Raw genomic sequence first — 55,615 nt, 5'->3', positions numbered from 1 at the left:
TTCGACAGGCCGTCGAAGGAGACCGAGGACAGGGCGAGCAACAGGAAGGCGATGCCGCTGGCCGGCAGAGGCTCGGCCGCCAGCAGCTTGGCGCCCGGCCAGCATAGCCTGATCCGTCCTGCGTCACTGCGCTCGACCGGCGCGAAGCGGGCGACCATGGAAAAGAAGATGCCGAGAAACTCGCCGCTCCGGCCCCATTGCCGATAGCCGAACACCAACATGGCAACGAAGGTGACAAGCCAGTAGAGGCCGGCGGCGAAAGCAAGCCGCGCCGGATCGTCAGGCGCTGGGTCGATGAGTTCGAACCAGGCGAAGGCGAAGAACAGGATGACGGCCGGCCAGCAGCCGAGCGATTGGGGCAGTGGCCTGGCCACCCCGTCGCTCCTGCCGGTCAGGCGGGACAGCAGGCGCCATGGGCCGTACCACGGGTTGAGCCACGACCAGAGATCGCCGAACCCGCCCTGCAGCAGCGTCAGGCCGGCCCATAGCAGCGTCCATATCACAAGCGGCAGCGGGTTGGAGAGCGGGTCGCGGCTGCCTATGAAGCCGGCAACGAGCAGAATTGCAAAGCCGGCAAACGATATCAGGCTGACGGCGGTCCCCGCGTTGTCGCCGACCGTGAAAAGCGGCAGGCGCCGGCGCCAGAAGCGCTCGAGGGCATCGGGCGGCAGCAAAGCCAGGACAAGGAAGCTGACGGCGACGGCGAAGGCGCCGCCGATAAGGTAGTAGCCGGTTGGGAGCAGCAGGACATGGCCACGGTCCGAGGCGTGGGCGAAGGCCGAGGTCGGGAGGAGGGTCAAGGCAAAGGAGATAGGAACGAGGCTGCAAAGGTAGCGCTCGATGGCTTGGCACCCTTCCTCTCCCCCGTCGATCGAAGGAGAAGTGTCGAGCGAAGCTCGACGGAGTGCGGGTCGACCCTGGCGCAGATCAAGACGACGCTTGCACGCGACCCTTTTTCCTATGTCAGTTGCGGCGCCTTCCAGATGGTTCCCCCACTCCGTCGCCGCTTTGCGGCGCCACCTCTCCCCCCTCCGGAGGGAGAGGAAGGGAGCCTCTGCGGGGGAGATGTCCGGCAAGACAGAGGCAGGCGCGAGGGAACTCACTCTATCCAAGATTGCCATCTTGGCCGGCGTTGCCATGCCTCACACCTTGACCAGCTGCTCCACGCGGTCCTTCTGCCCGAAGATCCTCAAATACCGCTCTATTTCCTTATGGTCACCTGTCGCCTTGGCCGGGTTGTCGGAGAGCTTGACCGCCGGGCGGCCATTGGCTTCGGTGACCTTGCAGACCAGCGATATGGCGTCGAGACTGTTGGTTTCCGTCGGCGCGCAGCCTTCGAAGTCGTTGGTCAGATTGGTGCCCCAGCCGAAGGACATGCGCACCTTGCCCTTGAAGTGGCGGTAGGTCTCCTCGATGGTCTCGACTTCGAGACCGTCGGAGAAGATCAGCAGCTTCTGCCTGGGGTCCTTGCCCTTCTCGCGCCACCAGTCGATGATCTTTTCGCCGCCCTCGATCGGCGGCGCACTATCGGGGCGAAAACCCGTCCAGTCGGCCACCCAGTCAGGCGCGTCGCGCAGGAAAGAGGCGGTGCCGAAAGCGTCGGGCAGCACGATCAAAAGATTGCCGCCATAGTAGCGCTGCCAGTCCTGCAGCACCTTGTAGGGCGCCTGCTTCAGTTCCTTCTCCGATTTGGCGAGTGCGGCAAACACCATCGGCAGTTCATGCGCGTTGGTGCCGAGCGCTTCGAGATCGTTGTCCATGGCCAGAAGCACGTTGGACGTGCCGGTAAAGGCCTCGCCGATGCCTTCCTTCAGCGCCTCGACGCACCAGCGCTGCCACAGGAAGGAATGGCGCCGGCGCGTTCCAAAGTCCGAGATGCGAATGCCGGGCAGTGCCTTCAGCCGCTCGGTCTTGGCCCACATCTTGGCCTTGGCACGGGCATAGAGCACGTCGAGCGCGAACGGCCCGTAGGCACGCATAGCCGCGCGGGAGCGCAGTTCGTTGATGATGGCGAGTGCTGGAATCTCCCACAGCGTGGTGTACATCCACGGGCCGGAGAAGGAGAGTTCGTACTGGCCGTCATGCCTGGAGAGTTCGTAGTCGGGCAGCCGGAAGCCTTCCAGCCATGCCAGGAATTCCGGCTCGAAAATCTGCTTGCGGCCGTAGAAATTGTTACCGCCGAGCCAAATCATCTCCTTCTTGGAGAAGCGCAGCGTGCGGGCATGGTCGAGCTGTTCGCGCAGCTCGCCCTCGTCGATCTCGTCGGCGAGCCGCACCGAGGTGGTGCGGTTGATCAGGGAGAAAGTGGTATCGACCTTGGGATACATGCCCCAGATCATCTGCAGCATCAAAAGCTTGTAGAAATCGGTGTCGAGCAGGCTGCGCACGATCGGGTCGAGCTTCCAGGTGTGGTTGTAGACGCGCCGCGCAATATCGGTCCTGGCCATGTCTGTTACCGCCTTCGCTGCCCTGCCACCACAATAGCGACAGGCCTCATAGCATCGAATTGACCAAAACGCTGCCTGCTTTCAGGCTGGCCCGACAAAAAGAAAGCCCTGTGCGCCTATGAGGCTTTGCCGCCCATCACCTTGAGCGCCGGACGCTTGCGGCGGGTGACGAGGCGGCCCGCCACCGGGGCATCGGCGCGGCTGTCATCCCCGGCCTTCTCGGCGAACAGCCAGTCGATGAACACCTGTACGATCGGCGTCGCCCGCATCTCGTTGCGGCAGACGACGTAGAAATCGTCGACCGCCGGCACCGACAGGCTGAACGGGGCCACAAGCATGCCCCTGGCCAGCAGCGCGCTTGCGGTCACCGAATCCCCCAGCGCCACGCCATGGCCATGCACCGCCGCCTCCGTCGCCATGCGGGCATCGCCCAGACGATGGCGGCGGCCGCTGTCGAGGTCGAGCGCATCGGCGGCGGCCAGCCATGTGTGCCATTCGCGGCCGTCGTCACCATGCAGGAAGACATGGTCGGCGAGATCCCGGACGCTGCGGATCGGGCGGTTGTTGATCAAGGTCGGGCTGACCACTGGAAACAGTTCGAGGCCCGACCATTTGCGCATCCAGCAATCGGTCCAGCGGCCGTCGCCATAATGCACACAGACATCGATATGTGACGCCCTGATATCCTTGGCATCGTTGGAGGCGATCAGCGTCAGCTGGATGTCGGGATATTGCGCGGTGAAGGAGCCTAGGCGCGGCGTCATCCACAAAAGCAGCAGCGCCGGCACGCAGGAGACCGACAGCGCGCCGCTGCTCGCGGGCCGCGTCAGCCGCTGCGTGGCGGCGGCGATGCCGTCGAAGGCCGTCGATACGGCCGGCAGGAGTTCGGCGCCATGCGGGGTCAGCTTGACCCGCTGGCCGACGCGTTCGAACAGCTTGACGCCGAGCGACTGCTCCAGCGCCTTGATCTGGTGGCTGATTGCGCCATGCGTGACATTCAGTTCACTCGCCGCCTTGGTCAGCGAGGCATGGCGCGCCGTGGCCTCGAAGGCGCGCAGCGGATTGAGAGGGGGCAAGCGCTTGGCCATGGATGCTCGGCTTCATTGTGAGATTTTCTCACAGAAAACACCCTAACAATATCAATTGCTTTTTCAATGCGGCTGCCGGACACTTTTGGCCTGAGCAAGCATCAAGACGTGAAATCTGCGGGTAGCCAGCGGGGCCGCGACCGACCGGGTGACGGTTGGCTTGCGTGAAGTCGCCAACGGCCGCACCGCGCCAGTCCAGGAGGAGCGGATATGGGTTACAACAGCGACAAGCTCGACGCGTTGCGGCGCAAATATGGCGAAAGCCATGGCGGCGAGATGTTCGACCCGACGTTCCGCAAGGTCGCCGACAAGATCTTCAACAAGGCAGGCACGCGCCTTGCCCCCTATTCCGGCATCCCGACCTTCCTCGCCGCGCCCTACCGCGAGATCGCGGCCGAGAACCCGGATTTCGGCGACCTGCAGGTGGCGATAATAGGCGTGCCCATGGATCTCGGCGTCACCAACCGGCCGGGCTCCCGCTTCGGACCCAGAGCGTTGCGCGCCATCGAGCGCATCGGCCCCTACAATCACGTGCTGGAATGCGCGCCGACGCATGACCTCAAGGTCGCCGATATAGGCGACACACCGTTCCGCAGCCGCTACAGGCTGGAGATCAGCCATGAGGACATCGAAAAGCGCACCAACCAGATCGTCGATGCCGGCGTTATTCCCTTGTCGGTCGGCGGCGACCATTCGATCACGCATCCGATCCTGAAGGCGGTCGGCAAGAAGGCCCCGGTCGGGCTGATCCATATCGACGCCCATTGCGACACAAGCGGCCTGTTCGACCTGACCAAGTTCCACCATGGCGGCCCGTTCCGCAACGCGGTGCTGGACGGCGTGCTCGACCCGACGCGCACCATCCAGATCGGCATCCGCGGCTCGGCCGAATATCTCTGGGAGTTCACCTACGAGTCGGGGATGACCGTGGTGCATGCCGAGGAGGTGACCGGGCTCGGCATTCCGGCCATCATCGAGAAGGCGCGCAGAATAGTCGGCGACGGCCCGACCTATATCTCCTTCGACATCGACAGCGTCGATCCGGCCTTCGCGCCGGGCACCGGCACGCCTGAGATCGGCGGGCTGACGACGCGCGAAGTGCTCGAACTGCTGCGCGGTCTCAAGGGCCTCAACATCGTCGGCGGCGACGTCGTGGAGGTGGCGCCGCAATATGACGCGACCACCAACACCGCGCATGCCGGCGCCCAGGTTCTGTTCGAGATACTGAGCCTGATGGTCTTCAGCCCGGCCATCACTGGCAAGGGAGCCTGACACTCGAAACGAAAAGGCGGCCGCCGTCCTGGAGCCGGTGGCCGACCCAGACAATCAAAAGCTTCCAGAGGGGAATAAAAATGACAATCCATTCGACATTGAAATCATCCATTGCCGCCGTCCTGGTCCTGGGCGCCGCCAGCTTCGGCATCGCCACCCAGGCCGCCAAGGCCGATGCGCTGGCCGACATCACCAAGGCCGGCGCCATCAATGTCGGCGTCTTCGCCGACTTCCCGCCCTTCTCCTCGGCCAGCGCCGATATGAGCCTCAAGGGCTACGACATGGACGTCGCGCAATACATTGCCGACACGCTGAAGGTGAAGCTCAATCCGGTCGCCGTCACCGGCCAGAACCGCATCCCCTATCTCAACGACCATCGCGTCGACATTCTGATGAGCGTCGGCTACTCGAAGGAGCGCGAGCAGGTCATCGACTTCGCCGCCGCCTACGCGCCCTACTATATCGCCGTGATCGGTCCCGCCGCGATGAGTGTGAAGGGCAAGGAAGACCTCGCCGACAAGTCGATCGCCGTCAATCGCGGCACGCTCGAGGACACTTCGCTCACCGAGGCCGCACCGGCGTCGGCGGACATCAAGCGTTTCGACAATTACAACGCCGTGATCCAGGCCTTCATCTCCGGCCAGACCCAGCTGATGGTGGTCGGCAACGATGTCGGCGCGCAGGTGCTGGCCAAACAGGACGCGCTGAAGCCGGAGCAGAAATTCCAGCTTCTGACCTCGCCCTCGCATATCGGCCTCAACAAGAACGAGGATGCCTTGAAGAAGGCGGTCAACGATGCAGTCGCCAAGATGCTGGCCGACGGCAAGCTGGACGAGAGCTCGAAGGCCTGGCTGAAGACGCCGCTCAACCCCGACAACCTCAAGGATTGAGTTGCCGTGGCCTTCGGCTGGCTTCCAGGTGCGGCGGGCGACATCGCGCACGGCGCGGGCACGACGATCCTTTTGATCGCCGTGACCACGCTGGCGGGAACGCTGCTCAGCATCCTCGGCGCCGCCGGGCGGCGAAGCGGTCCGGCGCCGCTGCGCCACGCCATCGGCTGGTATGTCGAGGTGATGCGCAACACGCCTTTCCTGGTGCAGCTGTTCTTCATCTTCTTCGGCCTGCCCAGTCTCGGAATCCGGCTCGATCCGATCCTGGCCGCCATGCTGGCGATGACGCTCAACATGGCGGCCTACACGATCGAGATCGTCGGCGCCGGGCTCGACGCGGTGCCGCACGGGCAGACGGAAGCGGCTCTGGCGCTGGGCTTGAGGCCACGCCAGGTGTTCATCAAGATCGTGCTGCCGCAGGCGCTGAAGGTGATCTACCCCGCGCTGACCAGCCAGATCGTCATCATGATGCTGGAATCGGCCGTGGTGTCGCAGATTGCCGTGCGCGAGCTGACCTACGAGGCCGACATGCTGCAGGCGCGCACCTTCCGCTCCTTCGAGACCTATTTCGTGGTGACATTGGTCTACCTCGCTCTGTCCCTGGCCCTGCGCCGGCTACTGGTTTCCGGCGGGCGCCGCGCGTTGGGAGCCGGCGTGTCATGATCGAGTTCACCCTCTGGGACATCGTTCGCAATCTTCTGCTGGCCACGCGCTGGACGGTGCTTTTGTCGCTGGCCGCCTTCGTCGGCGGCGCGGTGGTCGGGATGGCGGTGCTGTTTTTCAGGATTTCCAAGAACAAATGGAGCCGGCGCCTGGCTTCCGGCTACATCGCCCTGTTCCAGGGCACGCCGCTCCTGATGCAGCTTTTCCTGATGTTCTTCGGCCTGCCTATGCTCGGCCTGCGCATCGAGCCCTGGACAGCCGCCGTGCTCGGCCTGACCTTCTTCGCCAGCGCCTATCTCGCCGAAATCTGGCGCTCCGGTGTCGACGCATTGCCATTGGGTCAATGGGATGCCGGCGCCAGCCTTGGCCTGCACTATCTGCAGGAACTCAGGCTGATCATCCTGCCGCAGGCGTTTTCGATCACCCGTGCGCCGACGGTCGGCTTCCTGGTGCAGCTCATCAAGTCGACCGCGCTGACCTCGATCATCGGCTTCGAGGAGTTGGTGCGGACCTCCAACGCGATCAACAACGCCACTTTCGAACCGTTCAAGGTCTACGGGCTGGTGGCGCTGATCTTCTTCCTCATGTGCTTCCCGCTGACGCAATATGCGCGACGGCTGGAGAAGCGAGCGGCGACCCGCTAGACGCCCTTCTCCTTTCGCGACGCATCCGCCACGCAACTGTGATTTGCGGTCGGGCCGCGATGCATCCCAGTTTGAGCGTCACCGACCGCTTTCGGGAGCATCCGGCAATGTGGACGAAACATCTTGTCGCGCTTGCAGGCCTGCTTGCGCTCTGGGCGACAGAGCCGGCCGCGGCCACCGGCCAGACACCCGAAAGCGTCAGCATTCCGGCTGACGGCAAGAACCAGCCGGGGATATTGGACGCAAGGCTGTTCAAGCCGGAAGGACAAGGGCCGTTTCCGGCTGTTGTTGCCATGCATGGCTGCAGCGGCTTGTGGAGCAGCAAGAATATAGGGCTCAGCCCGCGCCATGCCGATTGGGGCCGGCGGCTCGCCGCTCTCGGCTATGTCGTGCTCTTTCCCGACAGCTACGGTTCGCGCGACCTTGGACCCCAATGCAAAAACGACGACCGGCAGGTCGAGCCCTATCGCGAGCGGGTGGAGGATGCCAACGCCGCCCGCCGCTACCTGCAGACGCTACCCTATGTGAAGCCGGATGCCATCGCCCTGCTCGGCTGGTCGAATGGCGGCTCGAGCGTGCTTTACACGGTGCGGCCGAAGGACAGGCCAAAAGCCGGTTCGCCGGATTTTCGCGCGGCGGTGGCTTTCTACCCAGGGTGCTCGGCCATGGCCAAGAAAGGCGACTGGGCGACGCGCGTGCCGCTGCTCATCCTGATGGGCGACGCGGACGACTGGACGCCGGCCAAGCCATGCAGGACGCTCGCCGCCGCCAACCCGGACAGCGTGAAGCTGATCCTCTATCCCGGCGCCTACCATGATTTTGACAATGAGGCGCAGAAGCTGCACGAACTGCATGGCCTGGCCTACACGGCCAACGACGACGGCATCGCTCATGCCGGACTAAACCCGGCCGCGCGTGCGGCGGCGCTCAAGGATGTGCCGGATTTTCTTGCGGTGCTGAAGCAGTAGAAGCGTCCGCGACCAGCGGCCGTTTCACCTCAATGCCCGAACGCCATCGGCGGTGCGATCCTGTCCCTCCGCAGCCAGCGCGCTAGCAGCAGCGCCGCCACCACGGCGAGCCCCGTCGACAGGCCGATCCAGATGCCGACGCCGTGGAAGCCGAAATGGAAGGCGAGCAGCACGCCGAGCGGCAGGCCGACGCCCCAATAGCCGATCGCTGCATAGATCATCGGCACCTTGGTGTCGTGCAGGCCGCGCAGCATGCCGGCGGCCACCGCCTGCGCGCCGTCGAAAACCTGGAACAGGGCGGCAAACACCAGGAACGACACCGCAAGCTCGATCACCCTGGCATTGGCCGGGTTGGCGAGATCGATGAAGGCGCTGATCAGGAGATGCGGCAACAGCACCATCACCAGCCCCATCAGCGCCATGAACGAGACGCCGATGACGAAGGCGGTCCAGCCGGCGCGCGACACGCCTTCAGGGTTGCCGGCGCCATGCGCCAGCCCGACGCGCACCGTGACCGCCTGGTTGAGGCCGAGCGGCACCATGAAGGAGATCGATGCGATCTGGATTGCGATGGCGTGCGCGGCCAGCGAATCGGCGTCGATCAGGCCCATCAACAATGCCGCCGCGTTGAAGATCGTCACCTCGAAGGCGAGGATGCCGGCGATCGGCAGGCCGAGCCGCAGCAGCCCCTTGAAGCGCGGCCAGTCCGAGCGCCAGAAACGGCCGAACAGGCGGTAGCGCCGGAACTTCTTTTCCCACATCACCACGACGGCCATGCCGGCGAACATCAGCGTGCTGGACAGTGCGGTGGCAAGGCCGGAGCCGGCAATGCCCATGGCCGGAGCGCCGAGATTGCCGAACATGAACACCCAGTTGGCGAACACGTTGAAGGCCACGGCGACGAAGACGATGATCAGCGCCCAGCCCGGCCGTTCCAGCGCCGAGATGAACGAGCGCAGCACGATATAGCCGTAGAAAGGCAGCACCGCCCATTCCAGCCATCGCAGATAGATGCCGGCCTGGTGGGCCAGGAGAGGCTCCTGGCCCATCGCCAGCAGGATGCCCTCGCCGTGCCAGAGAACGAGCCAGATCGGGATCGAGATCAGGATAGCCAGCCACAAGCCCTGGCGCACAGTGCGCCGCAGGTCGCGCACCGAATGGCGGCGGCGGCCGAGCTCGGTGGCAATCATCGGCGAGGTCGCCAGCATCAGGCCGAGGCCGAAGATCAGCGGCATGAAATAGAGGTTGGCGCCAAGCGCTCCCGCGGCCAGCGTGTCGGCCCCGAGCCGGCCCATCATCATGACGTCGGTGGCCGTCATCGCGGTCTGGCCGAGATTGGTCAGTACCATCGGCCAGGCGAGCGCAAGCGTCGCCCTGATTTCCTGACGCCAAAGATTTTCCGGCGCGCGGGCGCCGGCTTCGATCGCGGACATTGTCCTGCTCTTTCAAGGTCGCGGCGCATCGGCAAGAGCCGGAAGCCGCATCGCAAACGGCACAAAATGGCGCCGTTTGCGTCGTCTATTGAATGAAATGCGACATGAAGGCAAGGGTGGAGGCGCGTGAACAGATTGAGCCAACGCCATGTCCGGCAGCCACAGCCTCGTTCCCTTGGCGGCCGGGGGCTGCTACGGATTGGGACATCGGCACCGGCGGATGTGGGAGACAGGATGGCGTTCAGACAGCGAAAGAACCCGGCCGCGATCCCGCGCACAGTGCCTTCCTTCGAGCATATCGTCACCGAAGCGAACGACAGTTTCCTGTGGCGCCTGGACGACTATCCCTGGGAGCGCAATGTCTGGAATTTTCATCCGGAATACGAGATTCATCTGCTGAGGAAATCTTCCGGCGTCGTGCTGGTCGGCGACCATATCGGCGAGTTCGGCCCGGGCTACCTGACCATCGTCGGCGGCGGCCTGCCGCATGACTGGGTTACAGCTGTGCAGCCGGGCGACCTGATCGAGGGGCGCGACATCGTGCTGCAATTCGATGCCGGGCGCCTGCGCGGCTCGGCGGGCCTGCTGCCGGAACTGCGCGAACTGGAGCCGTTCCTGGAACGGTCGCTGCGCGGCATCGTCTTCCACGGGCGCGCGGCTCTGGAAGGCGCCGACCTGATGGAACGGATGGGCACGGTGCATGGGCTTGCCCGTCTCTGCCTGTTCCTCGAACTGGTCGACCTGCTGGCCAGGACCGACGAGTACGAGCTGTTGTCGTCGCCGGATTTCTCGCCGGTTCTCGACGCCGCCTCGCTCGATATCATCCAGCGCACGCTGACCTACCTGTTCCAGCACTTCGCCGAAGATCTCAAGCTGCCCGACATGGCCGATCTGGCCGGCATGGGCGAAAGCACCTTCTCGCGCTTCTTCCAGAAGAACACCGGCAATTCGTTCAGCGACCACCTTGCCAAGCTCAGGCTCTGGCAGGCCTGCAAGCTGCTCGCCGACACCGATGTCGCGATCACCGACATCTGTTTCCAGGTCGGCTACATGAATATCTCCAACTTCAACCGCGCCTTCCTGCGCAGGCACAAGATGACGCCGTCCTCCTACCGCAAGCTGTCGCGGCAACGGCTGGCGATGCGCGCATAAGCGTGTCCTGAATTATCGTTCCAGATCGGATCGATACTCATGTGACCGGCTCCGTGAAAGCGAGCCGGCTTTTGCGCTGCACAATGCATAAAAGTACAGGTCTGCTGCAACGAGGCTTCTAGCTTGGCCCATCGCAACTCCGCATTTTGGCGATGGGTGGCATGTCTCTCGGGCGATGGTGAGGATCGCGAAACCCGAGGACCCGAGCTTCCTGCGACATATTCCTGGAGGAGAAAAGATCATGAAACCAGTTCGGCTCGCTGCCAGCCTCGGCGCAGCTTTCGTGCTTTCCGCTACCGTTTCAACCATTGCACTGGCACAGGCACCGGTCTGCTCGGCGCCGGTCAAGGTACTGGCCCAGCCACGCGACGGCCTGACGCTTCTGGAGGATTCCAAGGCCGAGTTCGAGAAGCTCTCCGGCGCCGGCTTCAAGATCGACTATCTGAACGAGAACGACCGGCGGGCGAAGTCGCGCGCGGACGCCTCCACGGTCGGCAACTACAATGTCTACTATGTCGATGAAGCCAACGTGGCGCTGTTTGCCTCGTCGAAGTGGATCGTGCCGCTGACCGATTATTACCCGGCTGACTATGACTATGCCGACTTCGACCCGGGCCGCCAGAAGGTCGCCACCTATGACGGCAAGGTCTGGTTCGCGCCGCTGACCGGTGGCGGCGACCTGATGGTCTACCGCAAGGACGTGCTGGAGGCCGCCGGCATCCAGCCGCCCAAGACGCTGGACGAGCTGATCGCCGACGTACCGAAGCTGACCAATGCCGACAAGGGCATGTACGGCATCGCGCTGCGCGGCGCGCGTGGATCGGGCGCCAATGTCTGGCGCTGGATGCCGTTCTTCAAGGCCTATGGCGGCAAGTGGTTCGACGGCGACAAGCCGGCTTTCAACTCGGACGCGGCGGTCAAGGCAACCGAGACCTATCTGAAACTGTTCAAGGATTCCGCGCCCGGCACGCAGACCGGCAGCTGGGATGAATCGACCGGCGCCTTCCTCTCCGGCCAGGTCGCGATCCTCGTCGAATCGACGCCGCTGTCGGGCATGGCGGTCGATCCGAAGACCTCGCAGGTGGTCGGCAAGATCGGCTTCCTGCCGCCACCCTCGCCGCTTCCGGGCGGCGGCTATGGCCACGGTCTCGCCATCGCCGCGAAGGCCAATGCCGACGACGCTTCCAAGAAATGCGCCGGCCTGTTCATCGCCTGGGCAACGTCGAAGGAGAACGAGAAGCGCCGGCTCGACGCCCACCAGTTCGGCGAGTTGAACCGCACCAGCATTCTGTCCAGCAAGGAATTCGCCGACATCTACGGCGCCGACCTCGGCCAGGCACTGGCCGAAACCGGCAAGGTCACGGCGGTGAACTTCTGGCAGGATCCGCGCTGGCCCGATCTCGGCGACCGCTGGGGCATCATCCTCGAGGAACTGATTGCCGGCACACGCACCGACGTCAAGGGCAGCCTCAACGAGCTCGAGGCCTATGCCAATGAGCTGGTGAAGAAATAGGCCCTCCCTCTTGCGGCGCACGGTCCGCGGCATTCCTCGGGATGCCGGGACCTGTGCGTCGCAGGAGGGGCCTGCCTTCCCCTGAAACATCCGTGCGACGCCTCCGCCACGCACGCACATCAGAGACACAGCAAGGCCTGAGACCAATGCCTCGACGTTCATCCCTGCCGGTCACCTTTGTCGTGCCGACGCTGGTCATTCTGCTGACCCTGTCGATGGTGCCGACGCTCTACGCGATCATCATCGCCTTGCAGAACCGCGAGTTGAGCTCGACGACCTATTCCTGGGTCTGGTTCTCGAATTTTGTCGACCTGTTCTCCGATCGCCGCTTCCTCAACGCCGTCTGGGTGTCGGTGAAGTGGGAGATCGTCACCGTCGTGGCGACCATGGTGGTGGCGGTCGGGCTCGGCGTGCTGATGTTCGAGGTCGCCGGCCCGCGCCTGCGCAATCTCTACTGCCTGCTGTTCATCATTCCGGTGCTGCTGCCGCGCGTCTCGGCGGCCTTCGTGTGGAAATTCGCCTACCATCCGCTCTACGGCATCGCCACCTACCCCTATCGGCTGCTGACCGGCGGGCTGATCTTCGACCCGCTGTCCAAACCCTCGACGGCCTTGTTCGCCGTCGCCTCCGTCGATGTCTGGCAATGGGGCCTGTTCTTCGGCGTCATCGTGCTGAAGCTGCTCGAAACCTTGCCGCCGCAGCCGATCGAGGCCGCAAGGCTCGACCACGCCAAACGCTGGCAGATCCACGCCTATGTGACGCTGCCGATGCTGAAGGCGCCGCTGGTCAGCCTGATGTTCGTCAAGATGATCGAATCGCTGCGCTCCTTCGACCTCATCTATGTGATGACGCGCGGCGGACCGGGCGTGGCGACCGAGACGCTCGACATGTACGCCTTCTCGCAGGGCTTCATCGAGTCCGGCAAGGTCTCCTATGCCTCGGCCATGGCGGTGCTGATGATGATCGCCACCGTCATCACCTTCACCATGCTGTGGAAGCGGGTGCAGGCATGAGAGCGGGTCGCCTGATCGGCAGGATCGTGCTGGCTTTCGCCGGCTTCATGGCGGTGTTTCCGCTCGCCTGGACGGCGCTCAATGCGCTGAAGAACAATGTCGACATCATCACCCGCGTGCCGCGGCTGGTGTTCACGCCGACATTGGCCAATATCAACTATATCATCGGGCGCGACAGCGTGCTGACCGGGCTCTACAACTCGGTCGTAGCCTGCGGCTCGGCTGTGCTGATCGGCGTGGTGCTCGGCCTGCCGGCGGCATACGCGGTGGCGCGCTATCCCAACCGCTGGGCCGGGGACATCCAGTTCTTCGTGCTGTCGCTGCGCTTCCTGCCGCCGGTGGCGGTGGCGATCCCGCTGATGGTGATCTGGCTGCAGATCGGCCTCTACGACACCTTGCCGGCGCTGATCGTCACCTACTGCCTGCTCACCATCTCGGTGATCATGTGGCTGGCGATACCCGCCTTCCAGGCCGTTCCCAAAGAGATCGAGGAGGCGGCCTTCGTCGACGGCTACGGCGCCTATTCGGTGTTCTGGCGCATCGCGCTGCCCGTAGCCGCGCGCTCGCTGGCGGGAGCGGTTGCCTTCAGCTTCGTGCTGGTCTGGAACGAGTTCCTGATCGCGCTGATGCTGTCCAGTTCCAACGCCAAGACCTTGCCGATCGTCGCCTCCGAGCTTTCCCAGCAAGGCATGAACGTGCCGTGGGGCATTCTCAACGCCTCGGTTGTGCTCCTGTCGCTGCCGCCGCTGCTTTTCCTCGGCGTCTTGAGCGGCTTCCTGAATTCCGTTTTCCGGCAAAAGAAGACTTGAAGTGAGGCTTACCGCGATGCGCGCATTGGTGCTTGAGAAAAAAGGCGAACTGTCGCTGCGCGAGATCGCGCTGCCGCTGGACGTCGGACCCGACGACGTCAAAATCGCCATCCACACCGTCGGCGTCTGCGGCAGCGACGTGCACTACTACACCCACGGCGCCATCGGCAGCTATGTCGTGCGGGCGCCCATGGTGCTCGGGCACGAAGCCGCGGGAACCGTGGTCGAGACCGGCGCCAATGTCGAGACGTTCAAGGTCGGTGACCGTGTCTGCATGGAGCCGGGCGTGCCCAACCTGTCGTCGCGCGCGACAAAGCTCGGCATCTACAATGTCGATCCCGATGTCAGTTTCTGGGCGACGCCTCCGGTGCACGGCATTCTTGCTCCCTATGCCGTGCATCCTGCCGCCTTCACCTACAGGCTGCCCGACAATGTCTCCTTCGCCGAGGGCGCCATGGTCGAACCCTTCGCCATCGGCATGCAGGCGGCGAGCCGTGCCCGCATCGTTCCCGGCGATGTCGCCGTCGTCGTCGGTTGCGGCCCGATCGGCATCATGATCGCTCTGGCGGCGCTGGCCGGCGGCTGCTCGAAAGTGCTGATCTCCGATTTCTCCGCGCCTAAGCTCGCGATCGCCGCGGACTATGCCGGCATCGTGCCGGTCAATATCGGCGAACAGTCGCTGGTCGATGCCGTCGCAGCCGCGACCGACGATTGGGGCGCCGACATCGTCTTCGAGGCAAGCGGCAGCCCAAAGGCCTTCGCCGACCTGTTCGACGTCGTGCGGCCAGGCGGCGCGGTGGTGCTGGTCGGACTGCCGGTCGAGCCGGTGGCCCTCAACGTGCCGGCGGCGATCTCGAAGGAGGTGCGCATCGAGACGGTGTTCCGCTATGCCAATATTTTCGACCGCGCCCTGCAGCTCATCGGCTCCGGCAAGGTCGACCTCAAACCGCTGATCACCGGCACCTATGCTTTCTCCGACAGCATCAAGGCCTTCGAGCGCGCCGCCGAGGGCAATCCGCAAGACGTCAAGCTGCAGATCCTGCTTACCGGCGAAAAGGGCTGACCATGTCCGCAATCACCTGCTCCCATGTCGACAAGACCTATGGCGCCACTTCGGTCATCCGCGATCTGAACCTTGCGATCGAGGAGCACGAGTTCGTCGTGTTCCTCGGCCCGTCGGGCTGCGGCAAGTCGACCTTGCTCAGGATGCTGGCGGGACTGGAGGACATCAGCGGCGGCGAAGTGTCGATCGGCGGCAAGGTGGTCAACGACCTCGACCCAGGCGACCGCGGCATCGCCATGGTGTTCCAGAACTACGCGCTCTATCCGCACATGACGATCTTCGACAACATCGCCTTCGGGCTGCGGCGCCAGAAAGTGCCGGCGCCGGAGATCGACAAGCGGGTGCGGGCGGTGGCCGCGACATTGGGGTTGGAACCCTATCTCGGCCGTAAGCCGACCGAGCTTTCCGGCGGCCAGCAACAGCGCGTCGCCATCGCACGCGCCATGATCAAGACGCCGAAAGTGTTCCTGTTCGATGAGCCGCTGTCGAACCTCGATGCCAAATTGCGCAACCATATGCGCATCGAGATTGCGCGGCTGCACCAGTCGCTTAAGACCACCACCGTCTACGTCACCCACGACCAGTTGGAAGCGATGACGCTTGCCGACCGCATCGTGCTGCTCAAGGACGGCAAGATCGAGCAGATCGGCTCGCCAGCCGAGATCTATGAGCGCCCGGCCAACATGTTCGTCGCCGGCTTCATCGGCACGCCGAACATGAATTTCATCGACGTGGCCGTGGGTCGCAAGGACGACCGCTGGACCCTGACCGGCGCCGGCACGGTGTTTTCCATCGACGGCTCGCGCTTCGACCTGCACGGTGTGTCGCGCGCGGTGCTCGGCATTCGCCCGCCCGACCTGAAGACCGCCGGTGCCGACGCGACCGGGAATTTGTTGCAGGGCGCTGCCGACCTCATCGAATTCCATGGCAATGACGCGCTGGTGACGTTTGGGACGGGAGCCAAGGAAATCAGCGCCCTGGTTCCGACGCGGGAATGTCCGGCGCGCGGCAGCGGCATCCGCTATGCCTTCGAGGAAAGTCGCATCCATCTCTTCGACGCGGCATCCGGCGTGTCGCTGCTGCGGCCGTGACGGCCGGACAGCCTTACCTTACCGCGTCAAGCGCCTGCCGCTGGCGGTGCATTTCCAGGAAGATCCGGTAGTCGCGGTCGAAACGGGCGCCGGCGGCCTTGTTCGGTGCGCGCGTCCTGCCGCCCTGCTGCATGGCGAGACAGGCGGCGTTGAGATCGGGAAACAGCCCGGCGGCGGTGGCAGCAACCATGCCGGTGCCGAGCAGCACCGCCTCATCGGCCAGCGGCTCGACCACCGTGCAACCGGTGGCGTCGGCATAGAGCTCCATCAGGAGCGGGTTCTTGGTGTGGCCGCCAGTGACATGCAGCGTGTCGATCAGGTAGCCGTTTTCGTTCAGCGCCTCCAGCACATGGCGCACGCCGAGCGCGATGCCGACGGCGGTGCGCCAATAGAGCTTGCACAGGCTGTCGAAGGACGAATCGAGCGTCAGCCCGCTGACGACGCCGACCGCGTGCGGGTCGGCCAGCGGCGAACGGTTGCCGTGGAAATCCGGCAACACATGCAGCCTCGCGGCAAGGTTCTCGCCCTCGGCGGCGCGCAGTTCGGCGACGCGCCCGGCGATCCTGGCATGCATGGCCGCGTTCGGCTCGCCGCCGGCGCCGTGCCAGCGGATGATGTGGTCGAGCAGGGCGCCGGTCGCCGACTGGCCGCCCTCCGACAGCCATAGCTTGGGCAGAGCGGCGCCGTAATAGGGACCCCAGACCCCGGCGAAAGGTTGCGGATCGGGCGACATCGCCATGACGCAGCTCGACGTGCCGGCGATCAGCGCCAGATGCCGGCCAATATCGTGATCGTCACCGGCAAAACCGCCGAGCACGCCAAGCGCGCCGGCATAGGCATCGATGACGCCGGCGCCGACCCGGCATTTTTCGCTGAGACCAAGCTCGGCCGCCGCCTGCGCCGTCAAGGCGCCGATATCGGCGCCGACCGGGCTTGCCCTTTCGGGCAGATTGCCGTGGTCAAAAAGGTCGTCGAGGCCGACGAGTTCGAAGAAATCACGCTGCCACGCGGTTTCCTGGTGCGCCAGATAGGTCCATTTGGCGGTCAACGTGCATTGCGAGCGGGCCAAGGAACCTGTTGCCTGCCAAGTGAGGAAATCGGCCAGGTCGAATAGATAGCCGGCTTCATTCCATGTCCGGTGCAAATTGCGCTTCAGCCACATCAGCTTCGGCGTTGCCATCTCGGGCGACATGACGCCGCCGATATAATTCAGCACCTCGTGGCCACTCGCCGTGCATTCGTCGGCCTCGGCGATGGCGCGGTGGTCGAGCCAGACGATTGTGTCCCAGCGCTTCTCGGCAGTGGTCGAGACACTGAGCTGGCCGCCTTGCCTGTCGCGCACCACCAGGGAACAGGTGGCATCGAAGGAGATGCCGGCTATGTCTTCGGCGACGACGCCGGCCTTTTCGCGCGCGGCACGCACGGCGGCGCAGACGGCGGACCAGATGTCGCGCGAATCATGCTCGGCATGATCGGGCTTCGGCTGGTTCATGGCGATCGGCCGCTCGGCGCGGCCGAGCAAGGTGCCACTGGTGTCGAGAATGCCCGCGCGAGCGCTCCCGGTGCCGACATCGACCGCGCAGACAAACTGTTTCGTCAAGATGCTTTAACTCTCGCTCCCAGGCCTGCAATCAGATCGGGCAATTGCAGCATGTCAGCGAATATAAAGTCCGGTTCGGTCGACGCAAGCCGCGCTTTCAGGGCGGGGTTGCCGGCGTGCGCGCCGCCGGCGAAAGCGAAGACGCGCATGCCGGCCGCATGGGCGGCCGCGACGCCGGCCGGGCTGTCCTCGATGACCAGGCAATCGCGTGGATGCGCCCGCATGGCGGCGGCGGCGTGGAGGAAAAGGTCGGGCGCCGGTTTCCCCCTGGCCACCATGGCGGCGCTGAACAAATGCGGCTCCATCAGCGTGAGCAGGCCGGTGACGTCGAGTGCATAGCGGATGCGCTCCAGCGTACCGGAGGAAGCGACGCAGAACGGCAGGCCGAGCTTCGGCAGCATGTCCTTGACGCCCGGGATCGGCTTCAGCTCCTCGCGGAACTTTCGCATGAGGTCGACGCGCATGGCGGTGAGATGCTTGTCGCTGATCTCGAGGCCGAAGTCGCGGCCAAGGATCTCGCGCACGCTTTTCATACTCTTGCCGAGGAAATGCTCGTAGGCGGCGTCCTCGCCGATGCTGCCGCCGGCAAGTTCGATCATGCCGAGCAGCGCCGCGACGGAGAGCGCCTCGCTGTCGACCAGCACGCCGTCGCAGTCGAAGATGACCAGTTCGGGCGTCATGATGCCGACTGGCTCTCAGAGCTTGCCGGCAAGGTAGCGCGTCAGCGTGGCGCGCGTGCCATCGGCCCACAGTGTCTTGAGCGCGTGGGCGAAGGCTTCGACGAAGGGCGCGGCGCGGCCGACATCGCCATAGATGTCGTCCATGGCAAGCCAGGCGGCGGGCGCGTCCTTTGCCGCTCTTGCCGTTGCCTGCATGCGGTCCCAGCTCGGGTCGTTGGGCTCGATGACGGCGCCGCTGTCGGTCGTGCCGAAGCAGTAGCGGCACCACAAAGCCGATTCCAGCGCCAGCCCGGCGACACTTTTTCCGGCCTTCAGCCGGTCGGCGATGGTCGGGATGATGAATTTCGGCTGGCGGTTGGAGCCGTCGAGGCAGAGCCTGCGGATGGTGTCGCCGATCTTTGGATTGGAGAAGCGCTTCTCGATGAGCCGGTAATAATCCTCCAGCACCGTGTCCGGCACCGGCGGCACGGTCGGAATGATCTCGTCATGCTCGAGCTTGTCGAGGAAGCCGCGCACCAGCGGCTCCTGCATCGCCTCATGGACGAAATGGATGTCCATCAGCCCGGCCGGATAGGCGATTGTTGCATGGCCGCCATTGAGGATGCGGATCTTCATCAACTCGTAAGGCGCGACATCCCTGACAAACTGCACGCCGACCTTTTCGAGCGGCGGGCGGCCGTCGGTGAACCGGTCTTCCAGCACCCATTGCCGGAACGGCTCGCAGAACACCGGCCAATTGTCCTCGAGACCGAAATCGTCGGCGAGGATCTTGCGCTCGCGGTCGCTGGTTGCCGGCGTGATACGGTCGACCATGGCGTTTGGAAAAGCGACCTTTTCGCTGACCCAGTTCGCCAGGTCGTCGTCGATCAACCGCGCAAGGCCGATCACCCCATCCGAAGTGACATGGCCGTTATGGGGGATGTTGTCGCAGGACATCACCGTGAACGGCACGATGCCGTCCTGGCGGCGGCGCACCAGCCCGGCCAGGATGATGCCGAACACGGTTTTCGGCACCGCGCCGGCTCGCGCGTCGGCGACGATGTCGGGATGCGTCGGATTGAACACCCCGGAGGCCGGATCGATGAAATAGCCGCCTTCGGTGATGGTCAGCGAAACGATCTTGATCGCCGGATCGGCCAGCCGCTCGACGATGGCTCCGGCGTCGCCAGGCGTCAGGAAGTCGATCATCGCGCCGGTCACGCGGGCGCTCATGTGGCCTTCGTCCTGCTCGACCACCGTGGTCAACCAGTCCTGTTCCTCAAGTTTGCCGCGGCCGATCTTCTCGCTCTCGAACACGCCGGCGCCGACCAGCGCCCAGTCATGGCCGATGCCTTGACCGAAAAGGTCGTCGAGATAGACGGCCTGGTGCGAGCGGTGGAAATTGCCGACGCCGAAATGCACAATGCCGGCTTTCAGCGCCGACCGGTCATAGGTCGGACCCGCGACCTTGGCCGGCAGCTCGGAGAGGTTCGAGGAAGAGAGTTTCACGGTCATCTGCTTTACCCTTTGGCCGATTTGCAGCCCGGCTGTTTCGCCTCCTTCGGGAGGGCGAGGATGAGGGGCCGCATCTGGTGTTCCAGCATGCCGCCCCTCACCTGCCCAGGGGCGCCTTCTCCGGAGGAAAAGAGAGAAGCGCCTTCCCCCTCAACTCACCCTTTCAACTCATCCATTGGCCGCCATCGACATTGTAGGTCTGGGCGACAATGTATTCGGCCTCGTCACTGGCGAGAAACACGGCCATGCCCGCGAGATCTTGCGGCTTGCCCATGCGGCCATACGGCACGCCCTCGCCGACCAGCCTCTTCTTCTCGCCCTTCGGCCGGTTCTCGTATCTGGCGAACAGGGCGTCGACCTCGTCCCACATGTCGCTGTCGACGACGCCGGGTGCGATGCCGTTGACGTTGATGCGGTGCTTGATCAGGTCGAGCCCGGCCGACTGGGTCAGCGAGATGACAGCGGCCTTGGTGGCACAGTAGACGGCGACCAGCGGTTCCCCGCGGCGCCCGGCCTGGCTCGCCATGTTGATGATCCGGCCGCCCTTGCCCCGCGCGATCATCGACCGGGCGGCGGCCTGCAGCATGAACAACGTGCCGGCGACATTGACGGAAAACAGTTTTTCGTAGCTCGCCCGCGATATCTCCACGATCGGCGCCAGGTCGAACAGAGCGGCGTTGTTGATCAGGATATCGAGGCCGCCGGTCCTGTCCTCCACCGCTTTCACCGCGGCGTCGATGGAGGCCTGGTTGGTGACGTCGAGTTTGACGGCATAGGCATGGTCGCCGATCTCGGCGGCCGTCTTTTGCGCGGCGTCGAGATTGATGTCGGCGATCGCCACGGTGGCTCCCTCACGTACATAGGCTTCGGCGAAGGCCCTGCCGATGCCGCGCGCCGAGCCGGTGATGAGCGCCGATTTGCCTTGCAGCCTCACTGTCCCATCCTCACTGAGACATCGCTTTTCCGTCGGGGCCGAAGCGGTGCAGCTTGGCCTTGTCGGGGGTGAGATAGATGGTGTCGCCATGACGGACGGCGAGCTCGCCGTCGGCGCGCACCGTCAGCGGGCCGACGCCATCGGCCTGGACGTGCAGGAAGGTATCGGATCCGAGATGCTCGGCCACGCCGACGGTGGCTTTCCAGTCGCCCGCCGTGGTCGAAATCTGCATATGCTCGGGCCGGATGCCGATGGTCTTGGCGCCATATTTGTCAGCCGGCGCACCCTCGATCAGGTTCATCTTGGGTGAGCCGATGAAGCCGGCGACGAACAGGTTGCGCGGCGAACGGTAGAGCTCCATCGGCGAGCCGACCTGCTCGATGTTGCCGGCGTTCAAGACGACGATCTTGTCGGCCATGGTCATGGCTTCGACCTGGTCGTGGGTAACGTAGATCATCGTCGTCTTGAGCTGGTGATGCAGTTCGCTGATCTCCAGCCGCATGGTGCCGCGCAAGGCCGCATCGAGGTTGGACAGCGGTTCGTCGAACAGGAAGGCCGAGGGCTGGCGCACGATGGCTCGGCCGATGGCGACGCGCTGGCGCTGGCCGCCGGAGAGCTGGCCCGGACGGCGTTCGAGATAGTTGGTGAGGTTGAGGACGCGGGCGGCGTCCTTCACCTTCCTGTCGATGGTCGCCTGGTCCTCGCCCGCCATCTTCAGCGGGAAGGCGATGTTCTTGGCCACCGTCATATGCGGGTAGAGCGCGTAGGACTGGAACACCATGGCCAGCTTGCGCTTGGCGGGCGCCTCGCCGGTGACGTCACGCCCGTCGATGTTGATGGTGCCGCCGCTGGTGTCCTCAAGCCCGGCGATCAGCCTGAGCAGTGTGGACTTGCCGCAACCGGACGGACCGACGAAGACAACGAACTCGCCATTCTCGATCACCAGGTCGAGGCCGGGGATGATGGACGTCGAGCCAAAGGATTTGGAGACGTTCTTGAGCGTGATGTTTCCCATGGTTTCCTCCCCGAGGGTTCTTTTTCGCCGATTGCTGCAGGCAAACGTCCGTTACTTCACCGCGCCGAACGTCAAGCCGCGCACCAGCTGCTTCTGGCTGAACCAGCCCATGATCAGGATCGGGGCGATAGCCAGCGTCGAGGCTGCCGAGAGCTTGGCCCAGAACAGGCCTTGCGGGCTGGAGAAGGAGCTGATGAAAGCGGTGAGCGGCGCGGCGTCCGTGGTGGTCAGGCGGATCGTCCAGAACGCCTCGTTCCAGGCCAGGATGATGTTCAGGAGCATCGTCGAGGCAATGCCCGGGACCGCCATCGGGGTCAGCACATAGATGATCTCGTTCCACAGCGAGGCGCCATCCATGCGCGCCGCCTCCAGGATCTCGCCGGGGATCTCGCGGAAATAGGTGTAGAGCATCCACACCACGATCGGCAGGTTGATCAGCATCAGCATGACCATCAGGCCGATGCGGCTATCGAGCAGGCCGAGATTGCGGAAGATCAGGTAGATCGGGAACAGCACCGCGACCGCCGGCATCATCTTGGTGGACAGCATCCACATCAGGATGTCCTTGGTCCGCTTGGTCGGCGAGAAGGCCATCGACCATGCCGCCGGGATGGCGACCAGCAGGGCCAGGATGGTCGAGCCGACCGAGAGGATGACCGAGTTCAGGAAGAACTTGAAATAGCCGCTCTGCGCCTGGACCTCGGCATAGCTCTCGAAGGTTCCAGACGGGATCAGGTTGAAGCCCTGGATCGCCTCCTGTTCCGACTTGAACGAGGTGATGATCGTATAGAGGATCGGAAAGAAGATCAGCAGGGCGACGATCCAGGCGGCGACGGTCGCGATCGTCTTGTGCTGGGTGGTGACAGAGCGTGCCATCTTGTCCTCCCTTACTTGTCCAGGTTCTTGCCGACGGCGCGCATGGCGAAGAAGGCGACGATGTTGGCCAGGATGACGGCGATCACACCGCCCGCTGATGCCTGGCCGATTTTGAATTCCAGCAACGCCTTCTGGTAGACGAGGAAAGGCAGGTTGGTGGAGGCGTAGCCGGGGCCGCCATTGGTGGTGACCAGGATCTCGGCATAGACCGAAAGCAGGAAGATGGTCTGGATCAGGATGACCACGGTGATGGCGCGCGACATGTGCGGCAGTGTCAGATAGATGAAGCGGCTGATGAAGCCGGCGCCGTCCATCTCGGCGGCTTCCTTCTGTTCGCCGTCGAGCGATTGCAGCGCCGTCAGCAGGATCAGCGTGGCGAAAGGCAGCCACTGCCAGGCGACGATGATGATGATGGCGGTGAGCGGATATTGCCCGAACCAGTCGATGGGCTGCAGGCCGAAGAAGCGCGCAATGTCGGCGAAGACACCGTATTGCGGGTGCATGATCATGTTCTTCCACACCAGCGCGGCCACCGGCGGCATGACGAAGAACGGCGAGATCACCAGGATGCGCACGATCCCCTGTCCCCACATCGGCTGGTCGATCAGGAGCGCCAGCAGGATGCCGCCGACCACGGTGATGACGAGCACGCTGACGACAATGGTGAGCGTGTTGAGGATCGAATAGAGGAAGGCCGGATTGGAGTAGAACAGAGCGTAATTGGAGAAGCCGACGAACCCGTCGCGGATCGGATTGAGCGGGTTGTACTGCTGGAAGGAGAACCACAGCGTGAGCGCCAGCGGCACAACCATCCAGACCAGCAGCAGCACCACGGAAGGCGCCATCATGAATCGGGCAAGCGAACGGGTCTGCTGAGTAGCCATGACGGTCACCCTTCAAGGATCAGGCTGAATTTTCACAGGCTCTGGAAAGGCGGCCGCCCGAACTGGGTTTCGGGCGGCCGTTGCCGGTCGAGGAGGTGACCGGCATTCGGCACCGGGAGGAGCCTTACTTGATGTAGCCGCCCTCGGTCATCGCCGCGGTCGCGGCATCCTGGGCCTGCTTCAGCGCATCGTCGACGCTCGACTGTCCGGCGAGGGCCGCCGAGAACAGCTGGCCGACGGTGGTGCCGAGGCCCTGGAACTCAGGGATGGCTACGAATTGAACGCCGACATAGGGCACGGGCTTGACGGTGGGGTGCGTCGGATCGGCGGCGTTGATGGAGTCCAGCGTCATCTTGGCGAACGGAGCCGCCTTCTGGTATTCGGCATTGGCGTAGAGCGAGGAACGTGTGCCCGGAGGCACGTTGGCCCAGCCTTCCTTGGACGCCACCAGCTCAGCGTAGTGCTTGCTGGTTGCCCAGGAGACGAACTTCTCCGCGGCGTCGGCCTTCTTCGTGCCGGCCGGGATGGCCAGCGACCACGCCCACAGCCAGTTGCCGCGCTTACCCAGCCCGTTGTCCGGCGCCAGCGCATAGCCGACCTTGTCGGCGACCGTCGAGTTCTTCGGGTCGGAGACGAAGGAAGCGGCGACGGTGGCGTCGATCCACATGCCGCACTTGCCCTGCTGGAAAAGCGCCAGGTTCTCGTTGAAGCCGTTGGACGATGCGCCCTCGGGGCCGTCGGCCTTCATCAGGTCGACATAGAACTGCAGCGTGTTCTTCCATTCGGGCTGGTCGAACTGCGGCTTCCAGTTCTCGTCGAACCAGCGGGCGCCGAAGGAGTTCGACATGGCGGTCAGGAAGGCCATGTTCTCGCCCCAGCCGGCCTTGCCGCGCAGGCAGACGCCGTTCACGCCATTGGCGCGGTCGGTCATCTTGTCGGCGGCCTGCTTGATGAAGTCCCAGGTCGGCGCGTCGGGCATCTTGAGGCCGGCTTTTTCCATCAGGTCCTTGCGGTACATGACGAAGGAGCTTTCGCCGTAGAAGGGCGCGGCGTAGAGCTTGCCGTCGACCGAGAGGCCACCGGCAATGGCCGGGATGATGTCCTTGGCGTCATAGTCGTCGCCGAGCTTGTCGAGCGGCAGGAGCCAGCTCTGCTTGGCCCAGATCGGAACCTCATAGGTGCCGATGGTCATCACGTCGTACTGGCCGCCCTTGGTGGCGATGTCGGTGGTAACGCGCTCGCGCAGCACGTTTTCCTCGAGCGTCACCCAGTTGAGCTGGATGTCGGGATTGGCCTTGGTGAAGTCGTCGGTCAGCTTCTGCATGCGGACCATATCGCCATTGTTGACGGTGGCGATGGTGATGGATTCGGCGTGAGCCGCGAAAGCCAGCGCGCTGGCCGAGCACAAGCCCAGGATGAGCGTACGAAGTTTCATCAAATTCCTCCCATGGACCAAGATGAGCATTTGCCTTGGCTGTGGGCAATTACTCACTAAGTATGAATTATGTCAAGCCGGATTCGATGCTGCAGCGCAGCACGCGGCCGGCGAATGGCGAGGCAGGGTTGGCGACGGCACTAGGATTGCCGCCGCCTGGAGTCCGGGCGGCGGGTCTAAGATTTCCCTGGGATGTCGGCTCTTGCCCGGCTTGCTGGCCTGGTCAGCAGGCGATTTCGGCCAGCAGCCAGTCGCGGAAGGCGCGGATCTTGGGCACGTTGCGGCGCGCCTCGGGATAGACCAGCCAATAGGCGTGACCGTCGTCACCGACAAGGTCGAAGGGCTGGACCAGGCGACCGTCGGCCAGTTCGGCCTTGAACAGCGCCCGGGTCAGGATCGCTACGCCATGGCCCGATATGGCGGCGTTGGCTTCATAGGCTTGCGCGCCCATGCTGCTGCCGGGCCGCTTGGCAAGGTCATGGCTGTGCACGCCGGCCGCCTCGAACCATTGCGTCCACCAGATATCGCTGGGATCGAGGATCGGCAGCTTGAGCAGATCGGCCGGTTCTTTGACGCCGCCGATGCTGGCCGCCAGCTTCGGGCTAAGCATCGGCGTGAAATCGGCATCGAGTAGCTTGTAGGCTTCAAGCCCCGGCCATTTGCCGCCGCCCGAGCGGATGGCGAGGTCGACATCCTCGCGGGCGAAATCGGTCAGCCGGCTCGATGTCTCGAGCCGCACGGCAAGCGATGGATGCGCGATCTGGAACGCCCCCAGATGATGCGCCAGCCAGTTGGAGGCGAAGGTCAGCACCGTGGTGACGCACAGCAACCCGTCCGCGCCGCCGCGCGCGGCGGCATAGGCCTGGCCGAGAATGGCGAAGGCTTCGCTGACAGCCGGCGCCAAGCGTTGGCCCGCTTCGGTCAATTCGATCTGGCGAGGCCGGCGCAGGAACAGCGGAGCACCGATGCGCTCCTCCAGCACCTTGATCTGATAGCTGACCGCCGCTTGCGTCATGGCCAGTTCGCCGGCGGCCTTGGTGAAGGAAAGTTGCCGGGCCACCGCCTCGAACACCCGTATCGCCTGCAACGGAGGCAGTTGCGAAACCTGCGGCGCGCTGAGGTCAGGCATAAAGCCTCCTTATGGGTCGTTATCGACGTTCAATTGGCAAAGGCGGCCGGCAAGACCGACATTCATCCTCAACCCGTCATTCGGGTTTCAGGATAGCGAAGGTTGACGATCATGACCATGACGCAGCAAAAATGCACTCCCGCCCCCGATCACCGCTGGATTTCGTGGCTTGTGAACGGATTCGGCTGGTTCGCGACCAGGAGGAAGGCGCATCTCGACATCCGGGACCTGTCGCCGCATCTGCAGCGCGATCTCGGTTTCCTCGATGGCAACGACCCTTTCGGCCGGCACGGATAGGCTTGTCGGCTTTTATCGCAAAATGGTCATAGGCCGGCCAACAGGGATGCCGCCGTGCGCTCGTCGGTGATGAGCCCGTTGACCAGCCGCCGGTTGACGGCGGCCAGGATGCCGGGCAGCTTGCGCTCGCCCATCGCAAGCGCGATGACCAGCGACCTCTCGCGTGACGGCAGCGACGCCGATGACACACGATCATTGGTGATGCCTTCGATCATGCGGCCTCCACGATCGAAAACCCAGCCGACGATTTCGGCAACGCCGCCGGCTTTCTGCAGGGCTTTCAGCTCGGTTTCCGAAATGAAGCCGTCCTCGTAGAGCGGCGCCTTCGGGCCAAGGTCGCCGATGCCGATGAAGGTGACATCGGCTTCCGCGGCAAGGGCCAGCGTCGGCTGGATCATCGGCTGGTTGAGCAGCATCTCACGCTCCTGCGGCGAGGAGGCGATGACCGGCAGCGGCATCGGGAAGGAGCGCGCCTTGACCCGGTCGGCCATGGTGAAGATGACGTTGTAGAAGGCGGCCGAACCGTCAGGCGAGATGTTGCCGGTCAAGGACACCACCTTGTGCTGCGGGCATTCCATCGGCGGCAATTGTTCGATCGCCGCCTTCAGCGTGCGTCCGGTGCCGATGCCCATGACAATCGGCGTCGGTGAGCGCAGCCGCCGTTCGATCTCGGCGGCCGCCGCCTCGGCAATGCCGATGGTGGTGGAGGAGGAGTTGGGATCGCTCGGCACCACCTCGACCAGATCGAGCGCGAAGCGCGATTTCAGCCGCGCGGCGAGGTCCAGGCAGTTGGCGATCGGATGATCGACGCGGACCTTGATCAGGCCTTCCGACACCGCCAGGGACACCAGCCGCTGCGCGGTCTGCCTTGAGATGCCGAGCGTGGCAGCGATCTGATCCTGTGTGTTGCCGGCAACATAATAGAGCCAGCCGGCGCGCGCCGCGTCGTCCAGCCTGTTGCTGCCGCCATCCTGCCGGCTATTCACGTCCTGCCTCCCGAGACCGCGATGATAAGCGGTTCTGCTAGTTTCGCAGGGAACCGCCTTGTGCGCAATTGTCAATCGCAGGAGCAATTGTTTGCGCCGCACAGTGAAGGTTTCCCCACGGACAATGTTGCCTGAAGCGGGCAGCGGTCCGTTGGATACCCAACCGGAGCGACGTTCTTGGGCGCCGACGGTTTATCTCCTGGCGCAAACCCTTTAAGGGATCGCAAAAAGGAGCGCTGCATGACACCGAAGGCGGTTTTCTGGGACATGGACGGCACGCTTGTCGACAGCGAACCGCTGCACGAGGCGGCGCTCATTGCAGCGATGCGCAATGTCGGCCTGACCCCGCCCGATGATTTGCACGAACGCGTGCTCGGCGTCGCCGCCTGGCCGGTCTATGAGATGATGCGTGACGAGTTCGGGCTCGACATGGGTTTCGACGACTGGATCATGCGCAAATACGAGCACTATCTGCCGCTGGTCGAGGGGCTTCAGCCCCGTCCCGGCGCGATCGAGGTCTTCAACGAATTGCGCGCGCTGGGCGTGCAGCAGGCGGTGGTTTCCAACTCCGACCGGATGATCGTCGAGGCCAATCTGCGCATGGTCGGGCTGACCTATCCGGGCATGAAGACGATCAGCCGCAACGATGTGCGCGAAGGCAAGCCGCACGCCGAACCGTTCCTGCGCGCCGCCTATCTCGCCGAAGTCGATCCGAGCCAGGCGATAGCCGTCGACGACAGCTGGCCTGGCGCCATGGCGGGACTTGCGGCGGGCATGAAGACGATTTTCTGGCCGGAGAAGCCGATGGAAGGCCCGCCCGGCGCCATCGTCATCAACAGCGCCGCGGAATTGCGGACCCAGGTCGGACTATAAGCCTCAGTTCCGGTAGACCGGCTCTTCCTCGTCGAGGATCGCCTTCAATTCGGCGAGATGACGCTCGGCCTGGCCGGGATAGTCGTCCATCTCGGCGGCCGTCTTTTCCGCGATCGCGTCGGACAGCGTGCGCAGCGGCCGCCCGGTCCACAGCGCCTTGATGTAGGTCTCGGCGGCGCGCTCGAAGTAGAACATGCGGTTGAAGGCGTCGGCCACCGTGTCGCCGATCACCATCACGCCGTGATTGCCCATCACCATCACCTTGACCTTGAGATCGGTCAGCAGTTGCGAGCAGCGCTCGCCCTCTTCCTCGAAGGCCAGCCCGCCATAATGCGCATCGACGACATGGCGGTTGAAGAACATCGCCGAATTCTGGTCGATCGGCGGCAGGGTCGAGTCGGCCAGCGAGGCCAGCACCGTGGCGTGGATGGAATGGACATGCATGACGCAGCGCGCATGCGGCACGTTGCGATGGATGGCGCCATGCAGGCCCCAAGCCGTCGGGTCGGGCGCGTTGGGGCCAGACAATGTCTCGGGATCGTTGGCGTTGATCAGCAGCAGGTCGCTTGCCTTGATGCGCGAGAAATGCACCTGGTTCGGGTTCATCAGGAATTTGGTGCCATCCTCGTTGACGGACAGCGAGAAATGATTGGCCACCGCCTCATGCATGTTGAGCCGCGCCGTCCAGCGGAAAGCGGCGGCGAGATCGACGCGCTCTTCGTAGAACGGCAGGTTGCTCAGCGGCTCCTTGTGCAGGCGGGCGATGCTCATCGAAAATCCTCCGGTTTTGACCAGAATGCCGCGACCGACGGCGGCCCGCAACGGGTTTCGGTTGGTGCAGGAGAGAAGCTGCTGCCCGTCAGGCCGCCGTGCTGGCGGCAGCACCGGCCCTGAGCCCGCCATGCTCGACGATGAAATCGATGACCTCCCGCAAGCCCTTGCCGCGCGACAGGTCGGTGAAACCGAACGGCCGCTTGCCGCGCATGCGGGTAGCGTCGCTCTCCATGATTTCGAGATTGACGTTCACATAGGGCGCCAGATCGCTCTTGTTGATGATCAGGAAATCGGAGCGGGTAATCGCCGGCCCGCCCTTGCGTGGAATTTCTTCGCCCTGGCAGACCGAGATGACGTAGAGCGTCAGATCCGCAAGATCCGGCGAGAAGGTGGCGGCCAGGTTGTCGCCGCCGGATTCGATGAAGATGATGTCGAGATCGGGAAATTTGCGGTTCAGCTCGGCGATCGCCTGCAAATTGATCGAGGCGTCCTCGCGGATGGCGGTATGCGGGCAGCCGCCGGTCTCGACGCCGACGATGCGCTCCTCCGGCAGGGCCTGCAGCCGCGCCAGCATCATGGCGTCTTCCCTGGTGTAGATGTCGTTGGTGACGACGGCGATGGAGAACTCGTCGCGCAGCGCCTTGCAGAGCTTTTCGGTCAGCGTCGTCTTGCCGGAGCCGACCGGGCCGCCGATGCCGACGCGCAACGGTCCATTTTTCTGTGTCATGCCGGGAACTCCGTGGCGGCGAGGATGGCAAAGCCGAGCCCGATCAACAGGCACAGCGGCGAATAGAGGGCGGCATCTAGCCGCGCGAAGGGCTGTTCGGGCGCCAGCCGGCGCCACCAGGGCGTGAAGCCGGCAATACCGCGGCCGAGGAACACCAGGCCGATCAGCATCGACGTGGCGGCAAGCCCCTCCTTGGGAAAGGGCGAGGCAAAGAAGCCGATCAGCGCCAGCGGCCACAGCGTTGCCAGCGCCAGGCAAGCGGCGACAGCGAAGCTCGCGACGGATGAAGGCATTTCGTCGACGCCGCGAAAGCCCACCACGGCGTGTGCACAGGATCTGGCATCGCTACCCGGCCAGATGCCGCCAATGCCCCAATAGACATGCAGCGCGGTGATCAGCAGCAGGACGAAGGAGAGAACGAAGGCGAGCAGGATCATGAACGGAACAGTCTCGAATACTGGGTTTCGTGCTGCATAGCCATGACATCGGAGACGAAGGCGCAGCCGCCCACATCGTCGAGCGAGCACCTGGCGGCGCGGTCGGCGGTCGCTATGGCCAACGCTTCAAAGCCGGCTAATAATATGACGGCATCCTTCTGGCCGATGACGCCGAGCCGGATGCCGGCCTGGACGAGGTTGGAGAAGAAGGCTTGCAGAAAAGCGGCCAGCGCGTCCTGGAGCGCGATGCCATTGCCGCCGGCAACGGCGCCGACGGAGACACAATAGGCGCACTCATCCGGCAGAAGCCGCAGGACAGGCGTGGGCCAGGCCGATGCCGCCCTGGCGAAAGCGGCGCCCTGCAGCATGGTCTCCATGTGCCGCTCCTGCGATCCGGCCAGCGCCTCGGCAAGCTCTGCAACCTCGTGGAGATCGCCGCCTTCGCGGGCGCGGCGCCAGCTTTCGGCGAACAGCACGGCATCGTTCCAGCCCGAGCCCATCTCGACCAGCGTTTCCAGCCAGGCGGCGAGGCTGTCACTATCCTTCACCAGCCCGTCATGGACGGCGCGTTCGAGGCCATGGCTGTAGGAGAAGCCGCCGACCGGAAAGGCGGGCGACAACCACGCCATCAGCCGCAGCAGCGCGATGCCGGACGGCTGGTCAGTCATGGCGATGACGGTGGCCATGATCGTGATGATCGTGCGCATGATCATGATGGTCATGGTCATGATCATGACCGTGATCATGGTTATGACCGTGGTCATGCCCGTGGCCATGATCGTGTCCGCCCGAATAGGCGCCGCGTACCGGCTTGAACGGGGCGGAAACCTCGCGCACCGTGGCGCCGAGTCCCTCCAGCATCGCCTTGATGACGTGGTCGCGCAGGATGAAGATACGATCCGCCTCGATCGCCGCCGCCAGGTGGCGGTTGCCGATATGCCAGGCAAGTTCGGTGAGGTGCACGCCGTCGCGGGCGCGGATGTCGTAGATTTCTTCCGGCGCCGCGACGATCTCGATATGGCCGCCATCCTCCAGCGCCAGCCGGTCACCATCGTTCAGGGCAACGGGCTCCGGCAGGTCGACCAGCACCTTGCCGCCGTCGACAAGTTCGATGGCGCGGCGGCGCAGATGCCGCTCGTCATGGGCCAGAACAGCGCGGCCGGATGGCGCGGCGTCTGCAGCCATGCCGGCTGACAGCACCGACACGGCGCGCGGGAATTTGGTGAAGTCGGTGTTGAGGTTGAGCTTCATTTCATGGACCCTCCGTTGGCTTGCGCCCTCGCACGGGCGGGCCGCGCCAGGACGCGGTCGAAATAGGCGTTGACGCGCTCGGATTCGATCGCGAAGCGGCCGGCGCGCGCCCATCCGCCCATGTCGCCAAGCAGGACATCGACCGCCGAGAACCGGTCGCCCAGCGCGAACGGCCTGTCGCCGAGCCGGCGATCCAGCGCCTTCACTTCCGAGGCGAAGTCGTAGGCGGCGGCGGGGCCGACATCGACGCGAACTTCCTTCGGCAAGAGGAAGCGGTGGCGCAGCTTGTTCCATAGCGGCGCCTCGAGCTCCGACTGGGCAAAATGCATCCAGGAATCCATTTCGGCCCGACCAGCCAGACCGGGATTGGCGGCCATGCCCTTATCGGTATGCTTCTCCGCGAGATAGACGCAGATCGCAGCCGAATCCGTCACCGTCAGATCGCCGTCGATCAGGATCGGCACTTTGCCGGACGGATTGAGCGCATAGGCTTCCGGCGAGCGCAGCTTGACCTCGACGAATTCATAGGGCTGCCCGAGTTCCTCCAGCATCCAGAGAACGCGGCTGACCCGCGATCCGCGCGACCCGACGGCCTTGTACATGCAAAAACCTGCCTTTCCCGGCAACTCTAGACCATCGGCCGATGTCATACGATCGTGTCGAACAGCCGCAGGATGAACGATATCTGATAGATCAGCGCCGCCGCGACGAAGGCGACGTGGAAGCGGCGGTCGCGCACCAATATGGCGGCGATGCAGAGCGCGACGAAGATCGGCGTCCGGTACAGATATTCATTGCCGAAACGGGCGAAATGCTCCGGCCCCTTCAACAGCGTGTCGATGACATCGAGCAGATAGGTCGCGCCCAACAGGCCGAAAAACCAGCCGCGGCGCGAGTAAAAATAATCCTCGTAGCTGGTGTAGTCGAGCATCGAGTCCGGGAACAGCAGCGCGCACAGCAGGAACAGCGTGATCGCGTAGAAAATGATGAACAGGTATTTGCCGAAGGTCCATGTCTCGATGGTGTAGAGGCCGAACTGCCACCACCAGAAATGCACCATCATCAGCAGCACCGAACCGACCCAGGCCAGATGCACGGGATAAAGCCGGTACTGGCCGGGATGCTGGACGATGCGTGCCAGCCCCGACAGGAGACGGGTGACGCCGAGCCCGATCACCATGCCCATGACGATGCGGATATGCGGGAAGATGTCGTGAGGAGAGGCTATTTCGGTGGCCATCTACGAACAAGCTCGATCGTTGCGGTCAGTCATACCAAAGCCATAGCTTCCGGTAGCCCGCTGGAACTTCAACTTGTTCGGCCGGCAAGTGATCTACATCGCCTTCCCAGGTCTCGTCAGGTTCGAACCCGGACGGCAACCAGGCGACGACGTCTTCCTCGCTGGCGCGCGTCGTGATGACAACCTTGTCAGAGAATGGCCATTCTCCATCATCGCACTGCACGATTGCTATTCGAACGCCGTGAACGTCGGGTCTTGTCCGTATCGATTGGAATGTCGCGAGTATCGTATCATTATCCGGCTCATCCGGGCTGTTGCACAGCAGTCCGGCTTCGCCTTCAGCTCCATCAAAGTATTGTTCCAGTGTGACAAGCGGCATCACGGCCGGGGCGACGCCGCCATTGTATTCCCGCAGCGTACCCATCCTGGAAATCAGAGCCGATTTCTTTTGTTCATTCATGATGCGTCCGGACTCTTTGGGCACATCAATCCTAAAACAGAAAATACCGTTGCGCCATCGGCAGCACGGTTGCCGGTTTGCAGGTCAGCAATTCGCCGTCGGCGCGCACCTCGTAGGTTTCGGGATCGACCTCGACATGCGGTGTTGCGTCGTTGAGCACCATCGAATGCTTGCCGATGCCGCCGCGCGTGTTTTCCACCGCGACGAACTGCTTGTCGACGCCGAGCCTTCCATGCAGGCCCGACTCCAGCGCGGCTTTCGAAACGAAGGTCACCGACGAGTTGGTCCTGGCCTTGCCATAGGCGCCGAACATCGGGCGGTAGTGCATCGGCTGCGGCGTCGGGATCGAGGCGTTGGGGTCGCCCATCGGGGCGGCCGCGATCATGCCGCCGATCAGCACCATATCAGGCTTGACGCCGAAGAAGGCCGGGTTCCACAGCACCAGATCGGCGCGTTTGCCGACGGCGATCGAGCCGATCTCCTTCGACAGGCCATGCGCGATCGCCGGATTGATCGTGTATTTGGCGATGTAGCGGCGGACACGGAAATTATCGTTGTCGCCGGTCTCCTGCGGCAGCGCGCCGCGCTGGCGCTTCATCTTGTCTGCGGTCTGCCAGGTGCGGATCGCCACTTCGCCGACGCGGCCCATCGCCTGGCTGTCGGACGAGATGATCGAGAAGGCGCCGATGTCGTGCAAAATGTCTTCCGCCGCGATGGTCTCCTTGCGGATGCGGCTTTCGGCAAAGGCGATGTCTTCGGGGATGGACGGCGACAGATGGTGGCAGACCATCAGCATGTCGAGATGCTCGGCCAGCGTGTTGACCGTGTAGGGCCGGGTCGGATTGGTCGACGACGGGATGACGTTGGGCAGGCCGCAGACCTTGATGATGTCAGGCGCATGGCCGCCGCCGGCGCCCTCGGTGTGAAAGGCATGGATGGTGCGGCCCTTGATGGCGGCGACCGTGTTCTCGACAAACCCGGACTCGTTCAACGTATCGGTGTGGATCATCACCTGGACGTCGTAGTCGTCGGCCACCGACAGGCAGCAGTCGATCGCCGCCGGCGTCGTGCCCCAGTCCTCATGCAGCTTGAGCGAACAGGCGCCGCCCAGCACCATCTCCTCGAGCGCCGCCGGCAGCGAGGCATTGCCCTTGCCCGACAGGCCGATGTTCATCGGGAACGCGTCGAAGGACTGGATCATGCGCGCCATGTGCCACGGTCCCGGCGTGCAGGTGGTGGCGAGCGTGCCGTGCGCCGGGCCGGTGCCGCCGCCAAGCATGGTGGTGATGCCCGACATCAGCGCTTCCTCGATCTGCTGCGGACAGATGAAGTGGATATGGGCATCGAAGCCGCCCGCGGTGAGGATCTTGCCCTCGCCGGCGATGATCTCGGTGCCGGGGCCGATGATGATGGTGACGCCGTCTTGAGTATCCGGATTGCCGGCCTTGCCGATTGCCGCGATGCGGCCATCGCGCAGGCCGATATCGGCTTTGAATATTCCGGCGGTGGCGTCGATCACCAGTGCGTTGGTGATGACGGTATCGACCGCGCCCCCGGCGCGGGAGACCTGGCTTTGGCCCATGCCGTCGCGGATGACCTTGCCGCCGCCGAATTTAACCTCCTCGCCATGGATGGTGAAATCCTTCTCGACCTCGATGAAGAGTTCGGTGTCGGCAAGCCGCACCTTGTCACCGACGGTCGGGCCATACATCTGGGCGTAGGCGGCACGGGTTAGTCTGGCCATCAGCGATTGCTCCCGAAATGCGGTGTTGGTGAAGCCGGGTTGCACATTGCCGCCGTCCAATGGTCACGCAATGACCCGCTGGGCGACACCTTCCGGGCCCATTTGGCGGTTGAGGTTGGCAGGTCACCCCCAAACGACCGTTTGCCCAATCGATGGAAGGAAAATCCATGCGCAAAACGATAGTTCTCGCAGCCGCCGCCAGCCTGATGCTCGCGGGCGCCGCCAGTGCCCAGCAGCAGCCCGCGCAACAGCCCGCTCCGATCGCCCCTGCTCCGGCGCCCGGCGGTCAGCAGGCCGCGCCGGCGATCCAGAGCGTCAACATCGTCGACATCACCGAGCTGCCGAAGGATACCCAGACGCAGGTCAACCAGGTGATCGCCCAGCGCGGCGATGCCGGCCTGCAGAAACTGCGCAGTTCGATCGATGCCACGCCCAAGGTGAAGTCCGCCCTCCAGGCCAAGGGTATGACCTCGGCCCAGGTGGTCGCGGCCAGCATGGAGCCCAATGGCGCGCTGACCCTGATCACCAAGAAAGCCAGCTGACCAACCGGCGCGGCGGGCCGGCATCCGGTCCGCCGGCCGCGTCATGACGGGAACCGTAGCGGGACCGGAACCGTTTTGTTTCGCAAGTATTGGAACGAACCTCGAAAGCGGACTATGACCCTCACCACCTTGCCCGATATCAGATGGCGGCATGCCCTTGCGGCGGCTGCGTTCCTGGCGGCGAGCGTTCCCCAGGCGGCTCTCAACGCACAAGGGCTTGAAAGTCCGGAGACCGTCGACCGCATCGTCGGCTCGCAGGTCAATCAGGAAGAGGCCAAGACAAATGCGGAGATCGGCAAGGTCAGCTCCGCGATCGACCGCACGCGCGAAAACATCGGCACGGTGCGCAAGACGTCCAAGCTCGACAAGGTCGATATCGTGTTCCTGACCGATGCGGCGCGCAGCGAAGGCGGGCCGCCGCCGGTCATCGAGAACAAGGTTCGGCAGCATCGGGACGACGTCGCCGAACTGCGCAAGGAGATCGAGGCCAACGCGCTGCTTTTCAACGCCATCGATTCGCGGCGCGTGCTTGCGCAGGACGTTCTCGCGGTGGCGTTCGACGATCCCGGCAAGATCGTCATCTATGCGGCGGCCAAGCCGTCGGAGTGAGGCGAATGCAGCGTGAGCGTCCGCGCTTGCCCTGAAGCCGATCGCCCTTCCTGCGCGCCCGACATCAGACGCGCTCACAGCTTGCCCATCACCTTCTGCTGGAAGCCGTAGACCTCGCGATTGCCGCCGAGCGGCACCAGCGTGACGTCCCGCTCCTGACCCGGCTCGAAGCGCGTGGCGGTGCCGGCTGCGATGTCGAGGCGCATGCCGCGCGCGCGTTCCCGGTCGAATTTCAGCCCCTCATTGGTTTCGAAGAAGTGATAGTGGCTGCCGACCTGGATCGGCCGGTCGCCGCTGTTGGCGACCTTCAGGGTGACGGTCGGCAGGCCCTTGTTGAGCTCGATCTCGCCTTGGGCGGGGATGATTTCGCCGGGGATCATCTGGCCTCACACGACGCCGAAGGCGAGGCCAATGCCGACCGCCGCGCAGGTGGCACCGGCGATGCGGGCCAAACCGCGGAACCGCACGCCAAGGCCAAGCCCGGCGGCGATGCCGACGGCATGGAGCAGCACGGTGGCGATGGCAAAGCCGGCCATGTATTCGAGCCCGCCGGCGTTTTCGGGCACTTCCGTGCCATGCGCATGACCATGGAAAAGCGCGAACAGACCGATGATGGCGATGCCGGCCGAAACCGGCAGATCGGCCGCCAGCGCCACCAGCAGCCCGAGCACCACGACGGAGGCCAGTATGCCTGGCTCGACGAAGGGCATCGGCACATGCGCCATACCGAGGGCCGCGCCGCCAAGCATGACGCCGACAAAGGCCGCCGGCCAGGCCAAGACCGCCCTGCCGCCCTTCAATGCCGCCCACAGGCCGACTGCGATCATCACGGTCACGTGGTCGAGGCCGGACAAGGGATGCATGAAGCCGGCGGTGAACGAGGATGTGGTGTCGATGCCGACATGAGCATGGGCGGGCATGGCCGCCGCCACGAGCAGCACCGCCGAGAGGCACAGGCGTTTGACAGGTATCATCTTACTTGGCCTTTCGTTTTGGGTGTCACGCCGCCTTGGCCGGGCCGCAGCCCTCGGCCTTGAGCACGCGTTTGGTCGAAGCCGGATATTTCTTCAGCATCGCGGCGGGACGAATCGGCCGGGCCGTAAAATCGCCGCCGCAGTTCGGGCAGACGCCCCCCAGGACGTTTTCGACGCAGCCGGCGCAAAAGGTGCACTCGAAGGTGCAGATCAGCGCTTCGCGGGCGTCCGGTGGCAAATCCTTGTCGCAGCATTCGCAGTTTGGGCGCAGTTCCAGCATTTCTCTCTCCTCACCGGATCGGTTCGTGCACGGTCACCAGCTTGGTGCCATCGGGAAAGGTCGCTTCAACCTGGACATCATGGATCATCTCGGCGATGCCTGCCATCACCTGCGCGCGGCTGACGACGTGGGCGCCGGCCTCCATCAGCTCGGCCACTGGGCGGCCGTCGCGCGCGCCCTCGACGACGAAATCGGTGATCAGGGCGATGGCTTCGGGATGGTTGAGCTTGACGCCGCGTTCCAGCCGCTTGCGCGCCACGACCGCCGCCATCGCGATCAGCAGCTTGTCCTTTTCCCTTGGCGTCAGATTCATGCTTCTTCCTGAAATGATGTGGGCTGAAATGATGCGGACACAGTCACAGTGACCATAATTTGGGCAGTCCGGCCTTTCCGTTGAGCAATCCGACGAGCGGAACCAGCCGCCGGCGCAGCTGGTAGCCGTCCTCGGCGTAAAGCCTCGCAAGAAGCTTGCCAGATGCCTTCACGGTCCAGGCGCTGGCGCCCCCCTGGTCGCCGACGATCTCGCGGACCGGTTCGAGCAGGGCTTGCGCGCGCGGCGACACCAGCAGCAGCGTCGCCACGGCGATCGCCCCACCCGATATCGCCGGTCGCGCCAGGGTGTCGGCGATGGCAGGTCCGATGCGGAAATCCTCGGCATGGATGAGGGCTCCCTCCTTGCGGATGCGCCAGCGGTCGCGAAAAGTGCCCTGTGCGGCACGTTCGCCCATGGCCAGGCGGCCGAAGACGGCCGCTTCCAGCACCAGCGCCTCGGCGCCGGCGGCAAGCTCGACATCGAGCGTGCGGGCAAAGGCGGCGCGGTCGAAGACGATGGTTTCCTGCGGCAGCCAGGCAATGCTGCCGTTCTCGCCGACGGTCAGCCTGACCCGGACTTCGGCATGGTCGGATGCGGCGCGATAGACTTTTTCGCAAGCCTGGGTTGTCACTGCGGCGCTGGCATGCGCGCCGACGTCGACATCCCAGCCGAGGCGGTCGCCGCCGGTCAGCCCGCCGGCGGTGTTGATCAGCACGGCCTCCAGCGGGCCGGCCGAAACCGCCGGCAGCCTTATCTTGGCGGAGCCGTCCTGATAGAGGCGCCGCAGCCGCGTACGGCCGTCGATGCCGACACAGCCAAGCTGTGCCTTGCCCGCCGCGCGCTGGGCCTTTTGGCCCGAAAACTTGGTATATTCGATCGTATCCACGCCGTCAGGTTAAGCACTGCGGCGGTTTTGTCGATATATAGCTTGTTGCTTGATGGCGTTTCCGTTTCTATAGAGGGAGCCACCTCGATACGGTCAGGCGACGCTTGGCGGGGGTATAAGGCGACGATCGCGGCCTGATATCGAGGACAACAAGGCGCTGTTCAGTTGGCGTCGGGAAACGACAAAGTGGGGAAGAAACCGAATGGCTGACCAGCTGGCAACGGACATCATCGAGAAGATCAAGGCCCATGCGGAGCCGGGCGGTGAGGAAATCACGACCAGCACGGAATTGACGGCGCTCGGCATCCATTCGCTGGAGCTGACCGAGATCATCTTCGATCTCGAGGAGCAATATGGCATCGAGATCGAGATGAACACGGTCGATGCCTGGAGCAATCTGAAGAATGTCGGCGACATGGTCGAGGCCGTTGGCGCGCTGATTGCGAAAAAAGCCTGACCGAATGCAAAAACGCGTCGTCATCACCGGCCTTGGCGGGCTATGCGGGCTCGGCACCGATGTGCCGGCAATCTGGGGCGAAATGCGCGCCGGGCGTTCGGCGATCGGCCCTATCGGCAGCGATTTCCAGAGTGAGCTGAAGGTCAAGACCGGTTGCGAAATCAAGGTGCTGCCCGATCATGGCATCGAGCGCAGGCAACTGGTGTCGATGGACCGCTTCAGCCTGCTGGCGGTGATAGCGGCGCGCGAAGCCATGCGGCAATCCGGATTGGCCCCGCATGCGGACAATACCTATCGGATGGGAACCGTCGTCGGCATCGGCGTCTGCGGCTTCGAGACGGTCGAGGAGAACTATCGCGCCATCCTGATCGAAGGCAAGAATCGCGCCGGTATCTTCACTGTTCCCAGGGTCATGCCGGGCGCCGCCGCCGGCCAGGTCAGCATGCATCTTGGCCTGCGCGGACCGGTGTTCGGCGTCACTTCGGCCTGTTCATCGGCCAATCATGCCATTGCTTCGGCGGTCGACCAGATCAGACTCGGCCGCGCCGATGTCATGGTCGCCGGCGGCGCCGAGGCGCCCCTCGTTTGGGGCGTGCTCAAGGGCTGGGAGGCGTTGCGCGTGCTGTCACCCGACACCTGCAGGCCGTTCTCGGCCGACCGCCAGGGCCTGGTGCTGGGCGAGGGCGCCGGCATGGCGGTTCTGGAAAGCTACGACCATGCGATGGCGCGCGGCGCCACCATCCTGGCTGAAATCGCCGGCGCCGGTCTTTCGGCCGATGCCTCCGACATCGTCGCGCCGACTGTCGAGGGACCGGAAGCCGCGATGCGTTTTTGCCTCGCCGATGCCGGGCTCAATCCCGAAGATGTCGACTATCTCAATGCCCACGGCACCGGCACCAAGGCCAACGACCAGATCGAGACCAATGCAATCAAGCGCGTCTTCGGCGAGCATGCGCGCGCGCTGTCCGTCTCCTCGACCAAGTCGATGCATGCGCATTGCCTGGGCGCCTCCGGCGGCCTGGAGATGATCGCCTGCGTCATGGCGATCCGCGAAGGCATCGTGCCGCCAACAGCGAACTACCGCGAGCCCGATCCCGACTGCGATCTCGACGTGACCCCCAATGTCGCGCGCGAGCGCAAGGTGCGCGCCGCCATCAGCAATGGCTTCGCCTTCGGCGGCACCAATGCGGTGCTGGCCTTCAAGGCGATCTGATCCCGGCGGTCACTACCGCCCGGCGGTCGCCACCGCCCGGGGGGCCGCAGCCTGATCTGCCGGGATCCCGAATCGGTTGACTGTCCGTCCAGGGTGAAACCGTCGCCGCCATATTGATTGCGCCGGGCCGCGGGCCTAATTCTTGGCCTACCCGCCAATCCCGCGCCATCTGGCGCGAATCCCCCCCGCCCAGGAGTTCCCGATGGCCGACCTGTCCGCCTTTCCGATCGCAACCCGCTGGCCGGCCAAGCATCCGGACCACATCCAACTCTATTCGGCGACGACACCGAACGGGGTGAAGGTGTCGATCGCCCTGGAGGAACTGGGCCTGCCTTACGAGCCGCACCTGATCAACATCGGCAAGAACGAGAGCTGGACCCCGGAATTCCTGTCGCTCAACCCCAATGGCAAGATCCCGGCGATCATCGACCCCAACGGCCCTGACGGCAAGCCGATCGGCCTGTTCGAATCCGGCGCCATCCTGGTCTATCTCGCCGAAAAGACCGGGCTGCTCATGCCGCTCGACGCGGCGCGGCGCTACGAGACGATCCAGTGGGTGTTCTTCCAGATGGCGGCGGTCGGGCCGATGTTCGGCCAGGTCGGCTTCTTCCATAAATTCGCCGGCCGCGAGATCGCCGACAAGCGGCCGCTGGAACGTTATCGCGACGAATCGCACCGCCTGCTCGGCGTTCTCGACGTCCGGCTGAAGGGCCGCAAGTGGATCATGGACAATGACTACACGATCGCCGACATCTCGCTGCTCGGCTGGGTGCGGAACCTGATCGGCTTCTACGAGGCGCGCGAACTGGTCGGCTTCGACGATTTCGCCAATCTGGCGGCGTGGCTGGAGCGCGGCCTGGCACGGCCGGCGGTGCAGAAGGGCCTGACCATTCCGGCGAAGGCATGAAACGGCCGGTAGAAGCGCCCTATTTGGTTTTCGCCTTGGCGCCGCTCTTGCCGACCACGGAGGCGGCAAGGGATGCCACGCCTCGCGCCGTGGCCACGACCGCGCCGGCGGCAATGTTGGCTGCCGTGCGGACCTTCGAGCTGCCGGCTGCGGCCGGCTTGCGTGCCTGAGCGGGCTTGGCGGCCAATTTCGCTGCGGCACCGGGCACGACTTTTTTCGGCGGCGCCTTGCCGAAGGAAGGCTTGGCGTCCTTGGAGCGCTGGGCAATCGCCGGGCCGGCTCCAGTCTTCGACTGTGTTGCTTTCGGTTGGGTTTGCTTAGCCTTGGCGGGCTTTCTTGCCTTGGTTGCCATCGGACGGAATCCCTCTTCTGGCACAATTGCCTCGTCGGCGATAACGACCTGAAAGTCTTAAGGTTCCCGTCAAAAAATACCGAAAATTAAACGGGTTAATCAAGATTAACCGGGGTTAACCAATGACCAGGTCGGCCGCCCGGCGCCGTGCCAGCACGCGTTCGATGTTGGGCATGTCGTTGGAGGCGATCCAGGCGCGCGCGTCGGCGTCGGAGCGGCCATGATCGTGCCAACGCTCCATCAGGCGGCGCTCGAGCTCGTTGCGCGGCACGTCTACGAAGATCGAGAAATCGAACAGCGGGGCGAGCCGCGACCAGGGCTGCTCGTCGAGCAGCAGGTAATTGCCCTCGACCAGGATGAACTTGGTATCCGTGCCGACGATCGCGGCGGCGGCACGCGACAATTCCATGCTTCGGTCGAAGACCGGAATGGCGATCTCGTCCTCGCCGGAGCGGATGCGCTTCAAAAGCGTCTCGAAGCCTGCAAAATCGAAGGTTTCCGGGGCGCCCTTTCGCGCGCGCAATCCGCGCGCGTTGAGCACGATGTCGTCATAGTGGAACCCGTCCATGGGCACGACCTCCACCGCGCCTTCCGGCAAAAGGTCATGCAGGCTTGCCGATATCGTCGACTTGCCCGCGCCCGGCGGCCCGGCGATGGCGACGATGAAACGGCTTGCCTTGCCAGCGCGCTTGAAGATGGTGGCGGCGAGGTGGGCGATTTCGGACATTCTGGCTCTCCGCGCGCGATTTGGGACGCATCTTGTCGGCAGTTGACGGAAATTTCAAACCCCCGCCGCCGGGCAATTTTTCCCTATGCCGCCGCCGGGCGGCCGATGCGCAGGAAATCGCTGTCGAAGGCAAGCTCGCGCACCGAGCCGTCGCCGGCAGCCAGCCGCAGACGGCCAGCCGCGGCGGTGATATCCTGCGGCGGTTCGCCCCCCGACAGCGGCAAGGCGCCGATGACGTGCCGGAAGGAGACGCTACGGCCCTCGCCGAGCGCGAATGCCGTCGCCACGCCTTCGCGCTTCAGCTCGTTGTCGCCGAGCGAGGCGGCGTGGCCAACCGCGGTACGCCCATCCTCGATGCCGAGCACGCCGAGATGACGGGCGCTCCAGGGCGCGTAGTCGCGCCCGCCGTTCGAGAACCAAAGCATGGTGACCGGCAGTTCGGCCGGGTTCTTCAGCACCAGCACCAGATCGTCCTCGGCCTGGCGGGCAAGCGCGGACCAGCCCGTGCCGCCATGGTCGGCCTCGACCAGGGTGAGGAAATCCTCGCGCCGATGCTCCATACGGTAGTCGGTGAGGTCCAGCGTGCCGCCGCCGGCAGCGGGAAAATGCCGGAGGTCGGACGACCGGCCGGGATAGGCAAGCATGGAGCGGCCGCGCGCCGGATCCGGCTCCGGCGGATCGGCCGGGGTGACGGCAAAACGCTTCGGCGAGAAGGCCAGCCTGCCGCCGCCTTTCATCACAGTCATCGGATGATGCGCGACCGAGATGGCGCCATGGCCGCCGAAAAACACATGTTCCTGGTAGAGAAAGGGATGATCGTCGACGAGCGTGAGAATCTTGTCGACACTGGCGCCCATCACCTTGTGCCGCAGCCGGAAGGCGGCCCGCCAGCCACCGTCGGTGGCGCCGTTTTCGGTGACATCCCAGGCGCTGTTGGCCGGCCAGCCATGCAGCGGCGCCTCCTCGACGTCGCTGCGCGAAAACGGCGCGCACAGAAAGTCGCCGGAGAGCCTGACGGTGCCTTGCGGCAAGTCTGAAGGCAGCGTCTCGCCCGCATCGACCCAGGGCGCGCGGTGCAGCGGCCTCAGCCGGCGCCCACCGCTTTCGACGGTCATGTCGGCGATATGGCCAACCGTGAGGTCGAGCGAAACCGAAATGCCCCTGGCCTTGATCGTAACTGTATCCATGGCGTTCTCACCCCGAATCTGCTGGGCGCCAACAAGAACCTGTTTGGCGCGCTGTGCAAGCTGGCGGGAGGCAATTTGCGTCGGGCGGAGCAGGAAGTTGCGGGCTTATCGAAGGTCGGCGCTGCTCCTCATTGCCCTGCCGGCATTTCTCCTCCCCGTAAACGGGGAGAAAGAGGCTGGAGGACTATTGCCGCTTGTACTCCCGCACCGGCGATTTCGTGCCGTCGGTGTAGGTGACCTGCACCGCCATCGACTTCACGCTGTCGGCGACCTTGAAATAGGGCTGGAAATTGTCGGGGATGGCGTAGGGGTCCTTGGCGTCGCAGGGCGGCATATCGAGCGACTTGTCCAACGCCGCGTCGTTCAGGCTGTAGCGCACCTCCTTGATGGCGCAGCGATAGGACAGCATCTGGGTGAAATAGACCAGGCCATGGTTGCCGCTGGCGTCGAAGGCGATCCAGGAGGTCCAGAACTGGTCGAGGATCTGCTTGTTGCCTTGCTGCAAGGCGGCATCGGGATCGAAGCGGATGTCGAACGGGCCGGCCTCGCGACTCCTGATGTCGAGATATTTGATGGCGATGGTGCCCGCCGGCGTGCTGTCGGGCACCTCGAAGCTCGGATTGGGCATCGGCTTGCCGGTCGCCTGGTCGTTCATGGCCAGGAAGCCGGTGTCGGTGAACGGGCCGGAATTGCCCATGCGCCAGGAAATGCCGGTCGCCGGTTCCGGCAGCGAGATGGTCATCGACCAGCCGGCATTGGAGCGCATCGGCGTCAGCGACGGCGCGAAGCGGGCGGGGTCGAGCACGTCGCCGAGCGCGGCCAGCCGGCTGCGGCTGCGCTCTAGCCAGTCGGCGAGCTCTCTCTGGTCGACGAAATATTTGAGCAGCCCGCCATCCTTTTCATAGGACGCGAATTTGGTCAGCGCCTTGGCCTCGTTGCGCTTGTCGGACAGCGTCTGGACGCCGAGCCGGTCTTCCGAAAACTCCTGCGCCTTGAGGAAATAGGCGGGCGCGAAATCGGGGTTGGCGGCAACGAAGGCGTTGAGCTTGTCGAGGCGCTGGGCATCGTCGAACTGCAGGATGTGCACCAGCTTGATCGACAGCGCCTTGCCCTTGTCGGCGAGCTGGCCGAACACTTCGCGGGCGCCGGCCTTGCCGTCCTGCACGCGCAGCAGCGTGGCAAAGCGCGTATAGGGGTCGATGGCATCGACGTCGAAGCCGGCGAAGGCCAGATAGGAACGCCGCGCGTTGAGCATGTCGCCCGATAGTTCGTAGACGCGGGCATTGTGGTAGAATTCGTCCGGCCGCTTCGGCTCGGCGATCGCCCCGCCCTGCGCCGCCAGCTGGGCGAACCCCTTGGCGATGGTGTCGATCGAAGCCGCGATCTGCTGCGTCGTCGCCTGCAGTTTCTCGGTCTGCGCCGCCTGCTGCGCCTGTCCGGCGGCCAGCGTCTCGGTCTGCTTCTTCACCTCTTCGGTGGTTTTCTGAACCTGCGCCGTCTGCTGCGTCTGCTGTTGCTGGGCCGAGGCGATCTCGTCGGTTTTCTTCACCACCGTGTCGGTCGACTTCTTGACCTCCTCGACCGTCTTCTGCGTCTGCGTGACCGTCTGCTCGATCCTGGCCACCTTCTCCGACACGATGCCCAGCGACTGCTGCAATTGCGCGATCGCCGGCACCAGGCCGGCGATCACGCCGTTTTGCGAATTGGTTTCCTGCTGCACGGCGTAGACGCCGCCGGCGACTGCCGCGGCACTGGTGGCGAAGACCAGCGCCGGCAGCGCCTTGGCGGCCAGCACGAGCCGCAGCACAATGGCGATGGCGATGATGACGGCGGCAATGGCGGCGACCAGCGCGATATAGGCGGCGAACGGCGCCAGCGGATTGAGCACGTCCGACACAGCGCCGCTGATGAACGCGACGCTGCCGGCCCATTTGCCGGTGCGGCTGAGCGATGCCTTGATCAATGACGGCGCAACGCCGCCTGCCCCGATGTCAGCCATGCCAGTCCCCCCAAAGCCGCCCGATGCCGCGCCCCTTCCCACGGGAAACGCGGCCTTGGCAAGAAAAGACGCAGAAACCGGGCGATTTCGGGGCGGATGACGGGCTCGACAATCCCTGTGCCAACCGGCATTAACCAAATGGACGCAACCAGCGCGTTACGTTAGCTTCGCCTCATCTCAGCAACAGCATCGCCAGAACAGTCCAGCCTTGTCTTTTCCGCGCCTCTTTCCGCTCTTCCAGAAGATCCTGGTCGCCCTCGCCTTGGCGGCCATGGTGGCCGGCTGCTCCACGACCGCGCCGCCCGACAGCGTGCTGGCGGTGCCGGCGCCGCCGCAGAAATACGCGGCCATCGTCGTCGACGGCAAGACCGGCAAGCAGATGTTCGAGGTCAATTCGACGGCGCAGCGCTATCCGGCCTCGCTGACCAAGATGATGACGCTCTATCTCCTGTTCGAGGCGATGGAGTCCGGCCGCGTCACCAAGGAAACGCAGATCCCGGTGTCCGACCACGCCGCCTCGCAGCCGCCGACCAAGATGCGCTTCCGGCGCGGCGAGACCATCGACGTCGATTCCGCCATCCGCGCCATCGTCGTCAAATCGGCCAATGACGTGGCGGTGGCGGTGGGCGAATATCTCGGCGGCTCGGAGGACCAATTCGCCGCCATGATGACGGCCAAGGCGCGCGCGCTCGGCATGACCAGCACCACATTCCGCAACGCATCCGGCCTGCCCGACGACGGCCAGATGACGACCGCGCGCGACATGGCCGTGCTCGGCATGTCGCTGCAGCGGCGCTTTCCCCAGCATTTCCACTATTTCTCCGAAAGCGACTTCATGTTCCGCGGCAAGCTCGTGCGCGGCCACAACGACATGCTCGGCCGCGTGCGCGGCGTGAACGGGATCAAGACAGGCTATATCAGGGCATCCGGCTTCAACATCGTCACCTCCTACGACGCCGACGGCCGCCAGCTGATCGTGGTGGTGATGGGCGCCGACTCGGCCCGCCAGCGCAACGACCATGTCGAAGCGCTGATCCAGCGCAGCCTGTCGCCGACCATGGACGGTGCGAAGACGAGGCTGATGTTTGCCGAACAGCAGTAAAGGTGCGGGGCGCCGGCGCCTCGCGGGGTGCCTGCGTTGGCGATTGGCCGCGCCCCTCGACTTCGTCATCCACGGGCGGAGCAAGGAGCGCAGCGACGCGGCGCAGACCCGAGGATCCATTCCGTGACCTATGAGCGTTGCCACGGTGCAAGTTCTGCTCCGCAGCGCCCACGTTTGATGTCCCGGCATGGATCCTCGGGTCTCCGCGACGGAGCTTCGCTCCTGCTTCGCCCGTGGATGACGAAGTCGGGGGAGGCGCCCGCTAGCCGGCGAATGACCCGACACGGCAGGCGATCCCCCACTTCCCCCCAAACAAAAACCCCACAGCCGGCTATTGTCTTGCCACTGTCACGCAAACGTGCGGAAGACGTGGCATAGGCTGCGAAAACCGGCAGTGGATATGCGCCGCCGCCTGAGCGTATCCTAGACCTATCCTCGCCCGTTCCAGCAGGAGCCCATCATGAGCACCGTTCCCAAGGCATCAGAGCAGAAGTCGGCCGACAATGAGAACGACAGCGGCAGCGAATATTTCGAGGCGCCGACCACCGAGGCCGACCTGCACGAAGTTTCCGACGAGCATTTCGACATGCCCGAAGTGCCTGATTCCGAACCGTCCGCCCCCGGTGCGTCGCGGATAAAGCCGAGGAAAAAGCCGTCGGCGATCTCGGGCCGCAAATTCCGCAAGCGCGACCTGGTGCGCATCGACACGCTGCGCCCGAGCCTCGCCGACCGCATTCGCTCCGACCATCCGGACCTGCCCAAGGGCGCCCGCGTCAGCCGCGAGGAGCTCGGCCGCTACCGCATGCGCTATATGGAGGAGCTCTTACAGCAGGAGCATGGCGAGTTTTCCGAGCTCGACCGCCAGGTGGTGGAATCGATCGCCAAGCAGGACACGATTTCCGAAAACTCGGAAGAAGAATTCGAGGAACACCGCACTTTCCCCGACCGCGTCTCCGACAATATGGCGGCCTTCGGCGGCAGCTGGTGGTTCCTGATCTCGTTTGCCACCGTGCTCCTGGTGTGGATCGGCATCAACCTGTTCGAGGGCTTGAACCGCGCCTTCGATCCCTATCCCTTCATCCTGCTCAACCTTTTGCTCTCCTGCATCGCCGCCATCCAGGCGCCGGTCATCATGATGAGCCAGAAGCGCCAGGAGGTGAAAGACCGTCTGCGCTCCTTCAACGAATACCGCGTCAACCTCAAGGCCGAGCTCGAAGTGCGCCACCTGCACGAAAAACTCGACTACCTCATCTCCCGCCAATGGACGCGCCTGGCCGAAATGCAGCAGATGCAGCTGGACGCGATGAACGAACTGGCGGGTGCGAAGAAGGCGAAGCGTGCGGTGCGAGGGGCGCGGCGGCGCACGGTGAAGGGCCCGGCGGGGCCGCAGTGATGGCTCGCGCTGCAGACCAAAGCCTGTGCGGGCCAAGCCAAGTTCGCGCCACCGCCAATTGCCCGTTGAAGCCCGCGCCTGCTTCCGCTAAGAAGCCGTGACTTGCCGGTTCACCGGCTGGTTCGTTTTCCGGACGCCATGTCCTGAAAGCACCCGTAGCTCAGCTGGATAGAGCGCTGCCCTCCGAAGGCAGAGGTCACAGGTTCGAATCCTGTCGGGTGCGCCAGCCTCCCAAACAGTCGCAACAGGCAGGAAGTGGTTCGTATTTGGCGGCGAGGGCGAAAACCCTCGCGAAAAAAGCTAAATGGTCAACGGCAATTTGTAGATTGTTAGCGTCGGTTGAGATATTAATTTTCTTGGGTTTCTAATCGAAACCGAAGAGGCGTGTTCATCTCGCGTGATGCATTGCCCTGAACACTTGCCGGAGCGTCGTGCGACAGGGATAACATGGCGCCAACATGCATTGATCTCTTCGCTGGTTGCGGAGGCCTCTCTCTGGGCTTGGGCTCCTCTGGGTTCTCAACACTATTTGGTGTGGAGGCCCATCCAGACGCGTTTTCGACATACAGGCATAACCTCCTTGATAGGCAGGGTGATGCGCACAGTTGGCCGGCCTGGCTAGAGAAGCGCGCTTGGTACGCGCAGGACCTTCTGGCCCTTCACCAAAAGGAGTTGCTCGCGCTCCGCGGAACGGTTGATTTGATCGCTGGCGGTCCGCCGTGCCAAGGCTTCAGCATGAACGGCTTGCGCCGACCAGACGACCCCCGAAGCCGTATGGTCGACGTATACCTCCAATACGTCGAGACCGTTAGGCCGCGCCTGGTCTTGTTGGAGAATGTAGTAGGCTTCCGCTCGATGAAGCATCGGACCGGCGGAACATACAGTGACTATGTGACCAAGAGATTTGACTATCTAGGTTACGAATCTTGGTCCGATATTTTGAGAGCGGCGGATTGGGGCGTTCCTCAACGCAGGCCACGCTTCGTCCTCATTGCAGCGCTCAAAGGCACCTTGCCGGGAATTGACCCCATACAGCGTATGCGAGTCGGAAGAAAAGCATTTCTCGAAGCGCGAGGGCTCGGCCGGGGTCTAATCGGTGCACAAGCTGCGATTTCAGATCTGGTAGAGAATGCAATGCCTAGCCTAGATGCGGAGTGGGGGCACCTTGGGTTTAGGATGCTGAGGCGTGCGGAGGTGGCACTTAGCCCATACCAACGGTTAATGAGGGTCGGGGGTCGAGAGCAGCCAAGCGACATGCGACTACCGAGGCACGGCACCACATCCATCCAGCGGATGCAGGACATTCTGGACAATTGCGAACGTGGCGTTTGCCTTCGGCCGGAGGACCGCAGCCGTCTCGGCATCAAGAAGCGCTCGACCACGCCACTAGACCCGACGGCCCCGGCGCCAACCATAAGCACATTGCCGGACGATTTCATTCACTATTCTCGGCCAAGGGCAATGACGGTCAGGGAGCATGCCCGACTACAGTCATTTCCAGACTGGTTCTCGTTTCTCGGCCCTTACACGACTGGTGGAAGCCGGAGGAAAGACGCATGTCCGAGATTTACTCAAGTGGGTAATGCTGTGCCGCCACTCCTCGCTGAAGCGCTGGGCGAAATGCTAAGCGGGTTGCTTCTTGTCCAGAAGAACGACGAGTTCGCTCAACTCACGCAGGGCGTCAATATGGGCCGCGAAAATACGACGGATTTCCGGGAAGTCGCCGACAGTGATCTCGTTGCTCCCCTGTAAGACCCAACCTTCGGGCCCTTGCACTTCCACAACGTGACCAAGTATGTTCCGCCTGTTCAGGACCTTATCGTTGTACTGGGCACTTAGCGTCCTCAACTCTCTAAGCCTCTCTACCTGTCCCGCGTCAAGCCCGAAGGTATTAGGGTCGCCAGCGGCGACCTGCGTAAGGCGCCGAAAATGTTTGAAGAGCTTTGCACTGTCGATAACGCGAGTATCGAGGCGACCACTTAGATCACCAGAAATAACAGCCTCATACTTCTTGCCCATGTCCGTAATGAATTTGTGAACTTCGGCATCTAGATCGGCCATTTTTGCCGCGCAATTGGGATCGCGCGCAGACATAGACAAGACTGCCGTCTTCATGACCGAGTCACATTCAGCGACAACGCGCATTGCGAGCCCCCTCATCCCGGACAGCCGGTCGAGCGACCGGGCAGTCTGATCGATCAAGGAGCCCGTCCTTTCTATGAAACGACGACGAGCGCTGCAGTAAACACCCTCAACTTGCTTTTGAGCTATCATCTGGCGGAGCTCGTGCTCCTCCACACTGCCAGAATAGAAAAGAATCGTGGTGGAGGCGAACAACTCTCTAATTCTTGGTGCCAGATCATCGCCATTCTCATCCTTGAGCCGGTAGTCAAGGAGGATTAGATCGAAGCGATGATACAGCTTGTGAAGACGCGAGAACTCCTCGATCCCACCACTGTTGGGGATCGTATCAACACGTGGTACGAAGCCCGCATCCCGCACTCGGCGCTTAAGGCTTTCCTCCTCCTCGTTGCTGTAAGAATCCTCGATCCAAAGAATACCAAAGTCCAGATTCACGCTTCCTCCCCTGGAATTACGATCTCGAAATCTGCCCTGCTGCCATCCCCAGAAAGCTCGATGGTACCACCCATCCCTTCTACTATCTGGCGGACACTATATAGACCAAGCCCTGTTCCGTTAGATGTTCCCGTATATCCACGCTCGAAAATTTTAGAAGAGTCAACTCGTTTTTCATCAATTCCTAATCCATCATCTACAACTTTAATTACAGCAGAGTTTTTCCCTTTCTTGGAAACAGTAAATTCAACCTTGTTGGCTTTCGCCTTATGGGCATTATCCAGAAGGTTGTCTACCAGCACAGCGATGTCGACAGGTGAAAACTCTCTTTGCAGCGATACGCCCGACGCATCAAAAGCTGCACTCGGGATGCCAGGCACTCCTACAAGGCGCACTTTGAAGTATTCATTGAAAAATTGCATCAGATCGCCGCGGACTTTATCTGTCTGCAAGTCGATTCTTATGTTTGGAGCGAAAGAAAGAACCATTCCAAGCCGCTCACTAGAAAGATTCGCTCCTGCTATTGAAGAAGATACGCGTCTTGCAGATTGACGAATCGAGGCAAGCAAGTCTTCAACATCGTCAATGTGTTCCAGATTGTCTGGTTTGACTGCCATCGAAAGGACGCTTCGTATTTCGTGCGCTCCATTCGAAATTGCCGAGCGAAGATGTCCCAAATGAATTGTCGCCTGGTGCATCAGCAATTGGACGCGCTCCACGTCGACGTCCCTGCTGCTACCCAAAAACTCGGCTTGCTGCTCCAGTCGTTCAATCCGCGCATCTGCGCGAGCCCGCTCTTCCATTGCGCGTCGAGCGGCATCCTGCGCTTCCGCTCTAGAAGCCTTTAACTCCTCTATCCGTCGTCGGGCATCCTCAATCTGACCGAGCAATGAACTGTCGCCGCGGCTCTCGGCCACTTCTGACATTGCCTTAAGTGCATTCTCCGTAATTTGATCTGGATCGTCCGAAACCCTTACGATGTCTTTGTCGTAGTAAAGGATATCGATGTCTTTTGATCGCGCGAGGGAGCCGACGATAGCTAATACCCTCTCCCGAGCCTTGTCCGTTTCTAGCCCCTCGGAAGTGTCCCGATCTTGATCGCGGCTGTCTTGCCAATTTACGCCAACTACATAGCGTTCCAGTCGAAAGATCATGTGCCGGCGAATGGCCTCGAACAACGCGCGGCTGCGAGCGTCCTCGATCAGCCCCGCATCTCGGCTCGACACTTCACGAAACATCTTTGGGCGTGCCGCCACATCTACGCGACCGATAATGTCTCGCGTACCCAGATATCGTGATTGCCCCTGCTGCTTCCTGCGGTTAAGTCCTAGGGTGTCATCAAACTCCTCGCCTATCGGGAATATTCGGAACCTGTTGAGGAATAGGAATACGCTTCCGAACTCGATTGGCCGCACTCCCATGCGGGACGTAAATGTCTTCTTCGCCGACCTATTTAGAAAGTAAATTTGCCCCTCTATCTTACAGTCCATCAAATCTTCATAGTTTGACGGCTCGCGTATGGCGTATATCTTCCGACCCCTATCAAACAGTGTCGTATTAATATTGCCATCGTCGATTATTACTTCAATTCTACTTGTCTTATCTTGCAGAAGTTCGGCAATAGCATTGCGAACGCGACCGTCAACATCGTCGATTCTTGTGGTATTGCCGTCGACAAGCCAGGTGGATACTGCGACGTCGGTGGTGGTACCAAACGGATCGATAAGTTTGGCCAGATCCCTGCGTAGCTTCTTGATGTGGGTTGGATCCCAGCCTTGCCGAGTGTCTTTGATAAGGAGCACGGTCCCGTGCGACGATGGAGCTTCGGCATTGAGGATTTTGGGAAACGACTCGGCTGTTCCTAGAGCAACATCGACATCCTGAAACTCCTCGGAGCTATCCTTCTCAAAGCGTGTCCAGTCTACTTCCAGCTTAGATATGGAGTTTTCGCCATCGGCGCGACTGTAGAGCTCCAGCCCCGACCCCAAGGTGTCGCACGCGAACCTGCCGATTCCCTTGCTGCCGGCAAACTGCCCCGAAGGCCTGATTTTGTCTCGGTACGTGTCAGGGGCCGCCACGGCTTTTTCGGAGTAGGCAACGAACAGCCATTTATCGCGAATATCGGACCGAGACATGCCGCGGCCGTCATCGACGATCGCTATTGTCTTTTCGTCGGGATCGAACTCGATATCTACTCTGGTGGCACCAGCATCAAACGAGTTTTTCACAAGTTCGAATATTGCAACGAACTCGTTTGTCACGAGGTCGCGGCCAATGATGTCCTTTAGGTAGGAACTAACTCTGAAGGTCTCTGATGTAGTCATAAATTGCTTATATCTCAGAAACACGGTTCCGGTAGGCCTGGAGCACTCACCACAAGCAATATTTCGAACGGGGCAACCGAGTCTCGCTCGATTGTTAGCATTGGCCCGCTCACCCGCTCGCCCGTTGGGTGGCATAGTCCCGCCGGTAGAATTTGAGTCGCTAGGATGGAGATTTTGGTCTCACGATATTGCCATGTGTTCGCCGATGCTAACAACGGTCGGATGGCCGTAGAGGTCTCCGGCTTGCGCAGAAACAAAGTGTGCGTGCTGCGATTTAGCCAGATTTGGTCCTGATTCGGTGATCTTCATGATCGCCCCAGTCGCACCGGTCCGACAAATTCGCTCAGGCGTGCCGCGAGTTTGAAGATGTCGCGGGTTTCACATTCCCAGACAACCAAGGCGTGCCAACCCTCGGCTGCCGCTTGCGCCAGGTTTCGTGCGTCGCGTAGGCGATTGCGGTCGAACTTCGCCTGCCAGAACTCGCTTCTCGTAGCCGGGATATGGGCGATCTTGCATCCTTCGTGCTGATGCCAGAAGCAGCCATTGACGAAGATGATGCGTCTCCGCCCAGGAAAGGCCACGTCAGGTCGGCCAGGCGCAGCCTTCCATTGGAGGCGAAATCTGTAGCCCTGCCCATGCAAAATCTTGCGGACGACCTGCTCAGGAACGGTGTTCGCACCTTTTATGCGCGCCATGTGCACACTGCGCTGGGCGGATGTCAGAGGATCGGCCAGTGTTCACTCCAGATTGTACGATGAACACACATATAAAGCCGGCTCTGTCCATGCAAGCGCGCCCAAGCCCGACACGATCAATTGGCCAGCTGCGCCCTACTCCCCCACCCCCCGCACACTCTCCCGCTCCACCAGCGGGCACTCCAGCTTGGTGATCGGATAGCGCCCGCGCCCCACCATCGCCGGCGCTTCCAGCTGCTCGATCGCCCATTGGCCCATCGCCATATGCGGCAGGATCGAGGTGGTGAGCGGCGGGAAGAGGTGGCGGGCGATTTCCTCGTCGTCGTAGCCGACGACGGAGATGTCGGCGGGGATGTGCAGGCCGGCTTCCTTCAGGGCTTCGTAGCAGCCGATCGCCGTGCGGTCGTTCTGGCAGAAGATGGCGGTCGGGCGGTCTTTCAGCGCCAGCAGCTTGACGGTCGCGGCATAGCCGGCGCTGGCCGACCAGTCGCCTTCGACCACCAGATCCGGGTCGAAGGGAATGTCGGCGGTGGCGAGCGCGCGGCGGTAGCCTTTCAGGCGGTCCTGGGCTGCCTGCATCCAGGGTTCGCCCGTTATGGTGGCGATGCGGCGGTGGCCGTGGCTGATCAGGTGCCTTGTCGAGCTCTGGCCGCCGGCGATCTCGGAGGGCACCACGGCGGGGAAGGCGTAATCGGCCGTGTAGCAATTGAGCAGGATGACCGGGATGTCGAGGCCGTAGAGGAAGTCGGGCGCCGTGATCTCGCGGGTGAAGATGGTCATGTAGATCAGCGCCGAAATACCCCGCCGGGTCAGCGCCTCGATGGCGCGCGGCTCCATCACCGCGTCGCCCATGGTCTGCGCCACCAGGAGCACGTTGCCGGCATTCCACGAGGCCTGGCGCGCGCCCTCGATGGCGACCACGGCTTCCGGGCTGGTGGCGAGCTGGTCGACGGCGAAGCCGATGACGCCGTCGAGACCATCGAAAGCCGGTGCCGGCGGACGCAGCGCCGAGAAGGCGGGCGCCGCGTAGCCCAGCGCACGGGCGGCCTCGATGACCCGCTCGCGCGTCTGCCGCGACAGTTTTATCCCGGGCGAATTGTTGAGCACGAAGGAGACGGTCGCCTGCGAGCAGCCGGCGGCGCGCGCGATGTCGGTCATGGTGACACGGCCCTTGGGCCTGGCCGGCGCCTTGCGCCGCTTGCCGGGCTCGCGGGTTCGCCCGTCCGGATCCGCCGTCTCGCCCATTGTGCTTAAATCCCCCGTCCTGTCTAACGGCAGCCCGCCGCGCGGGCAAGGTGGCCGGGCGGCGCTCGATTCATGGAAACCGGGCGATCATTTATATCTATTAGTACCCTTGCCGTCCACCTGCCAAAGTTCTTCTGGAACGGCGAAATTCGAGCACTGCAAGGCCAAGCCCTGTCGCTGCTCCAGCGGAAGCCTTGCCAATCGATTGCCATGTGAGGCGTGAAAGACCTCTTGCCGATAGGCATCAACTAATACAGTTTACTAATATCGCAATGCGCGCTAACGTCAGCCGTGAATGGGCCGATGGCGGACCCGTATCGCATCCGCGGACCTTGTCTCGGATATGTGATATGTCAGACAAATCGGACTATTTACGAACGAAGGATGAGTCTCTACAGTCCGCGATCGTGGCTGGAAACGACGCCATTCTTTCAGTGCCGGGAACCCCTGAGGAGGAGGGGCGTCCAAGCCACGGCAATTCGGGTGAGACGACAATTTCAGTGAGCAAGTCCGGCCAGCCGGATGGCTGACCAAAACGGGAGGTTGAACATGAAATCCTTGATACGCAATGCATCCGTGGCCGCCGCGGCCCTGGTTGTCGGCCTGACGGCGACGGCCATCGCGCGCGCCGACGACAAGCCGACGCTGGCCTTCGTCGTCAACGGCGCTTCCGATTTCTGGAAAGCGGCCGAAGCCGGCGTCAAGAAGGCGCAGGGCGAACTGCCCGACTACAATCTCGAACTCAAATATCCCGAGCAGTCCTCGGTCGCCATCCAGCAGCGGCTGATGGACGATCTGGTGACCGCCGGCGTCAAGGGCATCATGGTCTCGGCCGTCGATCCCAAGACCTCGACCGACGGGCTGAACAAGATCGCCTCGGAGACGGCGCTGTTCACCACGGACTCCGACGCCCCGCAGACCAAGCGCGTCGCCTATATCGGCTCGTCCAAT

Annotated in this window: 58 protein-coding genes, 1 tRNA gene and 1 pseudogene (2 of these 60 only partly in view); 23 read left to right on the top strand and 37 right to left on the bottom strand. The window is 63.3% G+C overall.

Annotated elements, in window-relative coordinates; all coding sequences use genetic code 11:
* From FJ967_RS07020 to gcvA (FJ967_RS07010), 3 genes are all read right to left on the bottom strand, one after another.
* Positions 1-1,139: the 5' portion of a hypothetical protein gene (locus FJ967_RS07020; RefSeq protein WP_246675204.1), read on the bottom strand. It extends 568 nt beyond the left edge of the window; only the first 1,139 of its 1,707 coding nucleotides appear in the window; its start codon is at positions 1,137-1,139; the stop codon falls past the left edge of the window.
* A 3-nt stretch (positions 1,140-1,142) separates the two neighbouring features.
* Complete coding sequence (gene pncB, locus FJ967_RS07015; protein ID WP_140730984.1) at positions 1,143-2,447, bottom strand: nicotinate phosphoribosyltransferase; 1,305 nt, start codon at positions 2,445-2,447, stop codon at positions 1,143-1,145.
* A gap of 116 nt (positions 2,448-2,563) precedes the next feature.
* On the bottom strand, positions 2,564-3,535 hold the full coding sequence (gene gcvA / locus FJ967_RS07010; RefSeq protein ID WP_140730983.1) for a transcriptional regulator GcvA: 972 nt from the start codon (positions 3,533-3,535) through the stop codon (positions 2,564-2,566).
* A gap of 210 nt (positions 3,536-3,745) precedes the next feature.
* Between gcvA (FJ967_RS07010) and speB the strand changes: the two genes are divergently transcribed.
* From speB to FJ967_RS06985, 5 genes are all read left to right on the top strand, one after another.
* Positions 3,746-4,807, top strand: coding sequence for an agmatinase (speB, locus tag FJ967_RS07005; RefSeq protein WP_140730982.1), 1,062 nt, complete (start codon positions 3,746-3,748; stop codon positions 4,805-4,807).
* 80 nt (positions 4,808-4,887) lie between these two features.
* Complete coding sequence (locus tag FJ967_RS07000; RefSeq protein WP_140730981.1) at positions 4,888-5,697, top strand: transporter substrate-binding domain-containing protein; 810 nt, start codon at positions 4,888-4,890, stop codon at positions 5,695-5,697.
* Positions 5,698-5,703: 6 nt separating this feature from the next.
* The gene (locus FJ967_RS06995) at positions 5,704-6,360 is read left to right on the top strand and encodes an amino acid ABC transporter permease (protein ID WP_140730980.1); all 657 of its coding nucleotides are present in this window, start codon (positions 5,704-5,706) and stop codon (positions 6,358-6,360) included.
* Positions 6,357-7,004: an amino acid ABC transporter permease gene (locus tag FJ967_RS06990; RefSeq protein WP_140730979.1), complete on the top strand. Its 648-nt coding sequence runs from the start codon at positions 6,357-6,359 to the stop codon at positions 7,002-7,004. Before FJ967_RS06995 ends, FJ967_RS06990 begins: the two co-directional genes overlap by 4 nt.
* Before the next feature lie 107 nt (positions 7,005-7,111).
* Positions 7,112-7,972, top strand: coding sequence for a dienelactone hydrolase family protein (locus tag FJ967_RS06985; RefSeq protein ID WP_140730978.1), 861 nt, complete (start codon positions 7,112-7,114; stop codon positions 7,970-7,972).
* A gap of 29 nt (positions 7,973-8,001) precedes the next feature.
* On the opposite strand, the gene FJ967_RS06980 is transcribed toward FJ967_RS06985, so the two are convergent.
* Complete coding sequence (locus FJ967_RS06980) at positions 8,002-9,405, bottom strand: MATE family efflux transporter (protein ID WP_140730977.1); 1,404 nt, start codon at positions 9,403-9,405, stop codon at positions 8,002-8,004.
* Positions 9,406-9,639: 234 nt separating this feature from the next.
* Between FJ967_RS06980 and FJ967_RS06975 the strand changes: the two genes are divergently transcribed.
* The 6 genes from FJ967_RS06975 to ugpC all read left to right on the top strand — a co-directional run bounded on the left by FJ967_RS06975 (position 9,640) and on the right by ugpC (position 16,046).
* On the top strand, positions 9,640-10,557 hold the full coding sequence (locus FJ967_RS06975; protein ID WP_140730976.1) for an AraC family transcriptional regulator: 918 nt from the start codon (positions 9,640-9,642) through the stop codon (positions 10,555-10,557).
* 241 nt (positions 10,558-10,798) lie between these two features.
* A complete protein-coding gene (locus FJ967_RS06970) occupies positions 10,799-12,070 on the top strand; it encodes an extracellular solute-binding protein (RefSeq protein ID WP_140730975.1) in 1,272 nt (423 codons plus the stop codon).
* Between the two features lie 146 nt (positions 12,071-12,216).
* Complete coding sequence (locus tag FJ967_RS06965) at positions 12,217-13,083, top strand: sugar ABC transporter permease (protein ID WP_140730974.1); 867 nt, start codon at positions 12,217-12,219, stop codon at positions 13,081-13,083.
* Complete coding sequence (locus tag FJ967_RS06960) at positions 13,080-13,892, top strand: carbohydrate ABC transporter permease (protein WP_140730973.1); 813 nt, start codon at positions 13,080-13,082, stop codon at positions 13,890-13,892. Before FJ967_RS06965 ends, FJ967_RS06960 begins: the two co-directional genes overlap by 4 nt.
* Before the next feature lie 16 nt (positions 13,893-13,908).
* On the top strand, positions 13,909-14,955 hold the full coding sequence (locus FJ967_RS06955; protein ID WP_140731146.1) for an NAD(P)-dependent alcohol dehydrogenase: 1,047 nt from the start codon (positions 13,909-13,911) through the stop codon (positions 14,953-14,955).
* A gap of 2 nt (positions 14,956-14,957) precedes the next feature.
* On the top strand, positions 14,958-16,046 hold the full coding sequence (ugpC, locus tag FJ967_RS06950; protein ID WP_140730972.1) for a sn-glycerol-3-phosphate ABC transporter ATP-binding protein UgpC: 1,089 nt from the start codon (positions 14,958-14,960) through the stop codon (positions 16,044-16,046).
* A gap of 13 nt (positions 16,047-16,059) precedes the next feature.
* On the opposite strand, the gene FJ967_RS06945 is transcribed toward ugpC, so the two are convergent.
* The 9 genes from FJ967_RS06945 to gcvA (FJ967_RS06905) form a co-directional block, all read right to left on the bottom strand.
* Positions 16,060-17,646: an FGGY-family carbohydrate kinase gene (locus FJ967_RS06945; RefSeq protein WP_140730971.1), complete on the bottom strand. Its 1,587-nt coding sequence runs from the start codon at positions 17,644-17,646 to the stop codon at positions 16,060-16,062.
* On the bottom strand, positions 17,643-18,326 hold the full coding sequence (locus FJ967_RS06940) for an HAD-IA family hydrolase (protein ID WP_140730970.1): 684 nt from the start codon (positions 18,324-18,326) through the stop codon (positions 17,643-17,645). The genes FJ967_RS06945 and FJ967_RS06940 overlap by 4 nt, the downstream gene beginning before the upstream one ends.
* A 15-nt stretch (positions 18,327-18,341) precedes the next feature.
* Entirely contained in the window at positions 18,342-19,820 is a 1,479-nt protein-coding gene (locus FJ967_RS06935) for a mannitol dehydrogenase family protein (protein WP_140730969.1), read from the bottom strand.
* A 163-nt stretch (positions 19,821-19,983) separates the two neighbouring features.
* A complete protein-coding gene (locus FJ967_RS06930; protein ID WP_140730968.1) occupies positions 19,984-20,754 on the bottom strand; it encodes an L-iditol 2-dehydrogenase in 771 nt (256 codons plus the stop codon).
* Positions 20,755-20,764: 10 nt separating this feature from the next.
* The gene (locus tag FJ967_RS06925) at positions 20,765-21,769 is read right to left on the bottom strand and encodes an ABC transporter ATP-binding protein (protein WP_140730967.1); all 1,005 of its coding nucleotides are present in this window, start codon (positions 21,767-21,769) and stop codon (positions 20,765-20,767) included.
* 51 nt (positions 21,770-21,820) lie between these two features.
* Positions 21,821-22,645, bottom strand: coding sequence for a carbohydrate ABC transporter permease (locus FJ967_RS06920; RefSeq protein WP_140730966.1), 825 nt, complete (start codon positions 22,643-22,645; stop codon positions 21,821-21,823).
* Positions 22,646-22,656: 11 nt separating this feature from the next.
* Positions 22,657-23,529 carry a sugar ABC transporter permease gene (locus FJ967_RS06915; RefSeq protein ID WP_140730965.1) on the bottom strand — a complete coding sequence of 291 codons (873 nt, stop codon included), beginning with the start codon at positions 23,527-23,529 and terminating at the stop codon, positions 22,657-22,659.
* 124 nt (positions 23,530-23,653) lie between these two features.
* Positions 23,654-24,964, bottom strand: a complete 1,311-nt coding sequence (locus tag FJ967_RS06910; protein ID WP_140730964.1) for a sugar ABC transporter substrate-binding protein — start codon at positions 24,962-24,964, stop codon at positions 23,654-23,656.
* Between the two features lie 223 nt (positions 24,965-25,187).
* Positions 25,188-26,093, bottom strand: coding sequence for a transcriptional regulator GcvA (gcvA, locus tag FJ967_RS06905; protein WP_140730963.1), 906 nt, complete (start codon positions 26,091-26,093; stop codon positions 25,188-25,190).
* A 111-nt stretch (positions 26,094-26,204) separates the two neighbouring features.
* Between gcvA (FJ967_RS06905) and FJ967_RS06900 the strand changes: the two genes are divergently transcribed.
* Positions 26,205-26,390: a hypothetical protein gene (locus tag FJ967_RS06900; RefSeq protein ID WP_140731145.1), complete on the top strand. Its 186-nt coding sequence runs from the start codon at positions 26,205-26,207 to the stop codon at positions 26,388-26,390.
* Positions 26,391-26,416: 26 nt separating this feature from the next.
* Here the strand turns inward: FJ967_RS06900 and FJ967_RS06895 are convergent, their stop codons facing one another.
* Positions 26,417-27,376 (bottom strand): sugar-binding transcriptional regulator, encoded by a 960-nt coding sequence (locus FJ967_RS06895; protein WP_140730962.1) that lies wholly within the window; start codon positions 27,374-27,376, stop codon positions 26,417-26,419.
* Positions 27,377-27,616: 240 nt separating this feature from the next.
* On the opposite strand from FJ967_RS06895, the gene FJ967_RS06890 reads away from it, so the two are divergent.
* Positions 27,617-28,249 carry an HAD family phosphatase gene (locus FJ967_RS06890; protein ID WP_140730961.1) on the top strand — a complete coding sequence of 211 codons (633 nt, stop codon included), beginning with the start codon at positions 27,617-27,619 and terminating at the stop codon, positions 28,247-28,249.
* A gap of 3 nt (positions 28,250-28,252) precedes the next feature.
* Here FJ967_RS06890 and FJ967_RS06885 read toward each other — a convergent pair whose 3' ends face one another.
* From FJ967_RS06885 to ureC, 9 genes are all read right to left on the bottom strand, one after another.
* Entirely contained in the window at positions 28,253-29,020 is a 768-nt protein-coding gene (locus tag FJ967_RS06885; RefSeq protein ID WP_140730960.1) for a class II aldolase and adducin N-terminal domain-containing protein, read from the bottom strand.
* An 88-nt stretch (positions 29,021-29,108) separates the two neighbouring features.
* Positions 29,109-29,750, bottom strand: a complete 642-nt coding sequence (gene ureG, locus FJ967_RS06880; RefSeq protein ID WP_140730959.1) for an urease accessory protein UreG — start codon at positions 29,748-29,750, stop codon at positions 29,109-29,111.
* Positions 29,747-30,187, bottom strand: coding sequence for a DUF3995 domain-containing protein (locus tag FJ967_RS06875; protein ID WP_140730958.1), 441 nt, complete (start codon positions 30,185-30,187; stop codon positions 29,747-29,749). Before FJ967_RS06875 ends, ureG begins: the two co-directional genes overlap by 4 nt.
* The gene (locus FJ967_RS06870; protein ID WP_181175701.1) at positions 30,184-30,855 is read right to left on the bottom strand and encodes an urease accessory protein UreF; all 672 of its coding nucleotides are present in this window, start codon (positions 30,853-30,855) and stop codon (positions 30,184-30,186) included. Before FJ967_RS06870 ends, FJ967_RS06875 begins: the two co-directional genes overlap by 4 nt.
* Complete coding sequence (locus FJ967_RS06865; RefSeq protein ID WP_140730957.1) at positions 30,848-31,438, bottom strand: urease accessory protein UreE; 591 nt, start codon at positions 31,436-31,438, stop codon at positions 30,848-30,850. The genes FJ967_RS06870 and FJ967_RS06865 overlap by 8 nt, the downstream gene beginning before the upstream one ends.
* Positions 31,435-32,040, bottom strand: coding sequence for a glutathione S-transferase family protein (locus FJ967_RS06860; RefSeq protein WP_140730956.1), 606 nt, complete (start codon positions 32,038-32,040; stop codon positions 31,435-31,437). The genes FJ967_RS06865 and FJ967_RS06860 overlap by 4 nt, the downstream gene beginning before the upstream one ends.
* A 44-nt stretch (positions 32,041-32,084) precedes the next feature.
* Positions 32,085-32,678 (bottom strand): hypothetical protein, encoded by a 594-nt coding sequence (locus tag FJ967_RS06855; protein ID WP_140730955.1) that lies wholly within the window; start codon positions 32,676-32,678, stop codon positions 32,085-32,087.
* A gap of 25 nt (positions 32,679-32,703) precedes the next feature.
* Positions 32,704-33,138, bottom strand: coding sequence for a hypothetical protein (locus FJ967_RS06850; RefSeq protein ID WP_140730954.1), 435 nt, complete (start codon positions 33,136-33,138; stop codon positions 32,704-32,706).
* A gap of 31 nt (positions 33,139-33,169) precedes the next feature.
* The gene (ureC, locus tag FJ967_RS06845; protein ID WP_181175700.1) at positions 33,170-34,885 is read right to left on the bottom strand and encodes an urease subunit alpha; all 1,716 of its coding nucleotides are present in this window, start codon (positions 34,883-34,885) and stop codon (positions 33,170-33,172) included.
* A gap of 164 nt (positions 34,886-35,049) precedes the next feature.
* Here ureC and FJ967_RS06840 point away from each other — a divergent pair, with 164 nt between their 5' ends.
* Positions 35,050-35,424: a hypothetical protein gene (locus FJ967_RS06840; protein ID WP_140730952.1), complete on the top strand. Its 375-nt coding sequence runs from the start codon at positions 35,050-35,052 to the stop codon at positions 35,422-35,424.
* 114 nt (positions 35,425-35,538) lie between these two features.
* On the top strand, positions 35,539-36,033 hold the full coding sequence (locus FJ967_RS06835; protein ID WP_140730951.1) for a hypothetical protein: 495 nt from the start codon (positions 35,539-35,541) through the stop codon (positions 36,031-36,033).
* Positions 36,034-36,107: 74 nt separating this feature from the next.
* Here the strand turns inward: FJ967_RS06835 and FJ967_RS06830 are convergent, their stop codons facing one another.
* Genes FJ967_RS06830 through FJ967_RS06810 form a run of 5 tightly spaced genes read right to left on the bottom strand, consistent with a single transcriptional unit; the run spans position 36,108 to position 38,486 of the window.
* Positions 36,108-36,413 carry an urease subunit beta gene (locus FJ967_RS06830; RefSeq protein WP_140730950.1) on the bottom strand — a complete coding sequence of 102 codons (306 nt, stop codon included), beginning with the start codon at positions 36,411-36,413 and terminating at the stop codon, positions 36,108-36,110.
* A 6-nt stretch (positions 36,414-36,419) separates the two neighbouring features.
* Entirely contained in the window at positions 36,420-37,007 is a 588-nt protein-coding gene (locus FJ967_RS06825) for a HupE/UreJ family protein (RefSeq protein WP_140730949.1), read from the bottom strand.
* 25 nt (positions 37,008-37,032) lie between these two features.
* Positions 37,033-37,287 carry a DUF1272 domain-containing protein gene (locus FJ967_RS06820; protein WP_140730948.1) on the bottom strand — a complete coding sequence of 85 codons (255 nt, stop codon included), beginning with the start codon at positions 37,285-37,287 and terminating at the stop codon, positions 37,033-37,035.
* A 10-nt stretch (positions 37,288-37,297) separates the two neighbouring features.
* Positions 37,298-37,600: an urease subunit gamma gene (locus tag FJ967_RS06815; RefSeq protein ID WP_140730947.1), complete on the bottom strand. Its 303-nt coding sequence runs from the start codon at positions 37,598-37,600 to the stop codon at positions 37,298-37,300.
* 43 nt (positions 37,601-37,643) lie between these two features.
* The gene (locus tag FJ967_RS06810; RefSeq protein WP_140730946.1) at positions 37,644-38,486 is read right to left on the bottom strand and encodes an urease accessory protein UreD; all 843 of its coding nucleotides are present in this window, start codon (positions 38,484-38,486) and stop codon (positions 37,644-37,646) included.
* A gap of 202 nt (positions 38,487-38,688) precedes the next feature.
* On the opposite strand from FJ967_RS06810, the gene FJ967_RS06805 reads away from it, so the two are divergent.
* The 3 genes from FJ967_RS06805 (at position 38,689) to FJ967_RS06795 (ending at position 41,063) form a co-directional block, all read left to right on the top strand.
* The gene (locus FJ967_RS06805) at positions 38,689-38,943 is read left to right on the top strand and encodes an acyl carrier protein (protein ID WP_140730945.1); all 255 of its coding nucleotides are present in this window, start codon (positions 38,689-38,691) and stop codon (positions 38,941-38,943) included.
* 4 nt (positions 38,944-38,947) lie between these two features.
* A complete protein-coding gene (locus FJ967_RS06800; RefSeq protein WP_140730944.1) occupies positions 38,948-40,156 on the top strand; it encodes a beta-ketoacyl-[acyl-carrier-protein] synthase family protein in 1,209 nt (402 codons plus the stop codon).
* A gap of 202 nt (positions 40,157-40,358) precedes the next feature.
* Positions 40,359-41,063, top strand: coding sequence for a glutathione S-transferase N-terminal domain-containing protein (locus tag FJ967_RS06795; protein WP_140730943.1), 705 nt, complete (start codon positions 40,359-40,361; stop codon positions 41,061-41,063).
* A 19-nt stretch (positions 41,064-41,082) separates the two neighbouring features.
* On the opposite strand, the gene FJ967_RS06790 is transcribed toward FJ967_RS06795, so the two are convergent.
* The 4 genes from FJ967_RS06790 to FJ967_RS06775 form a co-directional block, all read right to left on the bottom strand.
* A complete protein-coding gene (locus tag FJ967_RS06790; protein WP_140730942.1) occupies positions 41,083-41,415 on the bottom strand; it encodes a hypothetical protein in 333 nt (110 codons plus the stop codon).
* Between the two features lie 115 nt (positions 41,416-41,530).
* A complete protein-coding gene (locus tag FJ967_RS06785; RefSeq protein WP_140730941.1) occupies positions 41,531-42,142 on the bottom strand; it encodes a nucleoside triphosphate hydrolase in 612 nt (203 codons plus the stop codon).
* An 83-nt stretch (positions 42,143-42,225) separates the two neighbouring features.
* A complete protein-coding gene (locus FJ967_RS06780) occupies positions 42,226-43,329 on the bottom strand; it encodes a hypothetical protein (protein WP_140730940.1) in 1,104 nt (367 codons plus the stop codon).
* A 184-nt stretch (positions 43,330-43,513) separates the two neighbouring features.
* On the bottom strand, positions 43,514-45,328 hold the full coding sequence (locus FJ967_RS06775) for a methyl-accepting chemotaxis protein (protein ID WP_140730939.1): 1,815 nt from the start codon (positions 45,326-45,328) through the stop codon (positions 43,514-43,516).
* Between the two features lie 208 nt (positions 45,329-45,536).
* Between FJ967_RS06775 and FJ967_RS06770 the strand changes: the two genes are divergently transcribed.
* From FJ967_RS06770 to FJ967_RS06755, 4 genes and pseudogenes are all read left to right on the top strand, one after another.
* The gene (locus FJ967_RS06770) at positions 45,537-46,430 is read left to right on the top strand and encodes a D-alanyl-D-alanine carboxypeptidase family protein (protein WP_140730938.1); all 894 of its coding nucleotides are present in this window, start codon (positions 45,537-45,539) and stop codon (positions 46,428-46,430) included.
* Positions 46,431-46,890: 460 nt separating this feature from the next.
* Entirely contained in the window at positions 46,891-47,823 is a 933-nt protein-coding gene (locus tag FJ967_RS06765) for a DUF1003 domain-containing protein (protein WP_140730937.1), read from the top strand.
* A gap of 149 nt (positions 47,824-47,972) precedes the next feature.
* Positions 47,973-48,049: transfer RNA gene (locus tag FJ967_RS06760), tRNA-Arg, on the top strand.
* Between the two features lie 221 nt (positions 48,050-48,270).
* Positions 48,271-49,437, top strand: a pseudogene (locus FJ967_RS06755) (DNA cytosine methyltransferase); the annotation flags it as partial.
* Positions 49,438-49,446: 9 nt separating this feature from the next.
* Here the strand turns inward: FJ967_RS06755 and FJ967_RS33665 are convergent.
* The 5 genes from FJ967_RS33665 to FJ967_RS06735 form a co-directional block, all read right to left on the bottom strand.
* Positions 49,447-50,400 carry a response regulator gene (locus FJ967_RS33665; protein ID WP_246675203.1) on the bottom strand — a complete coding sequence of 318 codons (954 nt, stop codon included), beginning with the start codon at positions 50,398-50,400 and terminating at the stop codon, positions 49,447-49,449.
* Positions 50,397-52,661 (bottom strand): ATP-binding protein, encoded by a 2,265-nt coding sequence (locus tag FJ967_RS06745; RefSeq protein WP_246675202.1) that lies wholly within the window; start codon positions 52,659-52,661, stop codon positions 50,397-50,399. The genes FJ967_RS33665 and FJ967_RS06745 overlap by 4 nt, the downstream gene beginning before the upstream one ends.
* 243 nt (positions 52,662-52,904) lie before the next feature.
* Positions 52,905-53,033 carry a hypothetical protein gene (locus FJ967_RS33925; RefSeq protein ID WP_281405673.1) on the bottom strand — a complete coding sequence of 43 codons (129 nt, stop codon included), beginning with the start codon at positions 53,031-53,033 and terminating at the stop codon, positions 52,905-52,907.
* Positions 53,030-53,446: a very short patch repair endonuclease gene (locus FJ967_RS06740; RefSeq protein ID WP_348643074.1), complete on the bottom strand. Its 417-nt coding sequence runs from the start codon at positions 53,444-53,446 to the stop codon at positions 53,030-53,032. Before FJ967_RS06740 ends, FJ967_RS33925 begins: the two co-directional genes overlap by 4 nt.
* Positions 53,447-53,554: 108 nt before the next feature.
* Entirely contained in the window at positions 53,555-54,577 is a 1,023-nt protein-coding gene (locus FJ967_RS06735; RefSeq protein ID WP_140731143.1) for a LacI family DNA-binding transcriptional regulator, read from the bottom strand.
* A gap of 636 nt (positions 54,578-55,213) precedes the next feature.
* On the opposite strand from FJ967_RS06735, the gene FJ967_RS06730 reads away from it, so the two are divergent.
* Positions 55,214-55,615: the start of a sugar-binding protein gene (locus FJ967_RS06730; protein WP_140730933.1), read on the top strand. Its footprint extends 561 nt past the window's final position; the window shows 402 of its 963 coding nt (coding positions 1-402); its start codon is at positions 55,214-55,216; its stop codon lies off the right edge, out of view.

Origin of the sequence: Mesorhizobium sp. B2-3-4 (assembly GCF_006442315.1) — a bacterium.
GTDB lineage: Bacteria > Pseudomonadota > Alphaproteobacteria > Rhizobiales > Rhizobiaceae > Mesorhizobium.
The sequence above is the reverse complement of the archived record's forward strand: the minus strand, read 5'-3'. Positions and strand labels throughout refer to the sequence as shown.

Excerpts from the sequence above, each read along its gene's own strand:
- FJ967_RS06835 (WP_140730951.1), top strand. The coding sequence starts at position 35,539 with ATGACCCTCACCACCTTGCCCGATATCAGATGGCGGCATGCCCTTGCG.
- FJ967_RS06765 (WP_140730937.1), top strand. The coding sequence starts at position 46,891 with ATGAGCACCGTTCCCAAGGCATCAGAGCAGAAGTCGGCCGACAATGAG.
- FJ967_RS06805 (WP_140730945.1), top strand. The coding sequence starts at position 38,689 with ATGGCTGACCAGCTGGCAACGGACATCATCGAGAAGATCAAGGCCCAT.
- FJ967_RS06935 (WP_140730969.1), bottom strand. The coding sequence starts at position 19,820 with ATGACCGTGAAACTCTCTTCCTCGAACCTCTCCGAGCTGCCGGCCAAG.
- FJ967_RS06890 (WP_140730961.1), top strand. The coding sequence starts at position 27,617 with ATGACACCGAAGGCGGTTTTCTGGGACATGGACGGCACGCTTGTCGAC.
- FJ967_RS06870 (WP_181175701.1), bottom strand. The coding sequence starts at position 30,855 with ATGACTGACCAGCCGTCCGGCATCGCGCTGCTGCGGCTGATGGCGTGG.
- FJ967_RS06940 (WP_140730970.1), bottom strand. The coding sequence starts at position 18,326 with ATGACGCCCGAACTGGTCATCTTCGACTGCGACGGCGTGCTGGTCGAC.
- FJ967_RS06885 (WP_140730960.1), bottom strand. The coding sequence starts at position 29,020 with ATGAGCATCGCCCGCCTGCACAAGGAGCCGCTGAGCAACCTGCCGTTC.
- FJ967_RS06795 (WP_140730943.1), top strand. The coding sequence starts at position 40,359 with ATGGCCGACCTGTCCGCCTTTCCGATCGCAACCCGCTGGCCGGCCAAG.
- FJ967_RS06840 (WP_140730952.1), top strand. The coding sequence starts at position 35,050 with ATGCGCAAAACGATAGTTCTCGCAGCCGCCGCCAGCCTGATGCTCGCG.
- FJ967_RS06790 (WP_140730942.1), bottom strand. The coding sequence starts at position 41,415 with ATGGCAACCAAGGCAAGAAAGCCCGCCAAGGCTAAGCAAACCCAACCG.
- FJ967_RS06920 (WP_140730966.1), bottom strand. The coding sequence starts at position 22,645 with ATGGCACGCTCTGTCACCACCCAGCACAAGACGATCGCGACCGTCGCC.
- FJ967_RS06875 (WP_140730958.1), bottom strand. The coding sequence starts at position 30,187 with ATGATCCTGCTCGCCTTCGTTCTCTCCTTCGTCCTGCTGCTGATCACC.
- FJ967_RS06785 (WP_140730941.1), bottom strand. The coding sequence starts at position 42,142 with ATGTCCGAAATCGCCCACCTCGCCGCCACCATCTTCAAGCGCGCTGGC.
- FJ967_RS06980 (WP_140730977.1), bottom strand. The coding sequence starts at position 9,405 with ATGTCCGCGATCGAAGCCGGCGCCCGCGCGCCGGAAAATCTTTGGCGT.
- FJ967_RS06990 (WP_140730979.1), top strand. The coding sequence starts at position 6,357 with ATGATCGAGTTCACCCTCTGGGACATCGTTCGCAATCTTCTGCTGGCC.
- FJ967_RS06900 (WP_140731145.1), top strand. The coding sequence starts at position 26,205 with ATGACCATGACGCAGCAAAAATGCACTCCCGCCCCCGATCACCGCTGG.
- FJ967_RS06860 (WP_140730956.1), bottom strand. The coding sequence starts at position 32,040 with ATGTACAAGGCCGTCGGGTCGCGCGGATCGCGGGTCAGCCGCGTTCTC.
- FJ967_RS06915 (WP_140730965.1), bottom strand. The coding sequence starts at position 23,529 with ATGGCTACTCAGCAGACCCGTTCGCTTGCCCGATTCATGATGGCGCCT.
- FJ967_RS06775 (WP_140730939.1), bottom strand. The coding sequence starts at position 45,328 with ATGGCTGACATCGGGGCAGGCGGCGTTGCGCCGTCATTGATCAAGGCA.
- FJ967_RS06780 (WP_140730940.1), bottom strand. The coding sequence starts at position 43,329 with ATGGATACAGTTACGATCAAGGCCAGGGGCATTTCGGTTTCGCTCGAC.
- FJ967_RS06820 (WP_140730948.1), bottom strand. The coding sequence starts at position 37,287 with ATGCTGGAACTGCGCCCAAACTGCGAATGCTGCGACAAGGATTTGCCA.
- FJ967_RS33925 (WP_281405673.1), bottom strand. The coding sequence starts at position 53,033 with ATGAAGATCACCGAATCAGGACCAAATCTGGCTAAATCGCAGCACGCA.
- FJ967_RS06985 (WP_140730978.1), top strand. The coding sequence starts at position 7,112 with ATGTGGACGAAACATCTTGTCGCGCTTGCAGGCCTGCTTGCGCTCTGG.
- FJ967_RS06855 (WP_140730955.1), bottom strand. The coding sequence starts at position 32,678 with ATGGCCACCGAAATAGCCTCTCCTCACGACATCTTCCCGCATATCCGC.
- FJ967_RS07000 (WP_140730981.1), top strand. The coding sequence starts at position 4,888 with ATGACAATCCATTCGACATTGAAATCATCCATTGCCGCCGTCCTGGTC.
- FJ967_RS06955 (WP_140731146.1), top strand. The coding sequence starts at position 13,909 with ATGCGCGCATTGGTGCTTGAGAAAAAAGGCGAACTGTCGCTGCGCGAG.
- FJ967_RS06925 (WP_140730967.1), bottom strand. The coding sequence starts at position 21,769 with ATGGGAAACATCACGCTCAAGAACGTCTCCAAATCCTTTGGCTCGACG.
- FJ967_RS06850 (WP_140730954.1), bottom strand. The coding sequence starts at position 33,138 with ATGAATGAACAAAAGAAATCGGCTCTGATTTCCAGGATGGGTACGCTG.
- gcvA (WP_140730963.1), bottom strand. The coding sequence starts at position 26,093 with ATGCCTGACCTCAGCGCGCCGCAGGTTTCGCAACTGCCTCCGTTGCAG.
- FJ967_RS06960 (WP_140730973.1), top strand. The coding sequence starts at position 13,080 with ATGAGAGCGGGTCGCCTGATCGGCAGGATCGTGCTGGCTTTCGCCGGC.
- FJ967_RS06965 (WP_140730974.1), top strand. The coding sequence starts at position 12,217 with ATGCCTCGACGTTCATCCCTGCCGGTCACCTTTGTCGTGCCGACGCTG.
- FJ967_RS06800 (WP_140730944.1), top strand. The coding sequence starts at position 38,948 with ATGCAAAAACGCGTCGTCATCACCGGCCTTGGCGGGCTATGCGGGCTC.
- FJ967_RS06830 (WP_140730950.1), bottom strand. The coding sequence starts at position 36,413 with ATGATCCCCGGCGAAATCATCCCCGCCCAAGGCGAGATCGAGCTCAAC.
- pncB (WP_140730984.1), bottom strand. The coding sequence starts at position 2,447 with ATGGCCAGGACCGATATTGCGCGGCGCGTCTACAACCACACCTGGAAG.
- FJ967_RS06865 (WP_140730957.1), bottom strand. The coding sequence starts at position 31,438 with ATGAAGCTCAACCTCAACACCGACTTCACCAAATTCCCGCGCGCCGTG.
- FJ967_RS06975 (WP_140730976.1), top strand. The coding sequence starts at position 9,640 with ATGGCGTTCAGACAGCGAAAGAACCCGGCCGCGATCCCGCGCACAGTG.
- FJ967_RS06910 (WP_140730964.1), bottom strand. The coding sequence starts at position 24,964 with ATGAAACTTCGTACGCTCATCCTGGGCTTGTGCTCGGCCAGCGCGCTG.
- FJ967_RS06825 (WP_140730949.1), bottom strand. The coding sequence starts at position 37,007 with ATGATACCTGTCAAACGCCTGTGCCTCTCGGCGGTGCTGCTCGTGGCG.
- ureG (WP_140730959.1), bottom strand. The coding sequence starts at position 29,750 with ATGACACAGAAAAATGGACCGTTGCGCGTCGGCATCGGCGGCCCGGTC.
- gcvA (WP_140730983.1), bottom strand. The coding sequence starts at position 3,535 with ATGGCCAAGCGCTTGCCCCCTCTCAATCCGCTGCGCGCCTTCGAGGCC.
- speB (WP_140730982.1), top strand. The coding sequence starts at position 3,746 with ATGGGTTACAACAGCGACAAGCTCGACGCGTTGCGGCGCAAATATGGC.
- FJ967_RS06970 (WP_140730975.1), top strand. The coding sequence starts at position 10,799 with ATGAAACCAGTTCGGCTCGCTGCCAGCCTCGGCGCAGCTTTCGTGCTT.
- FJ967_RS06815 (WP_140730947.1), bottom strand. The coding sequence starts at position 37,600 with ATGAATCTGACGCCAAGGGAAAAGGACAAGCTGCTGATCGCGATGGCG.
- ugpC (WP_140730972.1), top strand. The coding sequence starts at position 14,958 with ATGTCCGCAATCACCTGCTCCCATGTCGACAAGACCTATGGCGCCACT.
- FJ967_RS06735 (WP_140731143.1), bottom strand. The coding sequence starts at position 54,577 with ATGACCGACATCGCGCGCGCCGCCGGCTGCTCGCAGGCGACCGTCTCC.